Origin of the sequence: Amycolatopsis sp. WAC 01375, assembly GCF_003947325.1 — a bacterium.
GTDB lineage: Bacteria > Actinomycetota > Actinomycetes > Mycobacteriales > Pseudonocardiaceae > Amycolatopsis.
This window is the reverse complement of the sequence record NZ_QHHW01000014.1, coordinates 113,620-171,290: the sequence shown is the minus strand read 5'-3', so window position 1 is coordinate 171,290 and position 57,671 is coordinate 113,620. Positions and strand designations below refer to the sequence as shown.

Here is a 57,671-nt window from a genome sequence, read left to right as displayed (position 1 = left end):
CGCGATGTTCTGCGCGACGGTGAAGTGCGGGAAGAGCCCGGCCTGCTGGATCGCGTAGCCGATGCGACGGCGCAGGGTGTCGACGTCGAGCTTCAGCGCGTCGTCGCCGCCGATGGTGATGCGGCCCGACGTCGGCTCGATCAGCCGGTTGATCATCCGCATGGTCGTGGTCTTGCCGCAGCCGGACGGGCCGACGAAGACCACGATCTTGCCGGCGGGCACCACCATCGAGAAGTCGTCGACCGCGGGCTCACGGGTGCCGGGGTAGCGCTTCGAGACGTTCTCCAGCTGGATTTCGACGCCGGATACGGTTTCAGGAGACTCAGCCACGGACACCCCTAGAGACGGTCAAACGGTTGATCAGGACGTAAACGGCGTCGAGGACCAGTGCGAGGACGACCACACCGAGCGTCCCGGTCAGTGCCTGGTTGAGGGAGTTCGTGCTCCCCGCGTTGGTGAGGCCGGAGAAGACCTCGGAGCCGAGGCCCGGGCCCTTCGCGTAGGCCGCGATGACCGCGATGCCCATGAGCATCTGCGTCGCGACCCGCATCCCGGTGAGGATCGCGGGCCAGGCGAGCCGCAGTTCCACCCTGGTCAGCACGCCGAACCGGCTCATGCCGATACCGCGCGCCGCGTCGCTGACCGCTGGATCGACGCCGCCGAGTCCGACGATCGTGTTCCGCACGATCGGCAGCAGGGCGTAGAGCACGAGCGCGATGACGGTGGTGTTCACCCCGAGGCCGAACACGGGGATGAGCAGCCCCAGGAGAGCGAACGAGGGGACGGTGAGGATCGTGCTCGCCAGCGCCGTGGCCACGGCCGACCCGATCGGGCTGCGGTAGACGGCGACGCCGATCACCACGCCGAGCACGGCGGCGATGATCGTGCACTGCACGACCGCGCTGACGTGGAGGAGCCCTTGGAGGGCGAGTCTGTCCCACCGATCCGAGATGTACTCGAAGAGATTCATCGCGTGCTGGTTCTCCCGCCGCCTCTGGGTGAGACTCCTCACCCATTCGGAGTAGCTGTATCGGGAGCCTGACTACCCAAAACCCGCGCGGTCAAACCCCTGTTTACCGCCTTTTATCCCGTAAACCTTCCCCATTCGGCCTAAATGGGCAAACGCACGCGCCGTCCCGCCGGTGTCTTTCCCACTGCTCAACAGCCGGGAGGAGATCGACCACGCGGCAGTACGTCGAATACTCTTCACCCGTGAGTAAGGGCAGCCATCACCGAAGCGCGTTACGCGTTGTGCGTGGTGGTTTGCTCGGCGTGAGCTCCGCGGCGCTGGCCGTCACCGCTCACATGATCGGGGACGGCGATCTACCCGATACGGCGATGACGTTGTTGCTCACCGTGCTGATCGGCTGGAACGCCGCCGCGCTCGCCGCGAAGGCCCGCGGGCCGCTGGCCACCATCGTCGATCTCGGCGCCGGTCAGGTCGTGATGCACCTCGTGCTCAGCTCGCTGAGCACCCACGAACCGCACGGCGAACCCGCACCCCTTTCGGGTGGGCTCGCGATGACCGTCGCGCACGTCGTCGCCACGCTGATCACCGCGTTGCTGCTGGCCAAGGCCGACGGACTGTTGCTCGGCGTCCTCGCCTGCCTGCGCGCGCTGGTCCCGTTCATCCTCAACGCGCTCCCGGTGCCCGCCGCGGTGGCGTCCCCGGTGCTCGCCCGTCCGGCCGGCCCCGGTCATCTCGTCGGCGTGGACCTCCGCCGGGTCCACGGCAGGCGCGGCCCGCCGCTGTTCTCCTGAACCCAGCTCATCCCCCGTAATCGGCGAGGCCCCCGAGCCCGCCGTCTCGAATCACGTTCAGGAGTACTTCGTGTCCAAGCACGTCTTCAAGCGAGCCGGTTTCCTGGCCGCCGCCATCGGTGCCGCCGGTCTGCTCTCGGCAGGGGTCGCGTCGGCCCACGTCACCGCCAACGTCTACGGCCCCCAGCCCGAAAAGGGCGGCTACGGGTCGATCTTCTTCCGCGTCCCCAACGAGGAGAAGGACGCCGGCACCGTCAAGGTCGAGGTCACCCTCAAATCCGAGTACGCGCTCAGCTCCGTGCGCACCAAGCCGATCCCCGGCTGGAAGGCCGAGGTCGTCAAGTCCAAGCTGCCCAGCCCGGTGACCACCGCTTCCGGTACGCAGATCACCGAGGCCGTCACCAAGGTCTCGTGGACCGCCGAGCCCGGCACCAAGATCGCCGCCGGTTCGACCGAGTTCCAGGAGTTCCAGATCAGCGCGGGCCAGTTCCCGACCACCGTCGACGCGATCGAGTTCCCGGCCACCCAGACGTACGAGAACGGCAAGGTCGTCGAGTGGAACCAGCCGACCCCGGCCTCCGGTGAGGAGCCGGAGCACCCCGCGCCGACCGTGAAGCTCGCCGAGAAGAGCGGTGACGGACACGGTGGTGGCCACGGCTCCGACGCGAAGGCCTCCGAGGAATCCCACGCCGCGTCCTCGTCTTCCGACAACACCGCCCGCTGGCTCGGCGGCGCCGGACTGGTCGTCGGCGCGCTCGGCCTCGGCGTCGGCGCCGGTGCCACCCTGCGCGCCCGCCGCGCCACCGCCGTTTCGAGCAAGAGCAACACCGAGGGAACCGAGTAAATGCGTAAAGCGATCGTCGCGCTGGCGATCACCGGGGTGGCGTGGCTCGCCACCGCCACCCCGGCGCTGGCGCACAACGTCCTGATCTCCTCGGACCCGGCGAAGGGCGCTTCGCTCGCCGCCGGGCCCGCGAAGGTCACGCTCACGTTCGACCAGTACGTCCAGAACGCGAACGTCAACCAGATCGCGGTCATCGGACCGGGCGGCGGCCAGTGGGCCGAAGGCCAGGTCGAGGTCCGCGACAGCGTCGTGACCGTGCCGCTGCGGCCGCTCGGCCCGGCGGGCGAGTACAAGATCGGCTACCGGATCCTGTCCGCGGACGGGCACGCCGTGACCGGTGAGGTGCCGTTCACCCTCACCGCCGCGGGCACCGGGACCCCGGCGAGCGCCGACGCCGCGCGCAGCAACGCGGGCCAGGCCGAGACGACCCCGGCGACGGGTGGCGAAAACTCGTCCGGGGTGCCGATCTGGGTGTGGATCGCGGGCGCCGTCGTGCTGCTCGCCGTCGGACTGACCGTCGCACTGCGCACCGGCGCGGGTGACAAGGAGAAGAGCGGCTCATGACACAGGCCGAGACCACCTCGCGTACTCGCGTCGCCGTCCTGTTCTGCGTGGTGACGGCGGGCATCGTCGGCGCCCTGATCGGCGTCGCGCTGACCGCGACGGCCCCGGTGCCCGGGGTCGCGCAGGTCAGCGAGGTGGTCTCGGTCTCCATCCCGATGGTGCGGGTACTGCTGGACATCTCGGCCGTCGCCACGATCGGGCTGGCGCTGCTCTCGGTACTGGTCGGCTACGACCGGCCGAAGCTCTCCGAGCCGATCATGCGGATCGCGCGGCCCGCGAGCGTCGCGGCCGCGCTGGTCTGGGCGACCACCGCGCTCGTCGCGCTGATCCTGCAGACCGCCGAATACCGGCCGGGTTCCAGCACGCTGTCGATGTCGGACGTCGGGAGCTACATCGCCGACGTCGGCGCCGGGAAGGCGCTGCTGATCGTCGCGGTGCTGGCCCTGCTGCACGCGGGACTCGGCGTCCTCGCGCTGAAACACGGCGAGAAGGTGCCCGCGGAAGTCCGCGTCGGGCTGGGCCTGTTCGCGCTGCTGCCGCTGCCGGTCACCGGGCACGCGTCGAACTGGAACTACCACGACTACACGATGATCTCGATGGAACTGCACGTGATGAGCGCCGTCGCCTGGACCGGCGGGCTCGGCGCGATGACGGTGCTGCTCATCGGGAACCGGACACTGCTGGCGCACGCGCTGCCGCGGTTCTCCAAACTGGCGACGCTGTGCCTGATCCTCGGCGCGGCGACCGGGTTGTTCAACGGGCTGATCGAGATCTCGCTCAACCCGTCGCTCGGCTTCTGGGAAGGCGTCTTCACCACGCCGTATGGGCAACTGGTGCTGCTGAAACTGTTGTGCACCGGCGTGATCGCCGGTCTCGGCGCGTACACACGCTGGAAGCTGATGCCGCAGATCGTGCGGCACAACCGCACGGCGCTGGCCGCGTGGGCGACGCTGGAACTGACGGTGATGGGGCTCGCGTTCGGCTTCGCCGTCGTCCTCACGCGAGCCCCGGTCGTCCCGACGACCTGAGCCGGATCAGGCCTTCTTGTCCAGCGAAACGATCATCAGCGTCTCGGTGGACTCCGGTTCGAAGCGGACTTCGGCGATCCCGGACAGCTCTTCGTTGAGGTTCACCCGGCCGTCGTGATTCCAGACGACGAGCGCGTCGCCTTCACGGCAGAAGTTCCACTGGTGCAAGCCGTAGTAGTTCTCGCGTTCGCCCTCGTTCACGTTGAGCATCAGCACGACGGCGTGGCCAGGCTTGACGACCTCGAGCATCTGACGGGTGCCGAGCACCGGGTCGTACACGTGGTCCAGCGCGTTCTGGCAGTACACCAGGTCGAAGTGGTCCACCGGGAACACCTCGGACAGCTTCTCCACCTCGGCGTCCTGGGTGGCCACCAAGGGCGTCAGGTCCAGCTCGGCGAGGAGGCCGTTGTACCGGTCGGCGAGCGGGTCGACCGGGGTGATCTCCACCGTGCGGCCGGGCCATTGCTTGCCGACGCAGGTCAGCGGGCCCGCGCCGACGTCGAGGATGCGGACCGTCGATCTCTCGGGCGCGAACGGCTCGAGGTTCCTTGTCAGATGCGGCTGGTTGCGCAGGTCGGAGTCCGGACTGGTCCGCCACTCGTAGTCGTTGAACCCTCCGCCGGCGAAGGCTTCGGGCCCACCCGAGAGCCAGATCCGCCAGTGGTCCAGCTCGTTCGACAGTCCTTCTTGCCAGCGGGTCTTGCCTGCTGTCTCCATGAAGATGCCTCTTTCACCCGATAGAAGTCTTGAACCCCATAACGGCCCCAATGTACTGACGCCCGGCCCAGCTTCCGCGCTTGCTCCATCCGGCCGCATTTGGGCGGTTTCACTGTCCTCTCCGGACGTTCACCGGAATGCTCTACGCGATCGCTGGGATCGACCCGAAGAGGGGAAGTAGATGGGCGGCCCGTTGCCGGGTGAAAGTGAAGTCAGCACGCCACAGGTACCGCGTCAGCGATCGGCGGTCCGGCTCACCAGACAGGTGAGTTCGGGGCCGCGGCAGCTTCCGCCCGTGCCCGCCCATTTCACCAACCGCACGGCCGAGCTCGCGCTGCTCGAACGGCTGCTGACCGAGAACGACACCACCGGACCGGCGGTGCATCTGATCAGCGGTCAGGGCGGGATCGGGAAGACGGCGCTGGCCACCGCGTGGGGCCGTCACCTCGGTGACCGGTTCCCGGACGGGCACCTGTGGGCGGATCTCGGCGGGTTCAGCACCAACGGCCCGCTCTCCGCGAGCGAAGCGCTCGGCCGGTTCCTCCGGGCCTTGGGTTTCCCGCCGGAAGGGCTGCCCGGGGACGTCGAGGAGCTCACCGCCCTCTATCGCACGACGACCGCCGAGCGGCCACTGCTCGTGCTGCTCGACAACGCCGCGTCGACCGAGCAGGTGCTGCCCCTGCTGCCCGCCGGCGGGGAAAGCCTCGTGATCGTGACTTCGAGGCGCCGCCTGGGCAGGCTCCAGACCGAACATCGCGCGAAGCTGGTCGAGCTGGCGCCCTTCGGTTCCGCGCACAGCGCCGAACTGCTGGGCCGCGCGGTCGGCTCGGAGCGGGTCGGCGCCGAAGCCGCCCAGGCTCGGACCATCGCCGAGCTGTGCGGCGGCCTGCCGATCGCGCTCACCACGGTCAGCGCCAAGCTCGCGGGACGACCGAAAATGTCGCTGGAGAAGATCGCCTCCGAACTGGGGAAGGAATATCGTCGACTGGCCACGCTCTCGACGAAAGAGGCGCAATCGGTGGAAGCCAGCTTCAACCTCTCCTATGACGAACTCCCCTCCGACGCGGCCGCGCTGTACGCGGCGCTCGGGCTGCATCCCGGCCCCGACTTCGGCGTCGGCGCGGCGGCCGCGTCGATCGCCGTGCGCGAGGAGGTGGCCGACGACCTGCTGGACCAGCTCGTCGACGTCGGGCTGCTGATCGACCGCGGCGACGACCGGTACACCTTCCACGATCTCGCGCGGCTGCACGCCAAGGAGAAGACGGCGGGCAACGAATACGACCGCGACATCGCCGTTCGCCGCATGCTGGAGTGGTACCTCTTCACCGCCTCCGCGACGGCGGGCCTGACCACCCCCGATCAGGAGCCGATCCCGTACCGGTACGAGTACCGGCCGTCGGCGCGGGCGTCGTTCGACAGTGACCAAGAGGCACTCGACTGGCTGGAGCTGGAACGCGAGAACCTCATCGCCGCGGTCGAGACGGCCCACGACTGGGAGCTGCCGGAACTCGGCTGGCAACTGGCCGCCGCGATGTGGCCGCTCTTCCTGTTCCGCAAGCACTATCCGGACTATCTGCGGGTGAGCGAGATCGGCGCCCGCTGCGCGAAGGCGTGGGGCAACGCCTCCGCGGAGGCGTTGATGCGGAACCGCGCCGGCGCCGCGTGCCGTGCCACCGGACGCTACGACGAAGCCGTCGGGAACTATCTGGCCGGACGCGAAGCCGCGCGGAAGGCGGACGACAGCGTCGTCGAGATCCGTTCGGTGGAAGGGCTCGGCCTGGTCGCGTTGCAGCAGGGCAGGCTCGACGACGCCGTCGAGTGGTTCACCGAGGACCTCCTGCTCGGTGAGCGGCAGGAACGTCCGCACGACATCGGGCTGGCGCTGATCAACCTCGGCGCGACCCGCGTCCGCGCCGGACGGCCCGAAGCCGCGATCGCCGACCTCACCCGCGCTCGCGACATTCTCGACGGCGACGACTACAACGTGGCCCGCGCCCGGATCGAACTCGCCCGCGCCCTCACGGTCACCGGGGATCTCGCGGCCGCACGGGCCGAACTCGAACCCGCCCGCGCCACCATGGAGGCGAGGGGATCGAGGTTCGAGGTGGCCAGGACGCTGGCCGCGTTCGGCGAGATCGCCGAGGCGGACGGCGATCGGGACCGAGCACGAGGCCTCTACGACCAGGCGTTGCCGATTTTCGTCGGCCTCGGCCGTCCGGAGGCGGACGCTCTGCGTACGCGTTTGGAACAACTGTGACCCCGAAGGCCCCGATCGGTACCCAGCGACAAGGTGAACTCGCCGAGCCGAATAACACAGCGTAGCTGCAAGTTGCACATTTGGGGGAGCATTGGGCCGGGAGAAGTGATTAGCCCGGGCGAATTCGTCACCGAATGAGCGGCGAATTCGGGCAAGCGACGAACGGTCATTCGCCGTCGGCGAATGCACGTGCAGATCCCTTTCCAGGGTGAGTCACCGATAGCGGTTCCAGCGCGCGCCGGTACGTCCGTTCCGGAGATCGTCCAACCGTTTCCGCAGCTCATCCCGCACGCCGGGATGACTGCGGAGAATCGGGAGCACACTCGTGGTGAGCTTCAGTTCACGGATCGCGCGCAGTACCGAGAACCCGGACCACGTGGTCACGTCGAATCCGTACCGCCGCGCGAACACGCGATAGCGGGCCGGTGGATCACCGAACCGTTCACGGCCGACGGCGAGCGGCGTCAGATCCCATTCCGGCGGCCCGACACAGGACGAATCGAAATCGCACAGCACCGGCCCATCGGGCCCGTGGATCACATTCCCGGTGTGCGCGTCCCCGTGGACGAGGCCACGGGGCAGGGGGAAGTCGAGCGTCGCGAGGGCGTCTTCGACCTCGGCGCAGCGTTCGAGCAGGAACCGCCGGTCGCCTTCGTCCAGCTCCTCCGCGTCCGAGACCCTGGCGCGGACCGCGGCGAACGGCGCCCATTCGGCGAGGCCCTCCGGCGGCTCGAGATCGTGGACGCGGCGCAGCAGCGCGGCGAGGTCGGCGGACTTCGCCTTCCGGCCGCTCGCCGTCACCTTCCACCACACCGTCACGAGCTGCTCGCCGACCGGCAACGGCTGGTCGAGGCCGGAAACCAGGCGGATGGCAGGCACGTCGTGCCGTTCGAAGTGCCGGGCGACCCGCACGACCGTGCCGACGCGGTGCCGCAGCCGGGTGGAGCCGACGATCCGGACGACGAACGGCGCGCTCGCCAGCTCGTAGACGGCGTTGTTGGTGAACCTCAGCAGCCGGGCGCCTTCGGGGTCCACGCCCAGCAGATCGCACGTCCGCTCGAGGGCGTCGCGCAGGATGTCGGGCGTGAACCGGCCGCCCGGGCCGGTCGGCTCAGGCGGCGTAGAACGAATTGAGGCGGTCGGCGAGGTCGCGGGCATCGGCGTTGTTCCGGCGGCGTTCCGCCTCGACCTGCAAGGGTCGCATCCGGTCCTTCACCCGCTCCGACTTGATGCCCTCGGCGCAGTCGATGGCCTTGGAACCCACCTTCGCACCGTGGTCGAGATCGCCTTCGAGCAGGTGGTTCGTGGCCAAGGCGCTGAGCATGAACGTCTTGCTGCGGGCCATGTCGTCGGTGTAGGACTCGACGGCCTTCGTCAGCGCCGGGATCGCGTACTTGGTGTGCTCGGCGTTCTTCTCGGCGAGCACGGTGTGCACGGTGCCGATCATCGCGTAGACGTCGGTCTCGGTGAAGAACTTGACCCACGACTCGGCCTCGGCCAGATCGGCGCGGGCGAACTCGTCCTTGCTCCGGCCGAGCAGCTTCGTGGCCTGCTCCTCGTTGCCCATCATCGCGTACGCCCACGCCTCGTTGGCGCAGAGCACGGCGACCGCCAGTTCGGAGCCCGATTCCTGGGCGGCGATCTGGCCGAGCTGGAACAGTTTCAACGCGTCGTTGGGGGCGTCGTTGTGCAGGTAGACCCGGCCCATCCGGTACAGCACGTTGGCGACCAGCGGATGACTGTCGCCCTGTTTGGCCAGGTCCAGCGCGTTCGCGAAATGTCCGCGCGCGGAATCCATGAGGCCGGTGTCGAAGGAGGTCCATCCCGCCAGGCTGTGCAGGTCGGCGAGGGCGACGTACAGCCGGTTCTTGACCGGCTCGGTGCCGGTGGATTCGAGCATCTGCTGTCCCCAGGACAGCTGGGCGACGACGGCGTCGCGGCAGAAACCGCCGCCGTACTGGTAGTCGAGGGAACGGAGGGCTCTGGTCGCGGCTTCCACCTGCCGGACGTCGGTCATGCCGATCCGCCCGGGGGCGGGCGTCTTCGCCGGTCCGGCCGACCACGTGCCCGATTCGGGACCGAACACCGCCGCACCCATCGTGACCTGGGCGGCGTGCGCGAGGAACCTCCGTCGCTTCACGGACTCGTCCTCCTCCGCCTGCTGGCCGTCGGCAGCACCGACGACCTTTATCGCTGTCGCCTCGTCATAGGCGAGACCCATGTATCCCCTGGGGACACCAAGGCCGTCAGCGATGCGGGTGAGCACGTCGTACGCCATCACCTGGCGACCCTTGAGGATCTCGGACACCTCGGACTGCGACTGGCCGGTCATCGCGGCGATCTGACGCTGCGAAACACCGTGCTTGCGCAACAGCCGGTACACGGAGGAGATCTCCCGTGTCGCCAGTGCGGCTCGCATCTCCGGCTGCTCCCAGGCATCCGGCGGCACGGGGTGACTCTGCCTGCCCGAAGCGCCTGAAGCGCCCGCAGCGCCTACCGCGTCCGAGCCGGCGACAGCGCCGCCACCGATACTGGCGTCCATTGCGCCCCCTCACAGTTCCGTTGGGGTCGAGAAACAGCGTAAGCACACCTATTCAACCGTGCGAAACACCGGATTGCCCGTCGTGATCGGCCCGGCAGAAGTCGTTTGACCGCTTACCGTGAAACCTCGTCCGGTCACCGCTATGACGGCGGTTCGACCTTCTATCGAACTCGGTTTCACATCACTGTAGTTGTCAGATCTCCGTGACCGACCCGCCACCGGCAGCGATCACAGAGAGCTACCAAGTCTCCGAACCCCCTCAGGGTGCGGACACGCGGAACGAAGACGACGTGGAACGAGAGAGCGGAGAAGAGCCAGTGGAGTTCGTGGACTCGATCGCAACAGGCTCCATCACCGCGGGACGGCCCGGTATGGCCACGCGCCACCTGCGTGCGGCCGGCCCCGCCGGTCAGCAGCCGGTCGCGGTCGCCCCCGGCGTCAACCGGCCGGTCTCCCCTTCCGCCCCGGTCGACCCCCGTACCGCGAGTGTGCGCCGTTACGAAGGCGGACAGCTGGTCTGGCGGGTGCAGTGCGGCGATCTCATCAGCCGCGAACGCGCCGTCACGGTGTTCGTCGAAGACAACCAGGTGGTTCTCGTCTCGCCGCCGGGAGAGACCGCGCGCATGACGTCCGGCCAGCTCGGCCAGCTCAGGGCAGCGCTCAACGAAGCCGCCAAAATGGCGGAAAGGTAACGGTGAGTTCTCCGTGGATCAGGTCCTAGGGCAAGTCCTCCGCAACGCGGTTTGGGAACGCCTCGACATGCTCTCCGATCTCGCGAACCGAGCCGACGCGCAGTCGCTCGTCTCGGTCGCCCGCTCGGAGCTCCCCCGCCTGACCGAAGGCTGGCGCGCGATGCTCCAAGCGCACGAGCCCGACGAGCGGGGCGACTGTCCCACCTGCTCGACCCGCTGGCACCGGTGCAAGGCCCCCTGCTCAGTATGGCAGGTCGCGCACGAGCACCTGGTCGCCGGCGGCCTCGCCCCCCAGCACACCGCGGCCTCCCAGGACCACCGGCGCGAAGCCCGCCGCCGTGTCCCCGGGCAGGCCAGGGTGAGTGCGGCCGAAACCACCGGCAGGCACGCGCTGGTCAACCCGCGTCGTCCGGCCATCGGCGGCGTGCACGCCTGAAAGAATGCCGCTGCCCGACCCGTGTTGAGAGAAGCCGGCGAGTGAACGGCGGTCCGAGCGCCCCCTCGGCAACCACGCCACGATCTCGCCTTCGCCGGCGGCGGTTCGCGCGTACCCCCGAACGCGTCGAGCCGCTCTCGGTAATCACTCCGGTCCCCACCGCGATTAATCGAAAATTATCGGCAGAACACCTAGCGAAGGCAGTAATCGGTCGCTAGGTTGATGATCACAAACGCAGCGCGATACCTGCCCCGGAGCGCGCTGCCATCCCCCGAACCCCGCGGGCCGGTGCCGTTGCACTCCCCTCCCCCGACCGGCACCGGTCCGCGGTCTCCACCTAGCTGACGCCCTTCACCCGCGTGACCAGCACCGCGGCGATGACGGTGGACAGCGCCGAAGCCGCGAAGAGGCTCGGATATCCGCCGAGGTAGGCCAAAATCGGCGCGGTCAGCATCGGCGCCACCACCTGCGGCAGCGAGTTCGCGATGTTGATGACGCCGAGATCCTTCGCCCGGTCCTGTGCGGCGGGCAGCACCTGCGTGAGCATCGCGAGCGCGACGGCCATGTACGCGCCGAAACCGACGCCCAGCAACGGTGACGCCGCGAGCGCGGCCGTCCAGTTCTGCCAGACGACCAGCACCAGCGCGGCCACGGCCATCACCGCGGACGCGGCGAAGACGTAAGGCTTGCGCCGTCCCGACTTGTCGGAGAAGTGCCCGGCGATGAGCGCGCCGACGATGAGGGCGGCACCGTAGAGCCCCATCATGATCAGCAACCCGGTGTCCGGATCTTCGTAGCGCACCGCGTCTTTCAAGAAGAACAACAGGTACAGCGTCCCGAAGGCGTTGCCGAGGTTGATCATGAAGTGGCAGGCCCACGCCCAGGCGAAGTCGGGATGCCGGCGGGGAGAGATCCACAAGTTCGCCAGTACGTCCTTGGCCCTGGCCGACGGCCGGTACGCGACCGGCAGCCGCGCGTCCGGCGTACGCAGGACGAAGGCCGCCGCGCCGGCCAGCACGATGGCCGCGCACACCGCGTAACCCAGCGGGAGACCGGCGAGGTCGAGCATCACCACGACCACCACGGCGCCGAGCACCGTCCCGAGCATCTGGGCGATGCCGACCAGCCCGCCGACCTGCGCGCGCTGCGGCACGGGCACTCGGTCCGCGATGGCCGAGACCAGCATCGCGAGCATTCCGTTCAGTCCAGCCTGCACCAGGCACCAGCCGAGCACCATGACCGCGACGTTCGGCGCGAACGCGAGGACGAGCAGCCCGGCCGCGGCGACCGCCGCCCCGGCCGCCGTCCACGGATGACGGCGGCCGCGGGCGGAACAGGTGCGGTCCGAAAGGAGGCCGACGGCCGGGTTGGCGATCAGCGCGACGACCGCGCCGATCCCGGTGACCAGGCTGAACACCGCTTCCTTGTTGGCCGCGTCCAGCAGTTCGGCCTGTTTCGGCAGGAGAACCTGGATGGGCGCGTAGACGCCGAGCCAGAGCGCGATGTTCGCGAAGAACAGCAGGCTCATCCAACCCGCGCGGACCCTGGCGACCGGTTCCGCGAGCGCCTCGGGCAGCTCCCTGACCTCACTCATGGCGGATCAGTTTTCGGTACCAGCCGAAGGAATCCTTCGGTGTCCGCTTCAGCGTCTCGTAGTCGATGTGCACCAGGCCGAACCGCGGCTGATAGCCCTTCGACCATTCGAAGTTGTCCATCAGCGACCAGACGAAGTACCCGCGGATGTCGACTCCGGCGTCCATCGCCTCGCGCACCGCGACCAGGTGGGTGTCGAGGAAGTCGATGCGCTCCTGATCGTGGACCTGCCCGTCCTCGGCGATGACGTCGTCGAAACTGCAACCGTTTTCGGTGATGTAGACGGGCGGGAGGTGCTCTCGGTAGCGCTCGTGGAAGCCGATGAGCAGTTCGCGCAGACCGTGCGGGACGATCGGGGAATCGTTGGTGGTCATGGGATAGCCCTCGATCGCGCGAAGCTCGAAGGGCAGCGGATTGCCCTCGCCCGGCGCCGCGACACCCTGCGGCTCGTAGTAGTTCACGCCGTAGAAGTCGAGCGGCTGCGCGATCGTGGGCAGATCGTCGGCGAAGCCCGCCGGGAGATGTTCGACGACTTGTTCGGGATAACGGCCCAGCAGCACCGGATCCGCGTAGGTGCGATTGATGAGAGCGTCGATCCATTCGCCCGCGGCCTTGTCCTCCGGCGAATCGGAGGCGGGCCAGATCGGCGAATGGTTGTTGGCCGTGCCGACACTGCGGGCACCGGCCGCGCGGAGGGCCTGGACGGCGAGACCGTGCGCGAGATTCTGGTAGTGCGCGGTGGGTAAGGCGTCGAGCAGGAGCGTCTTGCCGGGCGCGTATTCGCCGATCGCGTAGCCGAAGATCGACATGACCATCGGCTCGTTGAGCGGGATCCACATTTTCACCCGATCGGAGAACCGCTCGCCCAGGATGGCGGCGTACTCCGCGAAGCGTTCGGCGGTATCACGGGAGAGCCAGCCACCCTTGTCCTCGAGCGCCTGCGGGAGGTCCCAATGGAAGAGCGTCCCCGTCGGCGCGATGCCGGCGGCGCAGACCTCGTCGATGAGTTCGTCATAGAAGGCAAGGCCTTCGGCGTTCGGCTTGCCTTCACCGTCGGGCTGGATCCTGGGCCAGGCGAAGGACATGCGGTAAGCGCCGACGCCGAGTTCGGCCATCAGCGCGATGTCCTCGGAGTAGCGGTGGAAGTGATCGGCCGCTACCTTGGCGTGCTCAGCCCGCGCGATCCTTCCCTCCGTTTCGGTGAAAGTGTCCCAAATGGACTGTCCTCGGCCGCCTTCCCCGGTCGCCCCCTCGATCTGGAAGGCGGAGGTCGAAACACCCCACAGGAATTCGGACGGGAAGGTCGGATTCTCCACCGGCGGCACACCTTTCCTCTTCAGTCTCGGCCGAACATGAAAAGTTCTCAGATACTATGCCTTCACTCGAACGGGGGGAACCCTGTCGGCACGATAAAGTCGCAGATCAGCGAAGGAGGAGCCCGAGTGTCCGACATCCAGGCCGCGAAACCACCAGCGGAGACCACTCCGCTCCGGCGGCAGCCCGTCCAGCAGCGCAGCGCCAAGCGGGTGGAGCAGATGCTCGACGCCAGCGCCCAGCTGATCGACGAACTCGGTTACGACGCACTGACGACCACGCTGATCGCGAAGCGCGCCGGGGTGGCCGTCGGTTCGCTGTACCAGTTCTTCCCCGACAAGCGGGCCGTGGTGCAGGCGCTGACGCAGCGGAACCTCGAACGATTCGTCGCCTCGGTGTCGGAAACGCTGAACGAGCTCGCGCCCGAACACTGGTGGGACGTCGTGGACTCGATCCTCGACATCTACCTCGCCATGCACCGCGAGGTCCCCGGCTTCTCGAAGGTCCACTTCGGTGACGTCGTCGACCGGCAGCTCTTGGACGAGACCCGCGACAACAACGCCGTCATCGTCGACGCGCTCACCGACGTACTTTCCGCGCGGATCCAGTCGCCGCCGGACGACATCCGGTTCGCTTTGACGATCGCGAACGAGACGGCCGACGCCTTGCTGAAGCTGGCCTTCCGCCGTGACCCACGGGGAGACGAGCGGATCGTGGCGGAGGCGAAGTCGGTGGTGAAGGGGTACTTGGCGAGCAAGTTCGGGGAAGCCTGAGGGTTTCTTCGGCTCGCACGGCCGGTAGGCACATGAAGGACCCCTTCCCGCGCCATCGCTGTGACCGGTGGTGGCGCTGGGGCTCAAGTGGTGTTCCGAGGTGAGTGAGGGGAACTTTGAGGGACCCTGGGTCCCTCAAGGGGGCCTTCACGGCACACCGCGATCCGGATGCCACTCGCGACCCGTGGTTCCGCCCCCGGCGCTGAAGGACGCTTCCCCCCGCGTCTGATGCCCTCAGCTCACGTCAGTCCACTATGGACTCGCGGGCCGCACTGCCTGGACGTCGCGAAGGTGCCCTTTGAGACGCTCAACGTCCCAAAGGACACCTTCGCGTCACCGGTGGATCCCCCTTGCTCCATTCGTGTCCACCGACGCTCGAACCCCATGCCCCACTAGTCACACGACTCCCAACAACCACGTCGCCACCCACGCTGACCTGGCTTTACCGACTTATCCACATAAGTTGTCCACACCCACCCACAGTTGTGGACAACCTCGCCCCTCACCCCGCGGAACCGCCCTCCCCGACACCCCCGCCCGATACGCTGGTGCGGGGCGCGCCCCCCAGGGATGGGTGGGGGGTGGGGTCGCGCGGGTCAGCCGAAGTTTTGCGCTTCGCCTCGGTAGGTGGGGACGGTTCGGTCGACGCGGTCGCCGACGACGACGTGGTAGTGCGTGAAGCGTTCGGCGAGTTCGCCTGCTTTCGCGTGGCGCAGCCAGACGCGGTCGCCGAGCCGCAGGTGCCGGGCGGCTTCGCCGGAGACGGGGGTTTGGACTTCGCCGGCGCCTTCGAATCCGAGCAGCGAGAGACCTTCGGGCAGGTAAGGCGTCGGGAGCCGCGAAGACTCCGCAGGGCCTGAAGCGATGTAGCCGCCGGAGAAGAGCGTCGCGACCTTGGGTGCCGGGCGGCGGACGACGGGGAGCGCGAACATCGCGGCCGGGCGCGGCGAGAAGTGCGCGTAGCCGTCGAAGAGCGTCGGCCCGATCAGCCCCGAGCCCGCCGCGATTTCGGTGACGGCCGCTTCGGCGCCGGTCGATTCCACGCTGCCGCTGCCGCCGCCGTTGACGAACTCCAGATCCGCCAGGGCCTGGACAGCGCGAACCGCGGCCGCGCGGCGCTTCGCGATTTCCACAATGGACTTCCGCTGCATCCAGCCGATGAGCGAGTTCTTGACGCCGCCGCCCGCCGCGTCGCCGAGCCCGGCGATCTGACCTTCGTACGCCATCATCCCGACGAGCCGGAAACCCTTGCGGGACAAGATGGTCCGCGCCAGATCCGCGGCCTGCCGCGGACTGAACACCGGCGAGCGCCGGGTGCCGACGTGCACTCCGGGCAGCGGCCGCCACGAAGCGTCGAGCTCCAGGCAGACGCGGATTTCGGGATGCCCCTGACCCAGCGCGGCATCGACCAGATCCAGCTGCTCGGGCGAGTCGACCATGATCGAAATCGCCGCCCGCGCCCGGTCGTTCGCCGCCAGCCGCCGCAGCGCGCCGTGATCGGCGGTCGGGTACGCGACCACGATGTCGTCGGACGTCCCCTGCTCGACATGCCAGACGGCTTCGGCGAGCGAGTAGCACATGAGGCCTTCGAAGCCGGGCCGCGCGAGCACCCGCATCAGCAGGTACCGGCAGCGCACGGACTTGCTGACCACGCGGATCGGCTTGCCGTTCGCCCGCCGCAGCAGGTCGGCGCCGTTCGCGTCGAACGCATCCAAGTCGACAACCGCGAACGGAGGATCCAGGTCCTTCGTCGCCAAGTCGTACACCGTCGCACTGGTCACCCGAACTAAGGTACGACAGAAGGGCTTGAAACGCGAATACTATTCACTTACTGTTTCGGCACTCGAGCATCTCAAGGGCAGCAGCCTCTCGGAAACAGGTGGGCGCATGACTCGGTGGAGCAACTGGGCCGGCACCGCGACGGCGTCGCCGCTGCGCGTGCACCGGCCGCGTGACACGGCCGCGATCGCCGAGGCGATCGGCCGGTCCGCCGCGGACGGACGGCGCCTGCGCCCGCTGGGCAGCGGTCACTCCTTCACGGCGATCGCCGCGGCGGATTCGGACGCCATGGAGCTGACCGGCTGGACCGGCGTCGCGTCGGCCGACTTCGCGAAAGGCCTGGTCACGGTCCGTTCGGGCACCACGCTCAAGCAGCTCAACGCCGAACTCGACGCACTGGGGCTGGCGATGACCAACCTCGGCGACATCGACGCGCAGACCGTCGCGGGCGCGATCTCCACCGGCACTCACGGCACCGGCGCCCGGCTCGGCGGAATCGCCACCCAGATCGCCGCGCTCGAACTCGTGCTCGCCGACGGCACCGTGGTCACCTGTTCGGCGGACAAGCGCCCCGATCTCTTCGCCGCCGCGAGGGTCGGCCTCGGCGCGCTCGGCGTCATCAGCACGGTCACGCTGCAGTGTGAACCGTCCTTCCTGCTCTCCGCTCAGGAGCGGCCGGAACCACTCGAACAGGTCCTCGAAGGCTTCGACCAGTTCGCCGACGAGAACGACCACTTCGAGTTCTACTGGTTCCCGTATGGCAAGAACGCCCTGGTCAAGCGCAACAACCGGCTTCCGGCGGGCAGCGAACGCCGTCCGCTGACCAAGGTGAAGGAGTTCATCGACTACGAGGTGACGGAGAACGTCGCGTTCGGCGGGCTGTGCCGTCTCGGCCGCGCGGTGCCGAAACTCGTCCAGCCGCTCGGCCGGTTCGCCTCGAACATCCTCTCCGCCCGCGAGTACAGCGACACGTCGCATCGCGTCTTCGTGACCCATCGCGGTGTGCGGTTCGTCGAGTCGGAGTTCGCGATCCCGCGCGAAGCACTGCACGACGTCTTCGCCGAACTCCGCGCTTTCGTCCCGAAGCTGGAGAATCCGGTCGCGTTCCCGGTGGAGGTGCGCGTCGCCGCCGCGGACGACATCTGGCTCTCGACCGCGAACGGCCGCGACTCCGCCTACATCGCGATCCACCAGTTCGTCGGTATGCCCTACCGCGAGTACTTCGCCGGATTCGCGTCGATCGTCGGCGAGGTCGGCGGCCGCCCACACTGGGGCAAGATGCACGACCTCGACGCCGCGACCCTCCGCTCGCGGTACCCGCGGTTCGACGACTTCCTGCGGATCCGCAAGGAGGTGGACCCGGCCGGGGTCTTCACGAACACCTACCTCGACCGGGTCCTCGGCACCGCTTAGGTGGTTTCGAACAGCGCGCTGACCGACTCGCCGTTGTGGATCCTCCGCATCGCCTCCGCCAGCGCGGGCGCGATCGAAAGGACCCGCAGCTTCGGGCTCTGCTCCTCGGGCGGGATCGGCACCGTGTTCGTGCAGACGACCTCCAGCACGTCGGGCTGGCTGCCGATCCGTTCGAGCGCGCCGCTGGAGAAGAGACCGTGCGTGCAGGCGACGCGGATCGAGCGCGGCTTCAGTTCCCGGAGCTTGCCGAGCAGCTCGATCACCGTGCTGCCCTTGGCGATCTCGTCGTCGAGGACGATCACGTCGCGGCCGGTGACCTCGCCGATCACCGAGCTGATCTCGACCCTGTCGTCGGCGAAGCGCTGCTTCGCGCCGGCGGCGACCTGAACACCGAGCAGCCGGGCGAAATGCGCGGCCTCCTTGGCGTTGCCGAGATCCGGCGAGACCACGGTGGTCGCGGAGAGGTCGTACTGGCGGAAGTGCTTGGCCAGCTCCTGCAACGCGTGCAGGTGATCGACCGGGACGCTGAAGAAGCCGTGCACCTGCGGCGAATGCAGGGTCATCGCGAGGACGCGATCGGCGCCGGCGGTCGCCATCAGGTCGGCGACGAGACGGCCGCCGATCGAGATCCGCGGCGCGTCCTTCTTGTCCGATCGGGCGTACGAATAGTGCGGCATGACGACGGTGATCCGTTTCGCCGACGCGCCCCGCGCGGCGTCCAGCATCAGCAGCAGTTCGACGAGGTGTTCCTGCACCGGCCGCACCAGCGGCTGGATCAGGAAGACGTCGCGCTCGCGGCAGTTCGCTTCGAGCTGCACTTCGAGGCAGTCGTTGGCGAACCGCTGCACCTTCACCGGATGCAGCGGGATACCGAGATGAGCGCAGATCTCTTCGGCGAGCTCGGGATGTGCGCTGCCACTGAAGACCGCGATGTCCTCGCGCAAGGACCTACTCCGTTCAGTCAAAAGACGGATTACGTCCACACACTATGGTTTCACAAAGCGGAAAAGGCCTGAGAGATAGCAGTATCACCCGAGATCGCCTCGAGGACGCGGCCCGCCGTCGACGGATCGTCGAGCAACGCGACGAGGATCGCGGCGACGTCCTGCCGGGGAATGGGTCCGCGTCCGGTGGATTCGGCGATCAGGACCTTGCCGGTCCCCTCGTCGTTGGTGAGCTGCCCCGGTCGAAGGATCGTCCAGTCGAGATCGCGGGCGCGCAGATCGTCTTCGGCCGCTTTCTTGGCCTTGAGATAGATCCGGAAATCGTCCGGTACGTCCGCGGTCTCCCATTTGTCGGCGCCCATGGAGCCGACCTGGATGTGCCGCCGCACGCCCGCGCGCTCGGAGGCCGCCGCGAAGAGTTCCGCGGCGGCTCTGTCCACAGTGTCCTTGCGAGCGGTGCCGCTCCCGGGACCCGCCCCGGCGGAGAAGATGGCGGCGTCGGCGCCCTCGAGCACTTTGGCGACGGCGTCCACATCGGACTTTTCCAGGTCGAGGACGACGGCTTCGGCGCCGACCGCTTCGAGGTCGGCGACGTGGTCGGGATTGCGTACGATCCCCACCGCTTGGTCACCGCGCTCGGCCAGGAGTTTCTCCAGCTTCAGCGCGATCTGTCCGTGTCCACCCGCAATGACGACTCGCATGGGCCCGACCGTAGCGCGTTCAGTCCACTTCGGCAGGGAGCTCGGTGCCGCGCAGCAGCTGGTCGTAGACGATCTCGTTGACCAGGCGCGAGACCGGGTCCTCGTCCAGGATCATGCGCTCGTTGTGCCCCTCGAGGTCGAGGTCGGTCACCGCGTTGGGGTCGGCGGAGACGATGCCGAGCCCGTAGGCGCGGGCACGCGGCAGGCAGTTGCCGACGTAGTCTTCCGTCAGTACGGCTGGCGATGGGAGAACCATCGCGGCCTCGCCGTAACGTGCGAACGGGACCGCGGAGGCCATCGCGGTGCGCCAGTGCCGGGCGACCGCGAGGACGCCGATGATCTCGGCGGCCGGCGCGGGTGCGGTCGCGGCCAGCTCTGGCCAAGTCCAGGTGTCGACGGTGGCGCGATCGACGACGGGACCCATGCCCATCGCGATGCGCTCCGCGTGCACGTCGGTGCGGAGCCGGGCGACCACGCAGATCTTGCGGCCGAGCACGGTGGTCTCCGGCAAGACGATGCCGTTCCAGCCGAGCAGGGCCGCCGCCTTGCGCGAAAGCTCCTCGACGCTCGCGGGCAGTTCGATCGGCGGCACCACCCGGCTCGGCAGTGACCGGCTGCGCTTCGCGCCACCGGCGACCGTCGAGCTCTCCATGTTCGGTGTAGCCGCCACGTTCCGCCTCCTTCGAACCTGGTTTCCCAAGGGCTCTTCATCCCGTGCCACCTCGGTGGAAGCGGCACATGAACTGTCTAACAGGGCAGGAAGGCGGCGGCGCCGGACAACGGGAGTGGCTGCGATCGGCGGCGCCTTGTCATCGGTGACCGGTCGGTAGGCGGTCATCGGACTTCAGTCCGACCGTGCCGCCAACCGAGTGAGGGCGAGGTAAGTGGTGTTACCCGGCGTCTCCGAACGGTCACCGGTACGCGATGACCGCTACCGAACACACGCGCGGCAAGAGAAGCAGTTCATTAGGCCATTCAGCCCAATGAATAGTCATTCCACTGTGGACTTTCACGCGCCGGTCAGGAGATCGTCGCGGTACGGAGGAGTTCTTCGACGCCCGGTGTCCGCCACTCGTCCATCACCACGATTTGCCTGTCCGCAAGGAACCAGATCCGCTGCGTCACTTGCGCTTCGCCGCTGCCACCGGTCTGTCCACGAGGAACACACTGGATCGTCCACTCCTCGTAGGTCGCCGTCGACCCGCCCACCGGTGCGGTGGTGGAAACCGTCCGCACGGCGTCACCCTCTTGGCGGAGGTCCTTGCGCCCGGCGGCGTTGCAGGCCCGGCCGCCCGCGCTGCGCCGGTAGAAACCACCCGGCCGGTACGGCGGCTGTTCGGCTGACTCCTGGGTGTTGTCCGTGAGGAGGACGTATTCGCAGTTGAAGTACTTCTTGGGATCCGGGCAGCCCGGGGCGACGATCACCTTCTCCAGCCCCTGCGAGACGGCGGTCCAGCCGTCGGGCAGGTGCAGGGTCAGCGCGCCGACCGGGACGTCGGTGAGTCCTTGCGCGGGCGGCGCGGACGAGGTCGCCTTCAGGGGTTTTCCGCCGGTCACGCCCGCGACGAGGTCCGGGTTCAGGAGATCGGCCAGTTTGTCGTAGGGCAGCGTGTAGTCCTGGACGCCGCAGGCGGTGGCGAAGCCGAGGGTGTTGAGGTCGACGGTGACCTCGACGGCCGCCGGGGTGAACGCGAGCCACACCTTCCGCTCGTCGGTGAGGTCGGCCGTCTTGAGGGGCTGATACGGGAAGGTGCTGTTGGCCGGACCGCACTGTTCCTTGTCGGGCCAGAGCAGCGCGGCGAGAGTCCGCAGTCCGTCGTCGGTGAACTTTCCGGGGGCGAACAGCTCGGCGGGGGTGAGCGCCTTGCCCTCTTTCAGGTCGATCGTCACCGCGTTCCGGCCGTTTCCCCAGGTCGAGTGCGGTTTGTTCTCGAGGTCGTGCGTGTAGCGCACCGAGAGGTACCGCTCGTTCTGCGAGCGCACCTCGGCCTTCGTGAGGAGCTTGTACGGGCCGCGTTCCGGCTCCAGCTTGGCGGCGCCCTGGCCGGTTTTGCGGTTCCACTCGTCGATCGGCGCGGTCAGTGCGTCGTTGACGCGCTTCAGCCAGGCTTGATCGGGCGACCCGGTCACCTCGGGGTTGTCCCCGCTGTACGGGAGATTCGTGCCGGGCACTGTTCCGCTTCGGGTCTTCATGGCGACCTTGAGCGCGACGGCCTGTTGAGTGGTCGGCGGCGACGGCGAAGGGGTACTCGGGTCGGAGAAGACGACGACCGAGCCGACCACGGCGGCGGCCGCCGCGGCGACTCCGACGGCGATCTTCAGTCCGGCCGCGATCCCGCCGGTCGACGCGGCGACCGCGCCCGTTCCGGCGGCCGCGACCCCGGGGGCGGCCGCGGTGCCGGCGCCGAGCAGGACCAACGGCGTCGCCGCGGCGAGCACGCCCGTCGCCTTCGCCAGCCGTGACCAGCCTTTGCGTTCCCATTCGTCGCCGTAGCCGGCACGGGCGACGCGTTCCAGTTCGCTGACGAACATGAGCGCGTCGACCGGCCGTTTCGACGGGTCCTTCGCCATCCCCAGCGCGACGAGTTCGTGCACCGGCTCGGGCACCTCGCCGAACGGGACGGGCGCGTGTTCGTGCAGCGTGCGGAGCACTTCGGTCTGTTCGGCCTCATACGGCCGGTGCCCGGCGACGCACTGGAAGAACACGCAGGTCGCGGCGTAGACGTCGGTCGCGGGCGTGGCCTGGCCACCCGCCCACTGCTCGGGCGCCATGTACGCGGGCGTGCCGACGGACGGGCCGCGTTCACCCGCCAGGACGGCGGTGCCGAAGTCGACCAGCTTGCTCTCGCCGGTGTCGGCGACGAGGACGTTGGCCGGTTTGTAGTCCCGGTGGACGACGTTCGCGGAATGCGCCGCGGCCAGGCCGAGCAGCGAGCCTTTCAGTACCGCGAGGGCGGCTTCGGGTTCGAGAGCGCCTTCGGCCTGGAGCACCGCGCGCAGGGAGACGCCGTTGATCGCCTCCATCACGATCGCCGCGCCCTGCGGCGTCTCGAAGAACTCGTGGAGACGGACGACGTGCGGGCTCGACACCCGGTGCAGCGCCAGCGCTTCCTGCCGGAACGCGGCCAGATACGCCGGGTCCGCGGCGAAGCGGGAGAAGAGGTACTTGATCGCGACGACGTGGCCGGTGTTGTCCTGGCGCGCGAGCACCACGCGGCCGAAGGTGCCCGTGCCCAGCTGCTCCAGCTCGGTGAAGCCGGGCAGTCTCCACGCGTCGGTCAGTTCCATCGGGCCTCTTCCAGAATCTTGTCGAGACCTGGAGTGTTCCACTCGTCGACGATCACGAGCTGCGTTTTCGGCAGGAACCAGACCCGCTGGGTGACGGTACCGCCGCCAGTGCACGTGAGCAGCCACTCCTCGTACGCGGCCTTCTTCGTCCCGACCGGGCGCAGCTCCTTCTTCTGCAGGACGGGCGAGCCCTGCGTTTCGCTGGGTGCACCGAGGGAATGACACGGCCGCGGGCCATAGGACCGGTTGTACGGCTTGCCCGGTTCATACACCGGAATGGCCGGCTCGACCCGCGAGTTGTCGCTGAACAGGACGCCCGCGCAGTGGAACGGCTGCATGCCGCTGTTCGTGCACTGGTCGGCGGTCACCAGGTAGCGCTCGATGGGAGCGCTGGAGAGCAGCCACCATTTCTCCGGCGTGGTGATGGTGAAGGCGCCGACGTTGTCCTCTTTGGTCCGCTTGCCCTGCGTGCCGCCGGGCGCGAGGCCGAGGAGGTTCATCACCGTGGGGCTCAGCAGGTCGAGCAGGCGGGGGTAGCCGATGGTGACCTCGGTCGGATCGCAGACGCGCGGGTAGCCGAGCGCGGTGCCGTAGACGTAGAAGCGCATTCCGTCGGCGGTCGGCGCCGCCTGCACGATGGAGTCGTAGTCGAAGGTGTAGCGCTCCGACATCGACGTCGCCGGGAGGTGCTCGGTCGAGTTCCGCGAACCCGCGAGGCAGTCGCCCGGCTTCGCGGAGTCGAGGAGCCGGTCTTCGAGCATCCGCATCCGCGCGGCGGTGCCGTCGACGTTGTCGAAGAGATGCGCGGTGGAGATCTGCTCGCCCTTCGTCAGGTCGATGACGATCGGGCGGACGCTGAACCCGCCGTGGTTACCGAACTGGACGGAGTCGATCGAGCGTTTGTAGACGACCGAGAGCAGCTTGTCGTCCTTGCGCAGCACTTCGGCTTCGGTCTTCATATGCGGGATGTCACCGTCGGGCTCCAGTTGCGCCTGGTAGCTGTCGGGCCAGAAGTTCTCGAGCCAGCCGTCGATCGGCGCCATCAGCGCCTTGTTGACCCGCTCTTCGGCGGCCTTGTCCTTCAAGCCGCTGATCCGGACGTACTTGCCGTTGTAGTCGAAGCCGTCGGACTTCTCGGTGCGGGTGAGGAGGTCGACCTGCATCGCGGCGACGGTCGTCGTCCGGGGAGGCGCGTCGTCACCGTTGGCGTTGACCACCACGACCGTGCCGACGGCGGCCGCGGTGACGGCGGCGACCGCGGCGGTCACCTTGAGCCCGAGCGCGATCCCGCCGCCGGTGGTCGCCGCGACCCCGCCCGCCGCGCCGCCCGCGATGACCGGCGCGGCGGCGGTCCCGGCGCTGAGCAGGGCCAGCGGCGACAGGGCGACCAGGACACCGGCACCCTTGGCGAGCCAGTGCCAGCCGTTGCGCTCCCAGTCTTCGCCGTACGCCTTCCTGGCCGACGACTCCAGTTCGGTGACGAACTCGGCCGCGCCGGACGGCCGCTGGGCGACGTCCTTCGCCATGCCGCGCGCGATGAGGTCGCGGACCGGTTCGGGCACCTCGCCGAACGGGATCGGGGCGTACTCGTGCAGCGTGCGCAGCACTTCGGTCTGTTCGGCCTGATAGGGCCGGTGCCCGGCGACACACTGGAAGAACACGCAGGTCGCGGCGTAGACGTCGGTCGCGGGGGTGGCGATGCCGCCGGACCACTGCTCGGGCGCCATGTACGCGGGTGTGCCCGCGGCGACACCGGTCTGCCCGGCGAGCACGGCGATGCCGAAGTCGACGAGTTTGCTCTGTCCATCGGGGGTGACCAGGACGTTCGCCGGTTTGTAGTCCCGGTGGACGGTGCCGGCAGCGTGCGCGCCGGCGAGGCCGAGCAGCGAGCCCTTGAGGATGGCCAGCGCGGCTTCGGGTTCGAGCTTCTCCTGGCGGCCGAGGATCTCTTTCAGGGAAATTCCGTGAACGGCTTCCATGATGATGGCGGCCCCTTGCGGGGTCTCCACGAACTGGTGCAGCCGGGCGATGTGGGGCCCCGAAACACGGCTCAGGATCTGCGCCTCGTGGCGGAACTCGGCCAGCCGCAGCGGGTCTGCCGCGAACCGCGCGTACAGGTATTTGATGGCCACGACCTGGGCGGATTCATCATGGCGGGCCAGCACGACCCGGCCGAATCCGCCTTCGCCCAGCGACCCCAGCTCGGTGAAACCCGGCAAGGCCCAGTCGTCCACAGATTCCTCCGCGATTCCCGATCGTGTTCCCTTGGAGGTGAGCTGCGCCGCAGCGGTTCCCCACCTTCCGGGTTTAGGGTTACTCGTCGGTCACTTAGCCCGTTGCGATGGAGGAACGATGCGTTCGCCGAAGGATTTCTTCGCCCCGCTCGCCGTGGGGGCGCCGGAACCGCTCCGCCAGATCCCCGTGCCTCCTTCGCGGATGATCCACTTCTTCGACCCCAGCAACGAGAAGATGGCCGCCAAGGTCCCGGATCTTGCCAAGAAGGTCGACATCCTGCTCGGAAACCTCGAGGACGCCGTACGCGCCGACCGCAAGGAGGCCGCGCGGAACGGGCTCGTCTCCATCGCGAAGTCGACCGACTTCGGCAAGACGCAGCTGTGGACCCGCGTCAACAGCCTCGACTCGCCGTGGGTGCTCGACGACCTGATCACGCTCGTCACCGAGATCGGCGACAAGCTCGACGTGATCATGGTGCCGAAGGTCGAAGGCGCACAGGACATCCACTACGTCGACAGGCTGCTCGCGCAACTCGAAGCGCGGGCAGGGCTCACGAAACCGCTGCTGGTGCACGCGATCCTCGAAACCGCCAGCGGCGTCGCGAACGTCGAAGAGATCGCCGGCGCGAGCCCCCGGATGCAGGGCATCTCGCTCGGCCCGGCCGACCTCGCCGCGAGCCGCCGGATGAAGACCACCCGGGTGGGTGGCGGACACCCCGGTTACCTGGTGCGCACGGACCCGACCGGTGAAGACCTGAACGAGGGACGCACGACGTACCAGCAGGATCTTTGGCACTACACCGTCGCGCGGATGGTCGACGCCTGCGCGGCGAACGGGATCCTGCCGTACTACGGGCCGTTCGGCGACATCCGCGACGTGGTGGCCTGTGAAGACCAGTTCCGCAACGCGTTCCTGCTCGGCTGTGTGGGCGCCTGGAGCCTGCACCCGGTGCAGATCGACATCGCCAAGAAGGTGTTCTCCCCCTCGCCCGAGGACGTCGCGTGGGCACGGCGCGTGATCGCCGCGATGGGTGACGGCACCGGTGCGGTGATGATCGACGGGAAGATGCAGGACGACGCCTCGGTGAAGCAGTGCCGGGTGGTCGCCGAACTCGCGGACGCCCTCGCCGCCGACGACCCTGAACTCGCCGCCGCGTACGACGCAGCGACCAAGGAGGCTTCCGAATGAATCCCCGACGTTCCGTCCTCTACATGCCCGGCGCGAACGAAAGAGCGCTCGAAAAGGCCAAGACGCTGGACGCGGACGGGCTCATCCTCGACCTCGAAGACGCCGTCGCACCCGACGCGAAGGAAGCCGCACGTGAACGCGTTTGCGCCGCCGCTTCGTCGAAGGAGTACGGCTCGCGCGAGGTGACCATCCGCGTGAACGGCCTCGACACCGAATGGCACGACGCCGACCTCCGCGCCGCCGCGCAGGCGGGCCCGGACGCGATCGTGGTGCCGAAGGTGAACTCCGCCGCCGAAGTGCACAACATCGAGCGCGCGCTGGAACTCGGCGGCGCACCAGACCACACGAAGATCTGGGCGATGGTCGAAACCCCGGTCGCGATGCTGCACGCCGAGGAGATCGCCGCGGCGTCCGACCGGCTGACCGTGCTGGTCATGGGCACGAACGACCTGGCGAAGGAACTGCACGCCGAGTTCGTCCCCGGCCGCGCGCCGCTGCTCGGCGGGCTGTCGCTCGCGCTGCTGGCCGCGCGGGCGACCGGCAAGGCGATCCTCGACGGCGTCTACAACGACGTGAAGGATCTCGAAGGCTTCGAGGCGGAATGCCTGCAAGGGCGGCAGTTCGGCTTCGACGGCAAGACGCTGATCCACCCGGCGCAACTGGAGCCGTGCAACCGGATCTTCGCGCCGTCCGAAGAGGAGATCGCGCGGTCACGCAAGATCATCGCGGCGTTCGAGGAGGCCAAGGCGGCCGGAAAGGGCGTCGTGACCGTGGACGGGCGGATGATCGAGAACCTGCACGTGGACAACGCGCGGCGGATCCTGGCGCTGGCTGAGGCGATCGGCGGCTGAAGGGCGCCTTACCCGCATGAGATGCGGTGAAGGGCCCTTTGACCGCGTCGTATGTGGGGAAAGCGTCCTTCAGCTCACGCTAAGCTGGTCGACGAGAGCTTGTCGGTCGGCAAAGCAACTCCTGTCGCGACTTGCACGAACCGGCGAATCGTCATCTTTTCCAGACGATTGCCTAAGCTAGGTGCATGACCCACCAGCGGCTGACGTCGATCCAGATCGAAGGTTTCACCTCGATCCGTTCGGCGCGCGTCGAACTGGGCGCGATGAACGTGCTCATCGGCGCGAACGGCGCGGGCAAGAGCAACTTCGTCCAGGCCTTCGAACTGTTGGGCAGGATCAGCGAAGATCTGCTGAACCTGTTCGTGGGGCGCAACGGCGGCGCGTCGGCGCTGATCAACGACGCCGCCGACACCCTGCGGATCAGCCTCAAACTGGAGGCACCGCCCAACAGTTACCAGGCCCATCTGGCAGCGGCACCCGGCGAAGAACTGATCTTCGACGAGGAAGTGATTTCGTACCACGGCCCGGGCCATGAACAGCCTTGGACGAGATCGATCGGACGCGGGCACCGGGAAAGCCGCCTCAACGATGTAGTGGAAGAGCGCGGCAGCAACTCGGTGGCTTCGCACATCACCGAATTGCTTCAGGGCTGCCGCGTCTATCACTTCCACGACACCAGCGTCGACGCTCCGGTGAAACGCCTTTCTCCGACGGCGGACAACCTCGCTCTCCGCGCGGATGCGGGGAACATCGCCGCGGTCCTGTTGAGGCTCCAAGACAGCGAAGATCGTGCGGACAAGGCGGCGTATCGCCGGATCGTAGGTGCGATCCGGCTGGTCGCTCCGTTCTTCCGTGATTTCGTCCTCCAACCGGACAGCACCGACCGCATTTTGCTTCGCTGGAGCCGGCAGGGGTCGGACACGATCTTCTCGGCCAACCAGATGTCCGACGGGACCCTGCGTTTCGTCTGCCTGGTCACGCTGTTGCTGCAGCCGGAACTGCCAGCGCTGGTCGTGCTCGACGAACCGGAACTCGGCCTGCACCCGATGGCCATCGTTCAGCTGGCGGACATGCTGCGGTCCGCCTCGACTCGCAGTCAGGTCCTGATAGCGACCCAGTCGGTGACCTTGATGAACCAGTTCTCCGCCGAAGACCTGATCGTCGTCGAGCAGCGGAACGGCGATTCGGTCTTCACGCGGCCCAACAAGGCGGCGTTGGAAACCTGGCTCGACGAGTACTCGCTCGGCGAGCTCTGGGAGAAGAACCTCATCGGCGGGCAGCCGGGATCGATGGGCAGCGTTCTCGATGCCTGACCCGAAACGTCTGCACCTGCTGGTGGAAGGCCAGACGGAGGCGACCGTCGTCCGGGATGTGCTGTCCGGGCACTTCCAGCGGCAGGGCTGGTTCGTCACCTATTCGACCGTCCGCACTCACACGTCGTCCGTCACCTACCGCGGCGGCGTCACGTCCTGGCCGAAGCTGCACCGGGAGATCAAAGAACTCCTGGCCAGTCCGCGTCTCGCCGTGCTGACGACCCTGTTCGACTACTACGGTTTCCCTTCCGACGCTCCGGGCATGGCGACACGTCCGGCGGGCGCCGCCACCGGCAAGGTCGAGCACGTCGAGCAGGCGCTCGGGACGGCCATCGGCGATCACCGATTCGTTCCCCATCTCGTGCAGCACGAGCTGGAATCCTGGGTGTTCGCCGCCGGTGACCAGCTCGCTTTCCTGCGCGACGATCCCGCGGTCGCCGACCGGATCAAGCAGGATTGCGCCGAAGCCGGCGGGCCGGAACTCGTCAACGACGACCCGAAGAACGCGCCTTCGAAGCGCCTGGCCAGGTATTGCCCTGGTTACGTGAAGACTCTCGAAGGTCCCCTGGCGATCGCCGATCTGGGCGTTGACGGTCTGCGAGCCCGGTGCCCGCACTTCTCCGCGTGGCTCACGGAACTCGACTCCAGGACCTGACGCATTTCGTCCTCTGAATGCGGTAGTTGCGTGTGCAAGGACCGCATTCAGAGGACGAAATGCGTCAGGGCCAGGGGCGCGGAGTGGGGCGAAGGGTTTCGTAGGCGGCAGCGGCGCGGAGTACGTCGAGGTCGGCGAAGCGGCGGCCGCTGATCTGGAGGCCGATGGGCTGGTCGTCGCTGGTGTAGCCGCAGTTGATCGAGACCGCGGGCTGGCCGGACATGTTGTACGGCACGGTGAACGCGATGTGCTCGAACGGGCGGCGCGGGTCGTTGGTCGGCGAGGGCCAGTCGGCGGGTGGGGCCGAGACCGGGCAGGTCGGTGACAGGACGACGTCGAAGCGTTCGGTCGCGCGCAGGGTCGCGACGGCGATGGCGTCGATCTGTGCGAAGCCGCGGTAGGCGTCGACTCCGCTGATGTCGGCGCCGCCGGCGGCCCAGTCGGCGATGTACGGCAGGACCTTCGCTCGGCGTTCCTCGGGCAGAGCCGACATGTCCGACCAGGCGCGGACGCGCCAGAACGTGTCGAGTCCGTCGAGCATTTCGCGGCGCAAGAACGGCGAAACCGGCTCGACGACGGCGCCTGCGGCTTCGAAGACACGCGCGGCCTCGGTGACCGCCGCGATCGTCTCCGGCAGCACCGGGAGCCCGACGCCCGGGTCGAGGTGCAGCCCGATCCGCAAGCCCTTGACCTCACCCGACAACGCGGTCCAATCGAGCGACGAGGGCGGCAGCGAGAGGTGATCGCGACTGTCCACACCGGACAGAACGCTCATCAGCAACGCGGTGTCGGCCACGGTCCGCGTCATCGGTCCGGCGACGCGGCCGAGGAACGGCGGATCCACCGGCACCCGGCCGAAGCTCGGCTTCAGTCCGACCAGACCGCACCAGCCGGCGGGCAACCGGATCGAGCCGCCGATGTCGGTGCCGACGTGCAGCGGGCCGTAGCCCGCGGCGGCCGCCGAACCGGCACCGGCACTGGAACCGCCGGGCGTGCGCGTGGTGTCCCAGGGATTCCTCGACGCGGTGTGGAAACTCGACAGCCCGGACGTCAGCATCCCGTAGTCCGGCATGGTCGTCTTACCCAGCAGGACACCGCCGGATTCGCGCACGCGAGCGCCCGCCGGGGCGTCTTCAGGCGCGGGTGCCAGTGAGGTGGCGGCCGTGCCGAGCGGGACCGGTGTGCCGCGGGTCGCGATGTTCTCCTTGAGCGTCAAGGGAACGCCGTCGATCGGGCCGAGCGGTTCCCCGGCGTGCCAGCGGCTTTCGGACGCCTTCGCGTCCTCACGCGCGCCACTCGGGTCGTACGCGTAGAGCGCGTGCAGCTCGGGTTCGCGCGCCTCGACGCGGGCGAGGACCGCTTCGGTGACTTCGACCGGCGACAACGTCCCGGCACGATACCGCGCGACCAGTTCGACGGCGGTCAGATCAGGCAACTCCGGCACGGACAGGCTCCTCTACGTCGCGGGCGGTTCGAAGCGGCCGTCGACCGCGGTCCAGCCGCCGTCCACCGCCAGCACGGAGCCGGTCACGAACGACGACGCGTCCGAGGCCAGATAGACGACGGCGCCCGCGAGTTCGCCTGGACGCGCCCAACGGCCGAGCGCGCCCTTGGTCGCGTACGCGTCGTACCAGGCCGGATTCGCTTTGATCTGGGCTGTCAGCGGAGTCTCGACGACGCCGGGCGCGATCGCGTTGACCCGCACCCCGGCCGGGCCGAACTCCGCCGCGGCCGTGCGGAACAGCTGCACCAGTCCGGCTTTCGTCGCCGCGTACGGTCCTTGCCCAGGCTCGACGGTGGTGCCGCGGATCGAGGAGAACCCGATGATGCTCCCCCGTCCGCGTTCGACCATCCCGGCGCCGAACGCGCGGACGACCTCGAAGGTGGCGCCGAGGTTCAGCGCGATCACCCGGTCGAATTCCTCGCGCGAGTACTCCAGCAGCCGTTTGCGTACGTTGGTCGCGGCGGTCAGCACGACGACGTCGATCTCGCCGAGTTCCGCCGCCGCCCGCGCGGCGGCACCGTCGGAGAGCAGGTCGATCTCGTACGCCTCCCCCACGCCGGTTTCCTTGGCGGCGGCGACATCGCGGTCCGCGACGATCACCTCGGCGCCGTGCGCGGCCAAGGCCTTGGCAGCTTCGCGGCCGATCCCGCTGCCACCGCCGAGTACGACGGCTCGCTTTCCGTCGAGCCGGAACAGGTTCTCATAGCTCACGGGCGCAGCACCGCCATCCTCGTCACGGTCAGTTCTTCGACCGCGAACCGCGGCCCTTCCCGCCCGATGCCGGAGTCCTTCACGCCGCCGTACGGCATGGTGTCGGACCGGAAACCGGGCACCTCGTTGACCACCACGCCGCCGACTTCGAGCTCGTCGAGCGCGCGGAACGCCGTCTTCAAGGACGTGCTGAACACCGAGGCGTGCAGGCCGTACCGCGACGCGTTGACCGCGTCGAACGCTTCGTCCACAGAGGACACAGTGCGGAGACAGACCACCGGGCCGAAGATCTCCTCGTCCCAGCATTCGAGGCCGTCGGGCACGTCGAGCAGCACGGTCGGCCGGATCACCGTGCCGTCCACACCGCCGCCGACCAGCCGCGCACCGGCCGAAGTCGCTTTGTCGACCCACTCCTGGACACGCTGGGTGGATCCCGGGTCGATCAGCGCCGAGACCCGCGTCTTCTCGTCTCGGGGATCACCGATGACGACCTCGCCGAGCCGCGCGAGCACCCGTTCGGTGAACTCCTGGGCGACGGCTTCGACGACCAGAACGCGTTGCACCGAGATGCACGCCTGCCCGGACGCGTAGAACCCGCCACGCAGCACGGCGTCCGCGGCCGCGTCGAGATCGGCGTCGTCGGCGACCACCAGAGCGGCGTTGGACCCCAGCTCCAGCAACGTCTTCGTGGGTGCGGCGTCGCGGGCGATCCGGTGCCCGACCAGCGCGGATCCGGTGAACGACACCGCGCCGGCCCGCCGGTCGGTGACCAGCGCCGAGCCGACGGCCGCGTCCCCGGTGACCAGCTGGACCATCGCGGGCAGCTCGGTCAGCGAGCGCACCAGATGCACGAGCCACAACGTCGCCAGCGGGGTCTGCGGCGCGGGTTTCACCACCACCGGGCAGCCCGCGGCGATGGCGGGCGCGATCTTGTGCGACGCCAGCAGCAGCGGATAGTTGAATCCGGCGATGCCGACCACGACGCCGATCGGCTTGCGTTTCCAGAACCCGACCAGCCCGTCACCGGACGGCAGCAGGTCGAGCGGCACGGTCTCGCCGTGCAGCCGCGAGACCTCCTCCGCGGCGGCCTGCCAGGTGACGATCGTGCGCGCGACCTCGACCCGGCAGTCGACCAGCGGCTTGCCGGTTTCGAGAACCAGAAGCTGTTCGAATTCGGAGCGCCGGGCTTCCAGAGCGGCGGCGACGTCGTTCAGGAGCGAACGCCGGGTGCGCGACGGCAGGGCCGCGACCTGGTTGAACACCGCGACGGCCTCGTCGATCGCCCGCGTGGCCAGCTCCGGTGTCCCGACCGGCGCCCGGCCGATCTCGCTCCCGTCGTACGGGAACACCACCGGCAAGGTGTCCACAGTGGACACCCAGCCGTCGCCGATCGGCAGTCCCTCCGGATACTCAGCCATCGTCCCCTCCCCGCAGCTTTGCCAGTTCGGCCCGCAGATTCGGCGCGGCCGCCAGCAGTTCCCTGGTGTACTCGTGTTCCGGCGCGTCGTAGACCTGGTCGACGTCGCCGATCTCGACGATCTCGCCGCGCCGCATCACCGCGACCCGGTCGCAGACGTGCCGCACCACACCGAGGTCGTGCGAGACGAAGATCAGCGTCAGCGAGTACAGCTCGACCAGCGACGCGAGCAGGTCGAGGATCTGCTTCCGCACGGAGACGTCGAGCGCGCTCACCGGTTCGTCCGCGACGAGGACGCTCGGATTCGGCGCGAGCGCCCGCGCGATCGAGATGCGTTGCCGTTGCCCACCGGAGAACTGGTGCGGATAGCGGCCGGCGGCGTCTTCGGGGAGGCCGACCGCCTTCAGCAGCTCCGACACCCGGGCGGGGTCCCGGCGGCCCAACGGCTCGGAGATGATGTCGCGCACCCGCATCCGCGGATCGAGCGAACCCATCGGATCCTGGAAGACGATCTGCAGTTCCGACCGCAGGAAGCCGAGCTTGCGTTCGGGCAGGGTATCGATGCGCCTGCCTTGGAACGAGACGCTGCCCGCCGTCGGCTTGTCGAGCGCGGCCAGCAGTCTGACCAAAGTGGACTTTCCCGAACCCGACTCGCCGACGATGCCGAACCGCTGACCGGCCTCGACGTCGAACGAGACTCCGCGCAGGGCGTGCACATCGCGCCGTGTGTAGCGACGTTCCAAATCTCTGACCGAGATCATCATCGGCTCGCCTCCAGATCCGAAGCGGCCAAGAGCTTCTTCGTGTACTCGTGCTTCGGCGCGGTGAGCACCTCGCGGGTGGTGCCGGCTTCGACGATTTCGCCGTCCAGCATCACCAGCACCCGCTCGCATACCGACGCCACGACGGCGAGGTCGTGCGTGATGAACAGCAGCGCGCTCTCCCGTTCCCGGACGCCGTCGAGGATCAGTTCCAGGATCTGCGCCTGCACGGTGACGTCGAGCGCCGTCGTCGGCTCGTCGCAGATCAGGAGCTTCGGATCGTTGGCCAGCGCGATCGCGAGGACGACGCGTTGCCGCTGCCCGCCGGACAGTTGATGCGGATACGCGCGAGCGACACCGGGCAACCCCACGGAGGCCAGCAAAGCCTCGGGATTCTTCGCGCCGTTTCGGTGGATTCGCATCGGCTCGGCCACCTGCGCGCCGACCCGCATCGCCGGGTTCAGCGCGGTCATCGGTTCCTGGAACACCATCGACATCTCGTTGCCGCGCAACCGCGACAGGGCCTTCTCCGACGCGCCCAGCAGTTCGCGCCCGTCGAGCTTCACCGATCCGGAAGCGGCGAGTTCTTCGGGCAGCAGGCCCATGATCGACAGCGCTGTCAACGACTTCCCGGAACCCGACTCGCCGATCAGCCCGACCCGCTCACCACGCGCGATGCCGAACGAGACACCGCGAACCAGGCCGCCGATCCCAAGACCATGCACTTCGAGCGTCATAGCCGCGCCGCCAATCGAGGATCGAGACGATCGCGGAGGCCGTCACCGAGCAGGTTGAAGCCGAGGACGGCGATGGCGATCGCGACGCCGGGCACGAGCGCGAGCCGCGGGTGCAGGGTCAGGAACATCTGCGATTCCTGGAGCATCCGGCCCCACGACGGCGTCGGCGGCCGGGTGCCGAACCCGAGGAACGACAGCGCCGCTTCCGCGAGCACGGCGATCGCGAACGACACCGACGCCTGCACGATCAACAGCCCGGAGATGTTCGGCAGCACATGCCGCGCCGCGATGTTCAGCCGCGAACGCCCGGCCGACCGCGCGGCCAGCACGAACTCGCTGCTCATCACCTGCAGCGTCCCCGACCGCGCGATCCGCGCGAACGACGGGATGGTCGCGATGCCGATCGCCACCATCGCGGTCAGTGTGTTCGCCCCGAACACCGCGCCGAACATGATCGCCAGCAGCAACGCCGGGAACGCGAGCACGAGATCGTTGACCCGCATGACGAACTCGCCGAGCCAGCGCGACGACATCCCGGCGAGGATGCCCAGCGGCGTCCCGATCAGCGCGGCGATCCCGACCGCGACCACGCCGACGTACAGCGTCGTCCGCGCGCCGACCATGAGCTGGCTGAGCACGTCGCGGCCGAAGCTGTCCGTGCCCAGCGGATTCGAGCCGCTGAAGTCGTGCAGCCGGTTGGCCGCGTCCACCTTCACCGGGTCGAACGGCGTCCACACGAACGAAAGCAGTGCGGCGAGCACGATCAGCGTGACCAGGACGGCGCCGATGACGAGTGTGCGGTTACGCATCAGGAACCCCGCAATCTCGGGTCGAGCACCGTGTAGAGGAGGTCGACCACGAAGTTCACCAGCAGCACGCCGACCACCAGGACCAGCACGATCCCCTGCACGGACAGCAGGTCCCGGGACGCCACCGAGTCGAGCAGCATGCTGCCGAGACCCGGCAGGACGAAGACGCGTTCGACGACGACGGCGCCGATCAGCAGGGTCGCCAGTTGCAGGCCGAGCACCGTCACCACCGGCACGGCCGCGTTGCGCAGACCGTGCCGGAACAGCGCTTGGAACGGCCGGAGCCCCTTGGACCTCGCCGTGCGGAGATAGTCCTGCCCGAGCGTGTCGAGTACGGCGGACCGGACATACCGCGTGAGCACGGCGCCCTGAACGAGTCCCAGCGACAAGGCGGGAAGGACGAGGCCGCGGAGGAATTCGCCGGGATCCTGCACCGGCGGCGTCCACCCGCCGGACGGCAGCCAGCGCAACTGCACCGCGAAGATCTGCACGAGGATGATGCCGGCGAGGAACGCGGGGATCGCGACGCCGAGCTGCGAGAGGCTGGAAACCGCGGTGCCGTCGGCCTTCCGATGCCGCACCGCGGCGAACGTCCCGGCCGGGACGGCGATCAGCAACGCCACCAGCATCCCGGCCCCGACCAGCCACAACGTCACGCCGAGCCGGTCGGCCAGCGCGGGCCCGATCTCCTCGCGCGTGACGTACGAGCGGCCGAAGTCGCCTTGCAGGACACCGCCGATCCAGTCGAAGTACTGCGTCACCAACGGCCGGTCGATGCCGAATTCGGCGCGGGTCTTCGCGACCAGTTCCGGCGTCGCGTTGACGCCGAGCGCGACCTGCGCCGGATCTCCCGGCAGCACGGCCATGAACAGGAACACCACGATGGACGCGACCAGCACACTGGCCACCAGGATCCCCAGGCGACGGAGCACCTTGACCGTCATCGCGGCGCCAATCCCGTGAGATCGAAGGACTCGCTGACCTGGTTGCGGACGAACCCGGTCACCTTGTTCTTCGCCACGATCACGTTGGGGAACAGGAAGAGCCAGTCCGCGGCGGCGTCTTCGGACAGCCGCCGCGCGACCTGCCGCATCGCGTCGGCCTGCTCCTGAGGCGTTCCGGCGTCGGCCTTCGCCAGATTCTGCTGGACCGGCTTGCTGTCGTAACCCCAGTAGTACTTCGGCCTGCCGAAGGTCACGATGTCGCGCGCCTCGACGTGCTGGATGATCGACAGGTCGTAGTCGCGGTCGGTGAAGACCTGCTTGAGCCACACCGCCGGGAAGTCCAGCGGCTCGATCGTCACCGTGACCCCGACATCCGCCAGTTGCGACGCCACCACCTGCGCGGCCGACACCGCGTACGGCAGGTTGGGAATTCTCAGCCGCAGCGACGGATTCGGTTGCCCCGCTTCGGCGAGCAGCGCTTTCGCCTTCGCGGGATCGAACGGGTACGCGTTCGAAAGGTCCTCGTACCAGGGATCCGTCGGCGGGACCATGCTGCCGATGAGCGTGCCGCGGCCTGCCCAAGCCGTGTCCAGCAAGGCCTTCCGGTCGATGGCGTACGACAGCGCTCGCCGCACGCGGACGTCGTTCAGCGGCGGGCGCGCGTTGTTGAACGCGAGCGTGACCTCGCTGTTCGTCGTGCCTTCGACGACGGTGAACCGGTCGTCGCTCTGGAACTGCGGGATCGAATCCGGCACGGTGATCGCGGAGATGACGTCGATCCCGTTGCTGAGAAGGGCGTTGTTGAGCGCCGTCGGATCCTTGATGTACTTGAGGACCACCGTGGAGTACTCCGGTTTCCGGCCCCAGTACGCGGGATTCTCCTTGAGCACGATGGAATCGCCGCGCCTGCGCGAGGACACCGTGTACGGCCCGGTGCCGACCGGTTTGTTCGCCAGATCCGCGACGCCGGCGGGGCTGAACATCGCGCCGAGCCTGCTGGTGAGGCTGAACAGCCAGCCGTTGCTGGGTTTCGTGAGCACGACCCGCGCGTGGTCCGGCGCGACGACGTCGACCCGGTCGACGACGTCCATTGTGGACTTGATCGACACCGTCCAGTCGGTCTTCACGCGCATCAGCGAGAACTTGACGTCCTCGGCGGTGAACGGCGCGCCGTTGCTGAACTTCGCGTTCTTCCGGAGCTTGAAGTCGTAGGTCTTGCGGTCTTCCGAGACCGTCCACGATTCGGCCAGCAGCGGCACGATCTTCGCGTCCGCGTCGAGTTTCACCAGGCCCTCGTAGACGTTGTAGAGCAAGGCCTGCGGGATGGCGGCGCCGTCGGTGCGGGTGAAGTCGAAGTTCGCGGGTTCGGCGGTGTACCCGATGGCGAGCGTCCCGGGATCCTTGGCGATCGTGGCACTCGAACCGGCGGAGCAGCCGGACGCCACCAGCAGCAACGCCCACACTGCCGCGTGAATCCGGGCTTTCATCCTGCCCCCTAGCCGGTAGACTGGTCTGACCAGTAAACCAGACGAGACGGCAGGGTCAAGATGGAATTCGAGCCGGTCGCCCCTGTCCGCGCGTACCAGCGTGTCGTCGAACAGATCGAGAAAGCCGTTTTCAGCGGCCGGATCAAACCCGGCGACCGGTTGCCGAGCGAACGCGAGCTGATGGTGCAGTTCGACGTCGGCCGCTCGACCGTGCGGGAGGCGCTGCGTGTGCTGCAGGCGGCGGAGATGATCCGCTCACGCCCGGGCGACCCGCGCGGGCCCGAGGTCCTGGCCGCCTCCCCCGCCGCGTTGCACCGGTCGATGCACCGGCTCCCGCGCGCCGACCCCATCGGCCTTTCCGAGCTGTTGCAGTTCCGCATGGTCCTCGACGGTTCCGCACATCTGCTCGCCGCGCAGCTCAGGACCGAAGACCATCTCGCCGAACTGGACGCGGCACTGGAGGCGATGCGCGCGGGCGTCACGGAGGGTTTCGCCGAGTTCAGTCACGCGGACGTCGCGTTCCACGAGGCCATCGCCCGCGCGACCGGGAATCCGCTGCTGGTGATCAGCGGTGAGGTCGTCCGCGGCGTCGTGCTGGAGCTCATCGAAGACAAACTGGAGCACGCCGACGACCGGACGGCGTTGATGCGCAACTGGCTGGCACATCACGAGGAAGTGCTGGGAGCGATCAGGGACTCGGACGGGAAGCGCGCGTCAAGGCTGGCGAAGCAGGCGCTGTACGACAACTACGCCGAGTACGTCCCCGAAGAGCAACGTCGCCTCTTGCGGCCACTGCTTGCCTGACCGCCTCTACACTCGCTCAGGTGGGGGATGTCAACGAGCCTTCAACAGCCCGCCAGGGTGTCGGTCTCGCGCTGTCCGGCGGCGGCTACCGCGCGATGCTGTTCCACACCGGCGCCCTGTGGCGGCTCAACGAACTCGGCTGGCTGTCGAAGATCTCGACGTTCTCGAGCGTCTCGGGCGGCTCGATCGCCGCGGGCGTGCTCGCGCACGCGTGGTCGGATCTGAAGTTCGAAAACGGTGCCGCGAACAACTTCTACGACGAGGTCGTCGCGCCGGTGCGGAACCTCGCGCGCACCCGGCTCGACATCCCGGTCACCTTGCTGGCCATGGCGATCCCCTGGCGGAGCGCCGGTGAGGAACTCGCGCGGGTGTACGCGAAGCACCTGTTCGGCGACTGCTGTCTCAAGGACATCGACCCCGACGGTCCGCAGTTCGTCTTCACCGCGACGAACCTCCAGGACGGTGCGCAGTGGTGGTTCTTCCGGCAGAACGGGCCGCACGGGAACATCCCGCTCGCGACCGCGGTGGCCGCTTCTTCGGCGTTCCCGCCGATGCTTTCGCCCGTCGTGATCCAAGACCCGCATTCGGACGACCGGAAGCGCAAGATCGTGCTGAGTGACGCCGGCGTGTACGACAACCTCGGCCTGGACCCGGTCGAAGGGCACGCGACGGTGCTGGTCAGCGACGCGGGCAAGCGGATGAAGGTCACGCGGAAGGTCAACCGCGATTGGGGCAGGCAGCTGCTGCGCGTCCTCGACGTGATCGACAACCAGGTGCGCGAACTGCGGCGCGGCGCGCTGCTCAAGTCGTATGTGGAGAAGGATTTCGCCGGCGCCTACTGGGGGTCCTACGTCGACCTCGAGAACTTCGAGCTCAAGGATTCGCTGAGGACGCCGGTGGATCTCACGCACAAGCTGGCGGAGACGCCGACGCGCCTGACGAAGCTGCCGGAAGTGCTGCAGGAGCGGCTGATCAACTGGGGTTACGCGGCCTGCGACGCGGGGATGCGGAAGTGGGTCGACACCGAAGCGGCCGCTCCCGCCGGGTTCCCGTTCCCGGGCGCAGGGGTGGGCTGAGCACGTCCTCCCGATGCAATGAAAGGACCTTTCCTTGCCAAATTTGCAAGGAAAGGTCCTTTTATGGCGCTCGTCAGGCGACGAGATTCGCGTAGACGATCACGTTGTCCTTGTAGCTGTGCTCTTCCTTGTCGAAGACACCGCCACAGGTGATCAGCCGCAGCTGCGGCTTGTCCGTGTTGCCGTAGACCGCTTCCTCGGGGAACTGGTCCTTGGGGACCTGGTCCTTCTTCTCGACCACGAACTTCAGGCTCTTGCCGTCGCTGCGGTCGACGAGCACCTCGTCACCCGGGTTGACGTCCTTGAGCTTGTAGAAGATGCCCGGCTGCTTGTTGCCGTCGACGTGGCCGAGCAGGATCGACGGGCCGACGTCGCCGGGCACCGGGGAAAGCCGATACCAAGCGGCCTGCATCGGTGTCTTCGCCGACGGGACGGACATCTTGCCGTCCTTGCCGATCGCGACCGTGACCAGGCTCGATTCCGCGCCGATCTTGGGGATCCGCACGTTCGTCGGGCGAGTCCCGTTGAACGGTTTGACGACCGGCGGTGTCGATTCCGCCGCCGCCTGTGCGGCGGGCAGGGCGGGTTCGTCCGTGCCGCAGCCGGTCAGCGCGAGAGAGAGGACAAGGGCGGCCGCGACCAAGCGGCCGCCCTGGGTCAGGATCTTCATCGGATCAGGCCGCGGTGGCGCCGAAACCGGTCTCGATGCCGCCCTTCGGCTTCAGCTTGACCTGCTTCTTCGGCTTGTCGGTGCCCGGCGCGGTCGCGCCGCCGCCGATCGTCTCCTCGAACTCGATGTCGCCCTTGCCCGGCTTGCCGTCGCAGGTCCAGGTGAAGGTGCTCGAGTTGCCCTTGAAACCGGGCTTGGCCTCGATGATGTAGATCCACAGGTAGGCGTCGCCGCCGTCCTGGAACGAGTCGGTGATGGTGAAGTCCGGCGCGGTGACGCCGGTGGGCTCCGAGCCGCAGAGGATGGCCAGCGCGCCGACGCCGTCACCCTCGACGTAACCGGCGCCGACGTTCAGCACCGGCTTCGGCGGGGTGGTGGTGGTCGGCTTCTCCGAGGTGGAGGCCGGCGAGGACGAGGTCGGCTTGCCGCTGGTCGAGGTCGGAGTGCTGCTGCTCTCGGACGTCGGCGGAACCGTCGTGACCTTGCCGCCCGACCACTCGGGGCCCGAGCTGACCTGGCCGCCGGACCACGAAGGCGAGGGCGCCGTGGTGGGCGCGTCGCTCGTCGGCGCGGGAGGCGTGGTCGTCGTTTCGGTCTGCGCCATCGCGACCGGCGTCACGGCCAGCGAGATGACGGCGCCGGCCAGCACCGCGCCCGCGAGGCGGCCCAACGTCTTCTTCAAAGTGATCTCCCAGTGGAACATCGCAACGCACGGTGACCCCCACCCTGCGACCACCCGAGCGGAATCCCACGTTCGGGTGACAGCGTGATCCTGCCGGAAAAGTGCAGGTGAGCCGTAGTGGATAGGCGGTGACAAGAGCCACTGGGAAAACCGGTAACGCGGGAATGTCCCTGCTCGATACAAGGGCCCGAAAGCCGCTCGGCAAAGGGAAAGCCTCGCCGCGACGAAGGAATGTTAACACCCGTAGGGCCGAATCGGTTGCGTTGCGGAAGTATTTTTTCGCCGTCCGTCCCACGTCGCGAAAATGCCGGTTCTTCTGCGAAATCCCACCTCGTACAGTGACTTTGCCACCGATGCGTTCACGCGTTCGGACCAGCCGTCCGTGAAGAACTGTCCATTCCGGAATGAATGCCGGTGCCCGGCAACCCGAAGGTCACGATCAGAACACCAGGAACAGGGCCACGGCGAGGGAGACCGCACCGAGGAGTCCCGCGAAGAACAGCCAGGGCTTCGGCGACGTCCGGTTCCGCACGGCCCGGCCGCCGCCCACCACCGCGATCAGGAGTCCGACGCCGAACCCGATCGCGGGCAGGAAGGTGGCGAAGGTCCGGTTTTCGGCGTCACACGCCCAGATCCCGTCACTCGGGCAGGGCGACGCCGCGAAGTCGGCCAGTAACCCCGCCGCGACGATCGCGAGGAAGCCGAGCACCAGGAGCCAGAACAGGCCCCACAGCAATTGACCGAGCCGCCTTGGCGGTTTCGTCTCCTCCACGCGCTCAGGTTAGTGAAGGGTGAGGCAACGTGGCGTGTTCGTGGGTGAGGCTGGTGGCGGGCAGGCGCGAGGGGGTCGTGAGTGGCGATTCGGGTTAGAACCCGAATCGCCACTCACGACCAGCTGTACCGACCACGCCACCTTTGCTAAGCAGTGCCCTGGCCCAGTGCCGAGGCCAGATCCGTCCAGAGATCTTCCGGGTCTTCGAGCCCGACGCTGAACCGGACGAGCCCGGCGGGCACGTGGGCGTCGCCTGCCAGCCAGGCGCGGCGCTCGACCAGGCTCTCCACCCCGCCGAGGCTGGTGGCCGCGCGGATCAGCCGCAGCGACCCGATCACCTTGTCCGCGGTCTCCGCGTCGGGGAGTTCGAACGCGATCATCGTGCCGGTGCCGGGATAACGCACCCGGGTGATCGCGGGGTGGTCGACCAGCCGTGCCGCCAGCAGTGCGGCCGTGCGGGTCTGCTCGGCGAGGCGGACCGGCAGGGTCCGCAGCCCGCGCAGGGCCAGCCAAGCTTCGAGCGCGCCCGGGGTCGCACCCAACCTGGTGCGCGCGTCGCGCAAGTCCTTCGCGACGCCTTCGTCGGCCGCGATGGTCAGGCCGAGCAGCAGGTCGCTGTGGCCGCCGATGAGTTTCGTCGCGCTGTGCACGACGATGTCGGCGCCGAGGTCCAGCGGCCGCTGCCCGAGCGGGGTGGCGAACGTGTTGTCGACGGCGACCAGGCCGGTCGCGGCGGCGGCGATCGTCTCGATGTCGATGACGTCGAGCGTCGGGTTGGTCGGCGATTCGAGCCAGAGTAGGTCGGCGTCCGCGGCCGCGACCCAGGCGGCCGTGTCGTCCGGCGCGATCTCGGTCACCACCAGGCGGCCGGTGCGCTGCGCGTGGGCGAGCAGGCCACGAGACCCCGCGTAGGAGAACGTCGGGACGCAGACCTTCGCGCCGACCGGCAGGGGGTCGACGACGGCGCTGAGCGTCGCGATCCCCGAGGCGAACGCGGTGGCGTGCCCGCCTTCGAGCGCGCCGATCGCGGCTTCGAGGGCCTCCCAGGTCGGCGTGCCGTCTTCCCTCGAATACGCGCGATCGGCGCCGGCGTCGAAGGTGCTCGCCGCGACGATCGGCACGTTCAGCGGTTCGCCAGGGCCCTCCGGACGTCCGGCGGCGACGGCGAGGGTGCGGGGTGACCAGTCGTTCGTGTCCACCCTTTCACCGTAAACCGTCCCGCGATGATCACCACGTGACAAACTCCGCCCATGACTTCTGGGACGATCGACGCGGCGGATGCGGGAACCTGGACCCTCGGGGGGCTGACGGTCAACCGGATCGGGTTCGGCGCGATGCGCTTGCCCCAGCGAGGCCAGGCGTTCGCGCCCGACGCCACGCCGGGCGACCGCGACCAGGCGATCAAGGTACTGCGCCGCGCGGTGGAGCTGGGCGTCAACCACGTCGACACCGCGGCGTTCTACTTCTCCTCACGACGGTCGGCCAACGAGCTGATCAACTCGGCGCTGTCGCCGTACGCGGACGATCTGGTGATCGCCACGAAGGTCGGGCCGCGCCGGGATCCGTCCGGTGAGTGGCTGCCCGAGGCCACTCCCGAGCAGCTGCGGGGCGAGGTCGAGGAGAATCTGCGTCAGCTCGGCCGCGATCACCTCGACCTGGTGAACCTGCGGCTGTCCGGGCAGAGCGCGATCGCCGACCACTTCGGCGCGCTGGCCGAACTACGCGACGCCGGTCTGATCCGTCACCTCGGCGTTTCCAACGTCGATGCCGAGCAGCTCGCCAAGGCACAGGCGATCGCGCCGGTGGTGTGCGTGCAGAACTCCTACGGCCTCGGCCACCGTCCCGAACAGGATCGGCTCGTGCGTGTCTGTGGCGAGCAGGGAGTGGCGTTCGTCCCGTTCTTCGCCATCGCCGGAGCCGGACGCGAGGCCGGTCCCAGCGGCGCCGAGCAGGACGAAGTGCTCGCGATCGCCCGCGCGCACCAGGCGACGCCGGCGCAGATCCGGCTGGCGTGGGCGCTGGGGCGGGGACCGCATGTGCTGGTCATCCCGGGTACGGGCGACCTCGGCCATCTCGCCGACAACGTCGCCTCCGGAGCGCTGCGACTCACGTCCGACGACCTGGCCCGCCTCGAAGTGATCCATCAAGGCGGGCTGCAGGCCGCGCGGCCTTAGTGGGCGTACACCTCGAATTCGTAGAGGGAATAGCCGTACTTCGTGCCGCGCTGGACGCCGGCCATCCGGACATGCCGGGCGTCCACGGCTTCGAAGGCGACGTTGTCCTGCCCGCCGTTTCCGTCCACTATGGACGCCACGTCGCGCCAGTTCGTCCCGTCGGCCGAGACCTGCACCTGGTACGCCTTGCCGTACGCGGATTCCCAGTGCAGGACGACCCGGGAAACTCGCCGCACCGAACCGAGGTCGACGGTGATCGACTGGTTGTCGCTCCAGTCGCTCGCCCAGCGCGTCGAGGGGTCGACGTCGATGGCGTTGGACGGCGGCGAGTTGTACCAGCCCGTTTCGTGGCTGGTCGCGCTCACCGAGCGGCCGGTGGCGAGGTTGGCGATGTTGTCGCCGCGTTTCGCCGGGAACTCCACGACCTGCTGGAACGTCGGCCGGTTCTGGGTGCTCATCTTGTCCTGCGTGATGCCGCCGAGCGCGCGGTGGATGATCGTGTCGGCACACCACTGGTCGCCCGCGGCGCAGTCGCCGTCGCCGGGATAGACGGTGTTGGCAGGCTGCGCGGCCGCCTGCGTCAGCGAGTCGAGCAGCACCTGACGGCAGGTGTTCACGTCGCCGCCACCGCAGTACTTCACGGCCAGCGGGCCTGCCACGTTCTGCCCGAGGACCGAACGGATGTCCTTGTGCACATAGCCCCACCAGCCCGCCTGGTACGACGACCCCGCGTGTCCCTGGCCCACGTGCTTGCCGGGGACCTCGTTCTGCCAGCCCGAAGGCGACTCGTTGATCTTCAGCACACCGACCATCGCGGCGTAGGTGGCGTCACCCATACCGGGTTTGAACTGGGCGTTGACCAGCAGCGGCCACCAGGCGTCCATGATGCGGATCGCGTCGGCGTTCGCGTACGCCTTGCTGCCGGGCGCGGTCTCCGAACGCAGGCCGCCCGCCGCGAGCCAGGTCTTCAGCTTCGCCACCGCGTCCGCGGCCGGACCGGTCACCGGCGCCTTGTCGATCACCTTGAACAGTTCCGGCAGCACCTTCTCCGCGCGGAGGTCGGCCAGCGCCGCCTCCTCCATGGCCTGCGTGAGGTTCACGCGTGTCACCCTGGTGCCGCTGGAGATCATCTTCTTGACCCGCGCGTCGATCAGGTCACCGCGGTGCACGGAACTCTTGTCCGCGCCGCTGGCCGCGTAACCGTTGGTCTGCGCGTTGTTCCAGCTGATGTAGTAGTCCTGGTTGATCGACTGCGGATGTTGCGACGACGGCGTGTAGTTCGCGAGGTTTCCGTCGGGATTCCAGCCCTGCCAGTCGAATCCGGCGTCGCCCCGCACCGGCATGGCCGGGTCGACGTTCGGATTGCGGACCGGGTTCGAGCCGGAGTTGAAGTACGCGACGTCGCGTGAGTCGGCGTAGAACCAGTTGTAGGTCTGGTTCACGTCGGCCGCCGCGGCCTGGAAGTCCTGCGCGGACTTGATCGCGTCCGGATCGTTGAACTTCTGGAAGCCGATGATCGTGTCGATCTCGTGCTGGAAGGTCGACCGCAGCGACGCGTACGCGACCGGTTTGCCGCCGACCAGCGCCCGGCTCGTCACCGGCCCGTACTTGGTGCGGAAGCTGCGCAGCGTGTACGAACCCTCCGCCGTCCCGTCGGCGACGGTGGGCTTCCAGGCGTTCTTGCGCTCGACGATCTCGAACGGCAGGCACTGGCCGCGGAACCGGTAGAAGTTCGAGTTCTTCGTCGGCGCGGACCCGTTCTGCTCGCACAGTTCGACGGCGTAGGTGTCGGTGATGTCCTGTGACGCCGAGGTCGCGCTCCACGAGTAGTCCTTGCCGCGGCCGAGCAGCACGTACATGCTGATGCCCGCGAACGAGGCACCGCGGGCGCTGATGCCCGGGCCCTGGAGTTCTTGCAGCATCAGCAATTGCGGCGCGAAGTAGCCGGCCTGCGGGCCGAAGACCGCGACCGGGTGACCGCTCGCGGTCTTGGCGCCGGAGACCACCAGCGCGTTGGACATGCCGTGCTTCTCCGACAGCAGGTTGCCGGGCAGGACGCCGTCGTCGAAGATGCCGCGGACGGCCTTCTGGTCCTCGGGCGCGGGAACGTCCACCTTGGCGGGCGTCGCCGTCCCGGCGGAACCGGTCGGGTCGAAGACCAGCTGCTGCCCGGTGACCGAACCCTTGTCCGGCATCGCGGCGCCCTGCGGATTCGACGGCGCCTTGCCGTAGTCGAAAGTCTGTCCATTGTGGAGGGTCTTCACGGTCTCGGGGTCGTCCTCGGACCGGAGGCTCTTCCAGACCTTGTCGCCCTGCTCGAGACCGTACTTCTCCTGCATCGCCATTTTCGCGATGGCGTTCTGCACCTCCCCGCCACCGCCCGCGCCGAACTGCGCCCCGACGACGGCGGCCAGGACGACGAGGTCGGTGAGCTTGAACGGTTCGATGGTCCCGGCGTTCGTGATCGCGTCGACGTGCCCGGTGAGCACGTACTCGCCGGGGAAGTAGCGGCCGCCGTGCGCGTCGGCGATGTACTTGTTGACGCCTTGGACGTAGGCCTCGGCGTCGGCCTTGCCCTGCGCGCCACGCGGGCCACTGACCGCGGCGTTGTCGATCTGCTTCTGCAGTTCCTGTTCGGTGTACGGCGCTGACGAGAAGAAACTCTGCTCGAGTTCCCGGTTGCCCTGGGCACCACCGGCGAACGAGGTCAGCTGGCCGCGGCCGACGCGGCGCATGATGTCCATCAGCCACAGCCGGTCCTGCGCGGCGGCGTACCCGGCGCCGTACATCGTGCCCGGCCGCGTGGTGCCGACGACGCGGGGAACGCCGGTCGCCTTGTCTCGGGTGATCGTCACGTCCGAACGCGGTTTGATCGTGCTCTCGACCTGACCGGACTGGACGCCGAAGGAGGCGTCGTTGAAGAACTGGTTGATCTTGTCCGTGGTCAGCGTCCGGTAGCCGTCGGCGAGCGAGGCGTATTTGCCGAGCTGATCGGCCGAATGCGCGGGGCGGGTGCCGAACGCCTTGTGCGCCAGGATCTCGGCGAGCGTCGCGTTCCCCTTGGTGCCGGGCGGCAGGATGTCGGCGCACTGGCCGCCGCAGTAGTCGTCGAGCGCCGCCGCGACCACGGAGTTCTGTGGTGCCTCCGCCGCGTTCGCCTGCACTGCCGGAACGGTGCCCGCCACCAGCGTCAGTCCCGCCAGCGTCGTCAAGACCCGTATGCCTCGTCGCATGAAAGACCTCCGTCGTCGGAGAGTGACGAGGCGCACACTACCCACGGGTATCCGAATTTGTGAAGACTTTTCGCGTTCTTGCCACCGTTCGGCGGAACACTCGACCTGCGGACCCCGGACCAGCGGATGTATCTTCCTGAGCATGTCTTTGGAGAAGCCCCAGATCGACCGCCCGGAGGGCCCCGCGCCGTCCGACCTGGAGAAGTCCGACATCACCGTCGGCGAGGGCCAGGAGGCGAAGGCCGGCGACACCGTTTCGGTGCACTACGTCGGCGTCTCGCACTCGACCGGCGACCAGTTCGACGCCTCGTGGGATCGCGGTGAGCCTCTCCGCTTCGGCCTCGGCGCCGGTCAGGTCATCCCCGGCTGGGATCAGGGTGTCGCCGGTATGAAGGTGGGCGGCCGTCGCAAGCTGACGATCCCGCCACACCTCGCCTACGGGGAACGCGGCGCCGGCGGCGTCATCAAGCCGAACGAGACCCTGATCTTCGTCGTCGACCTGATCGGCGTGAACTGACCCACACCCCGCACCGCACCACCAAGACCCGGCCCCGCCGGGTCTTTTTTCTTCTCCATCACCAGGCCAGGGCCGCCAGGCCCGAGGCCGAACCAGAAGACCAACCGCCGCCGCACGCACCGTGGGGGTCCGGGGGGCTCGGCCCCCCGGGAGCTGACGAGCGACGACCAACGCGAAAGAGGCCCCGTCGCGTAGCGAAGGGGCCTCTGAACAAGAGTGGGCGAGGAGGGAGTTGAACCCTCACGTCCTTTCGGACACACGGACCTGAACCGTGCGCGTCTGCCATTCCGCCACTCGCCCGAGTGCTTCGTTCTCTGACAGCTCGCAAAGCGTAGCAGGCTGATTTCACGGGTTTCACCGGGGGCCGTGTCCGACTGGCCGTACCCGGATAGGATCGACGGGGAAGCACACGTGTGAGGAGGTTGCCCGGTGGGCCGCGTTGAGCGCTTTGATAGGCGGCTCGAGAACCTCGTGGGCAATACCTTCGCGCGCATGTTCGGTGGCAACGTCGTCACGCAGGAAGTGGCGGTGGCGCTTGAGCGCGAGAGCGAGGAGAACGTTCGTGAGCTGGCCGGAGGTCGACAGCTCGCCCCCAATCACTACATCGTGTCCTTGGGGCAGGCTGATCACGAACGTATGGCCGGAGACGAGCGTCGGGTCACTTCGGTGTTGGCGGAGGCGGTCAAGGAACACCTCGCCGAGCACGGTTGGGACACCTATGGTGACGTCGTAGTTTCGCTCGAGCGCAACGAGGCGCTGCATACTGGACAGTTCAAGACCCGTTCGTCCGTCGATCCCGACGTCAAGCCCCACGGCGCCGAAGGTTCGTCACGGTCGGCACGACCCAGCAACGCAGGAGACCCAGCAATGAGCCAGCCCCCCGGCTACGGCCAATACGACCAGGGTGACCCGTACGGCCAGCAGGGCCAGTACGGCTACGGACAGCAGGCTGGCCAGCAGCAGCCCGGGTACGACCAGGGTTATGGCGGCCAGGGCCAGCAGCAGGGCGGCTACGACCAGGGCTACGGCGGCGCCCAGCAGCCCGGGTACGACCAGTACGGCGGCCAGCAGCAGCCCGGCTACGACCAGGGCTACGGCGGCGGTGCCGCGCAGCAGCCCGGCTACGACCAGTACGGCGGCCAGCAGCAGCCGGGTTACGACCAGGGCTATGGCGGCGGTGCCGCGCAGCAGCCGGGTTATGACCAGTACGGCGGCCAGCAGCAGCCCGGGTACGACCAGGGCTATGGCGGCGGTGCCGCGCAGCAGCCCGGATACGACCAGTACGGCGGCCAGCAGCAGCCCGGGTACGACCAGTACGGCGGTGCCCAGCAGCAGTACGGCCAGCCCGCGGCGGATCCGTACGCGCAGGGTGGCGGCTACGGTGGCCAGCCCGCGGCCGGCCGTCAGCTCGCGGCGAGCCTCCAGCTGGACGACGGATCGAACCGCTCGTACTCGCTGAAGCAGGGCGGGAACGTCGTGGGCCGTGGGCAGGACGCCGATTTCCGGCTCCCGGACACCGGTGTCTCGCGTCGTCACCTGGAGATCACCTGGGACGGCCAGAGCGCGACGCTCGCGGACATCGGTTCGACCAACGGCACGACCGTCAACGGCACCCCGGTGCAGACCTGGCAGCTGGCCGACGGCGACGTGATCCGCGTGGGCCACTCGTCTCTCGTGTTCCGTACGCAGGGCTGACCGGCGGCGTCCGGAGGGGGTATCGCAGAATTGCGGTGCGGGACCTGTGGTGGATCGGCACCTCGGGTCGTACGCGGAGAGCAGCGCTGTCCGGAGCCGACCATCCCGGACGGCACGGGCTCTCCGCGGCGTACAGGAGAAACGGGAGCGGACACAACAAGTGCCAGAGCTGGTCGTTCAACTCACCAGGGTGGGCTTTCTCGTGCTGCTCTGGCTCTTCGTGTTCGCCGCGTTGCGTGTCGTCCGTTCGGATCTGTACGCGGCCTCCGGGCTGCGAGTCGCCGTCCCGACGTTCGGTCGCAAGAAGAAGGAAAACAAGAAGCCGCGCGGCGGGAAGTCGCCGCAGCAGCTGCTCGTGACCCATGGTGCGCTGGCAGGTACCAGGATCGCCTTGGACGGCAGGCCGATCCTGATCGGCCGCGCCGACGACTCGACCCTGGTGCTGGACGACGACTACGCGTCGACCCGGCACGCCCGGATCGCACTGCGCGGGGAGGATTGGTACGTGGAAGATCTGGGCTCGACGAACGGGACGTACCTCGACCGGGCTAAGGTCACGGCACCCCTCCGGGTCCCGCTCGGAGTCCCCATCCGGATCGGCAAAACGGTGATCGAGCTTCGCCCATGACTCTCGTCCTTCGCTACGCGGCTCGCAGCGACCGGGGCCTGGTGCGTTCCAGCAACCAGGACTCCGTGTACGCCGGTCCCCGCCTGCTCGCCCTCGCCGACGGCATGGGCGGCCACGCCGCGGGTGAGGTGGCCAGCAAGGTCGTCATCGCCTCCCTCGCCCCACTCGACGACGACGATCCGAGCGACGACCTTCTCGCTCAGCTTCGCGACGCCATGCAGAACGGCAATGCCGCGATCGCCGAACTCGTCCAGCAGGACCCGGACCTCGACGGGATGGGCACCACGCTCACCGCCATGTTGTTCGCCGGTTCCCGGATGGGTGTCGTGCACGTCGGCGACTCGCGCGCGTATCTGATGCGCGGCGGGCAGTTCTCGCAGATCACGCGGGACGACAGCTTCGTCAACGAACTTCTCGAACAGGGCCGGATCACGCCGGAAGAGGCCGCGGTGCACCCGCAGCGGTCGCTGCTGCTGAAGGCGCTCACCGGCCATGAGGTCGAGCCGAGCCTGACCGTGCGCGAGGCCCGCGCCGGTGACCGTTACCTGATCTGTTCGGACGGTCTGTCCGGCATGGTCAGCGACGAGACGCTGGCCGAGGCGATCCAGATCCCGGATCCGCAGGCCTGCGCGGACCGGATGATCGAGCTGGCGCTCAAGGGCGGCGGCACGGACAACGTCACGGTGATCATCGCCGACGTCGTCGACGTCGACTTCGGTGAGGACGCGCCCATCGTGGGCGGCGCCGCCGGTGACGGCAGTGACGAATTCCATCAGGGCGACTCCCCCGCCGCCCGCGCCCGCGCGCTGACCCAGCCCGCGCCGCAGCCGCGGCCGGAGGTCCAGCCCCAGCAGGAGGACCCGAAGGTCAAGCGCCGGAGGCGATTTCGCTGGCTGGCGGGAGCAGTGGTCGTCCTGATCGTGCTGGCCGCGGCGGCGATCGCCACGCGGTACTTCGTGCTGAGCCAGTACTACGTCGGCGAGGGTGCGGGCGAGGAGGTCGTGATCTACCGCGGCGTCCCTGGCAGCATCCTCGGCATCGACCTGCACGCCTACGAGCAGGGCTCGTGCCCGCCGGGCGGCCTGTGCACCGACAAGCTGCTGGTGCCGGCACTGCAGGAGGACGCGCGGATCGCGGTGAAGAACGGCGTCAAGAAGGACAACCTCGACGACGCCCGCAAGTACATCGACGACTTCCTGCGTCCGCACAAGCAGCTGGCCGACTGCAAGCAGGCCACCAGCTCGACTTCCACGCCGCCCACCGCGTCGTCGCCTCCGGTGTCGTCGTCGGCGGCAGCCCCTTCTACCCCCGCCTCGCCGAGTTCGGCGAACCAGCCAGCGGGGAGGGACTGCTCGACGCCGACCACGGCAGCACCAGGGGGCGGTAACTGATGAGCACGCCGCTCGCCGATCCGGCTTCGGCCCAGTTCGCCACGAACCCTCCGCGCGAGCTGCCCAAGCGGCGCGGGACCGAACTCGTCCTTCTGGCGTTCGCGACGTTCATCGTCACCGTCGCGCTCGTGCTGGTGGAGGCGAACCAGGAGCAGGAGCTCACCAGCTCGATCATCTGGCTCGGCCTGTCGTACCTCGGGGTGCTGACGGCGGCGCATCTGGCGGTCCGCCGCTGGGCGCCGTACGCGGATCCGGTGATCCTGCCGTGTGTCGCGCTGCTGAACGGGCTCGGCCTGGTGATGATCCACCGGATCGACCTGGCGCTCGCGGAACGCGCGATCCAGCAGGGTAAGGAGTACACGCCGGACGTCACCAAGCAGGTGTTGTTCACGGCGATCTCGCTGGTGTTGTTCGTGGTGGTGCTGGTCGTGATCAGCGATCACCGCACGCTGACCCGCTACGGCTACACCTGTGGTCTGATCGGCATCGTGGCGCTCGCGCTGCCCGCGGTGCTGCCGTCGAGCCTGTCCGAGGTCAACGGCGCGAAGGTCTGGATCAAGCTGCCGTTCTTCTCGATCCAGCCCGGCGAGTTCGCGAAGATCCTGCTGATGATCTTCTTCGCCTCGTTCCTGGTGACGAAACGCGACCTGTTCATGGTCGCGGGCAAGCGGATCGTCGGTGTCGAGCTGCCGCGTGCCCGTGACCTCGGCCCGATCCTCATCGCGGCGGCCGCCTGCCTCGGCGTGCTGGTGTTCGAGAAGGACCTCGGTACGTCGCTGCTGTTCTTCGGCGTCACGCTGGTGATGCTGTACGTCGCCACCGAGCGGGTCATCTGGGTCGTGCTGGGGGTCGGTTTCTTCGCCGCCGGCGCGATCATCGCCTACAACCTGTTCACACACGTCCAGCAGCGCGTCCGGAACTGGATCGACCCGCTGGCCACCTACGACGACCCCGGCGGCGGCTACCAGGTCGCGCAGGGGTTGTTCGGGCTCGGCACGGGCGGCGTCGGCGGGACCGGCCTCGGCGCCGGACGGCCGGACATGGTCCCCGAGGCCAAGACGGACTTCATCACCACCGCGATCGGCGAGGAACTCGGCCTGATCGGCCTCACCGCGATGCTGATGCTGTACCTGATCCTGGCGATGCGCGGGATGCGCAGCGCACTCGCCGTGCGCGACACCTTCGGCAAACTCCTCGGCGGCGGTCTGTCGTTCGCACTGGTCATGCAGATCTTCGTCGTCGTCGGCGGCGTCACGAACCTGATCCCGAACACCGGCATCACCGCCCCGTTCCTCTCCCGCGGTGGTTCCTCACTGCTCGCGAACTACATCCTGGTGGCCCTCCTGCTCCGAATCTCCGACGCCGCCCGCAAACCCGCCGTGCGGCCGAAGCCGCAGCAGCCGCAAGCGCCGCTCGCCGAAGCGCACACGGTGATGGTCCAGCGGCCGCCCGCGACCGGTGAGGGGAGCCCCGCGTGAACACCCCGCTCCGCAAGGTGGGTGTCGCCATGCTCGTCATGGTGGTGCTCTTGATGGCCAACGCCACCTACATCCAGGTGGTCAAGGCCGACGACTACCGCACCGACTCGCGCAATGTGCGCGTGCTCTACGACGAGTACTCCCGCCAGCGCGGGCTGATCGTGACGCCCGACGGCGCCGCGCTCGCGAAGGTCGACCCGTCGAACGACAAGTACAAGTTCATCCGGACCTACGCCGACGGTCCGATGTACGCGCCGGTCACCGGCTACTACTCGATCAACTACGGCGCCGGCGGTCTGGAGCGGTCCGAGGACGACGTCCTCAACGGTTCCGACCCGCGGCTGTTCGTGCGGCGCCTTTCGGACATGGTCACCGGCCGCGACCCACGCGGCGGGAACGTGCGGCTGACGATCAACCCGGCCGTGCAGAAGGCCGCGTACGACCTGATGACGCAGAAGGGCTACACCGGCGCGGTGGTCGCGTTGGAGCCCAAGACCGGGCGCATCCTCGCCATGGTGTCGACGCCGTCGTTCGACCCGAACAAACTGGCCTCGCACACCACCAAGGAGCAGGTCGCGGCCTGGTCGCAGTGGCGCGACGATCCGAAGAAGCCGATGCTGAACCGCGCGATCTCGGAGACGTACCCGCCGGGTTCGACGGCCAAGCTGCTGGTGACCGCGGCCGCGCTCGAAGACGGCAAGACCGCGGACATGCCGGTCAGCACCGCGCCCAACGTGAAGCTCCCCGGCACGCAGACCACGCTGGAGAACTACGGCGGCGCGGCCTGCAAGGGCAGCACGCTGAAGGAAGCGCTGCGGTACTCCTGCAACGTGCCCTTCGCCGAACTCGCGGGCGAACTCGGCAAGGACAAGCTGAACGCGATGGCGAAGAACTTCGGTGTCGGCGAGGACCTGGCCGTGCCGATGCGGGTCGCCGGCTCGTCCCTCGGCCCGCTCGAATCGAAGGCGGCCCTGTTCCAGAGCGCCATCGGCCAGCGCGACGTGCGGCTGACGCCCCTGCAGGACGCCCTGCTCTCGGCGACCATCGCGAACAACGGGATGGCGATGAAGCCGCAGCTCGTGCAGTCGCTGCTGGCGCCGAACCTGTCGACCATCGAGGACTACACCCCGGCCGAACTGACCGGTGACGCCGCGATGTCCAGCGCGAACGCCGCGATCCTGCGCGACATGATGCTGGCGTCGGAAGAGAACACGAAGGGCGCCGGCAAACGCGGCGACATCCAGATCGCCTCCAAGACCGGCACCGCCGAGCACGGCAACGACCCGAAGGCCACCCCGCCGCACGCCTGGTACACCGGGTTCGCGCCGGCGATGGACCCGAAGATCGCCGTTTCGGTGATCGTCGAGTCCGGGGGTAACCGAGGGCTCGAAGCGACCGGTGGCACCGTGGCCGCGGAGATCGGCCGCGCCGCCGTCAACGCCATGCTCGGGGGTGGATAGCGGATGCTGTCCTCGGGTCAGCTGCTGGCCGACCGGTACAAGCTGACGAACCGGATCGCCGTCGGCGGGATGGGCGAGGTCTGGCAGGCCAGTGACACGCGGCTGGACCGGACGGTCGCGGTCAAGATCCTCAAGGCGGAGCTGTCCGGCGACGCCGAGTTCCTGCACCGGTTCCGGACCGAGGCGCGGATGACGGCGTCGCTGAACCACCCCGGCATCGCCGCCGTGCACGACTACGGCGAGACGGTCGCGGACGAGCTGTCGATCGCGTATCTGGTGATGGAGCTGGTCGAAGGCGACCCGCTGGCCGCGATCATCACCCGCGAAGGACGGCTGAACGCCGAGCGGACTTTGGACATCCTCGAGCAGGCCGGTAACGCGCTGCAGGCCGCGCACGAAACGGGTCTTGTGCACCGCGACGTCAAACCGGGCAACATCATGGTCACCCCGGCCGGGCAGGTGAAGATCACCGACTTCGGGGTCGCCAAGGCCGCCGACGCCGCACCGGTGACCAGATCCGGCATGGTGATGGGCACCGCGCACTACATCGCCCCCGAACAGGCGCTCGGGCACAACGCCGAACCGGCGAGCGACGTCTACTCGCTCGCCGTCTGCGGCTACGAATGCCTCACCGGGCACCGGCCGTTCCTTTCGGAGAACGCGGTGACCGTCGCGATGATGCACATCCGCGACCTCCCGCCGCCGCTGCCGCCGGACGTGCCCCCCGGCACCCGCGCGGTCATCGAGGCGACCCTGATCAAGGATCCGAGACAGCGGTACAACAGTGGCGGCGAGTTCGCGGCCGCGGTGGCCGCGGTCCGCGCCGGGCTTCCGCTGCCGACGCCGTCGGGGCTGGTCAACGTGGCGTACTCGGCAGGCCAGCCGGTGCTGCCGCAGCAGGTCCCGCCCGGCCCGCATTCGCCGCAGAACCCGATGGCGGCGGTCGGACCGGCGTCGCATCCCGCGATGCACCCGGTAACCGGCCCGCCGCCGATGGCGGTCCGCCGCCTGCCCGGCAGACGGACGCAGTGGGGTTGGTGGGTGCTGCTCGCGGTGATCCTGATCGCAGTACTGGTGGCAGGAGCCTTCCTCATCGTGAGACTGGTCGGTTCGGGCAACGGACCGCAGTCGGGCGGCGTGGAAACGAGTGAACAAGCACCGGCTCCGGGTAAGAAGTCTGAAGGTCCTTCGCCGACATCCGCGTACCCCGCGGTGCCGACGGAGGGCGGCACCGAGGAGCCGGCCGGACAGGCGAATCCAGGAATGATGAGCAGCAAACCTTGGACGGAATGGAACGGCACGCAGAGATGAGCACACCAAGACTGCTCAGCAACCGCTACGAGCTGGGCGAGACACTCGGCTACGGAGGCATGTCCGAGGTCCACCACGGCCACGACGTGCGCCTGGGCCGGGAGGTGGCGATCAAGATCCTGCGTGCCGACCTGGCGCGGGATCCCCAGTTCCAAGAACGTTTCCGTCGCGAGGCACAGAACGCGGCGGCACTGAACCACCCGGCGATCGTCGCCGTCTACGACACCGGCGAGACGAACACCGAGTTCGGCCCGCTGCCCTACATCGTCATGGAGTTCGTCGAAGGACGGACTCTGCGGGACATCGTGAAGACCGAAGGCCCGATGTCGCAGAAGCGGGCGATGGAGGTCATGGCCGACGTCTGCGCGGCGCTGGACTTCTCGCACCGGCACGGCATCGTGCACCGCGACGTCAAACCGGCGAACGTGATGATCACGAAGAACGGCGCCGTCAAGGTGATGGACTTCGGCATCGCGCGCGCCATGCACGACGGGCAGTCCGCGATGACGCAGACCGCCGCGGTGATCGGCACGGCGCAGTACCTCTCGCCGGAGCAGGCGCGCGGTGAGTCCGTCGACGCGCGTTCCGACGTCTACGCCGCCGGCTGTGTGCTGTACGAACTCATCACCGGCGAGCCGCCCTTCACCGGCGACTCCCCCGTGGCGGTGGCGTACCAGCACGTCCGGGAAGACCCGAACCCGCCGTCGTCGGTGAACCCGGCCGTGGCGCCCGAGCTCGACGCCGTCGTACTCAAGGCCCTCGCGAAGGGCCCGGCGAACCGCTACCAGTCGTCGGCGGAGATGCGTTCGGACCTGGTCCGCACGCTGTCCGGCCAGCGGCCGTCCGCGCCGATGGTGATGTCGGAGGACGAGCGCACCCAGGTCATGGACTCCGACCGCCGGGTGCCGCAGCGCTACGACCAGTACGAGGACGAAGACGAAGACCCGGCCGCGAAGAAGAAGCGCCGTGCCTGGCTCATCGCCGGTCTGGTGGTCTCGCTGGCGGCGGTGGTGCTGCTGATCATGTGGCTGTCCAACGCGTTCAACGGCTCCGACGCGGAGAGCAAGGCGATCCCGAAGGTGACGGGCCAGTCCGAGGCTTCGGCGAAGGACACGCTCCGCGGGGTGGGGTTCAACTCGTTCGAGCCCACCAAGAAGATCACGTGCACCGGCGAGTCCGTGAACGGCCAGCCCGCCTGCGACGAGAACCAGATCGACAAGGTCATCGCGATCAGCCCTGCCGAGGGCCAGGTGACGCCCACCTCGGACAAGATCACGCTGACCGTCGGCGCGAAGCCGAGCAAGGTCAAGACGCCGGACCTCAAGGGCAAGAGCGTGGCCGAGGCCACGGCGGCGCTGACCGAAGCAGGTCTGAAGCTCGGTGCGACCAGCGAGGAAGAAACCGAAGACACCAACGAGGCCGGCAAGGTCATCTCGCAGAACCCGGCTTCGCAGGCCGAGGTCGACCAGGGTTCGAAGGTCGACATCACGGTCGGCAAGTCCAAGGAACTGAAGACGGTCCAGAACTACAAGGGCAAGACGCAGGCCGAGGCCGAAGCCGGCTTGAAGGCGGCCGGGTTCACCCCGCAGGTCACCAACGTGAGCTCCGAACAGCCCAAGGGCACGGTCATCGACCAGACCCCGAACGGCGGCAAGCTGGCCGTCGGCAGTGTGGTCAAGCTGTCCGTGTCGGACGGCAGCCAGGAGACCTTCGACATGCCGAACCTGCAGGGCATGACCGAGGAGCAGGCGACGCGTCAGCTGCAGCAGCTGGGGTGGAGCGGCAAACTGGATTCGCAGGCCGACAAGAACGGTGACCGGGACCTCGCGGGCAAGGTCAGCAAGACCAACCCGCAGGCCGGTGCGAAGATCGCGAAGAACGCGCCGATCACGCTGTTCATCGTCGAAGGCGATGAGACGCCGACGACGAGTTCCCGGACGGGCATCCCAGGTCTGCCGGGTAACGGATAGGCAGAGCTGAAAAAGGCCCCGCACGGTTTCGTGCGGGGCCTTTTTCATGCCCCGAGACCGGGGCACTACTTTTCGAGCATGGTCCGGCAGATCACTCAACACGAGCTGTGCGACGACATGCCGAACATCATGCGTGCCGTCGAAGAAGGGGACAGCTTCGTTCTCACTCGTAACGGCACGCCTGTCGCGGACATCGTTCCGCACAGCCGGATGCCGACCTTCGTTCCGTTAGGCGAGCTGATCGAACTGCTCGGCGATCTTCCACCCGAAGATCCTGAGCGGTTCTTCACGGCTGTCGGTCGCGCGGCGGCCCCTGATCCGCATCGCGGGCCGGGAGAACCGGAGCAGTGATCGCCCTGCCCCCACCGAGAACCGCACATCCAGCCATCGACCGGACATTCAATAGGGCGCCAAGCTGTCGAGAAGTCCTTGGTAAGCCTGCTGAATCCGTCCGGCGCCGGTGTGCACGACGACCGCCTTCGGTCGCGTGGCGATGAGCGCCATGAGCCTGTCGAACATCGCCGCGAGTTGTTCGGGTCCGCCCAGCATCTC

Annotated in this window: 52 protein-coding genes and 1 tRNA gene (2 of these 53 only partly in view); 25 read left to right on the top strand and 28 right to left on the bottom strand. The window is 68.2% G+C overall.

All coding sequences use genetic code 11. The features are described 5' to 3' along the window. Together DL991_RS05835 and DL991_RS05830 are read right to left on the bottom strand one after the other, a co-directional pair. On the bottom strand, window positions 1-336 hold the start of the coding sequence (locus tag DL991_RS05835) for an ABC transporter ATP-binding protein (protein ID WP_370305673.1). The gene continues 849 nt to the left of window position 1, outside the view; 336 of the gene's 1,185 nt are visible here — the first part of the coding sequence; its start codon is at window positions 334-336; its stop codon lies beyond the left edge, outside the window. Next, a complete protein-coding gene (locus DL991_RS05830) occupies window positions 323-970 on the bottom strand; it encodes an ABC transporter permease (RefSeq protein WP_037308875.1) in 648 nt (215 codons plus the stop codon). The genes DL991_RS05835 and DL991_RS05830 overlap by 14 nt, the downstream gene beginning before the upstream one ends. 302 nt (window positions 971-1,272) lie before the next feature. Here DL991_RS05830 and DL991_RS05825 point away from each other — a divergent pair, with 302 nt between their 5' ends. The 4 genes from DL991_RS05825 to DL991_RS05810 all read left to right on the top strand — a co-directional run bounded on the left by DL991_RS05825 (window position 1,273) and on the right by DL991_RS05810 (window position 4,197). Further along, the gene (locus DL991_RS05825) at window positions 1,273-1,761 is read left to right on the top strand and encodes a hypothetical protein (RefSeq protein ID WP_125781831.1); all 489 of its coding nucleotides are present in this window, start codon (window positions 1,273-1,275) and stop codon (window positions 1,759-1,761) included. 70 nt (window positions 1,762-1,831) lie between these two features. Then, window positions 1,832-2,605 (top strand): YcnI family protein, encoded by a 774-nt coding sequence (locus DL991_RS05820; protein ID WP_125781704.1) that lies wholly within the window; start codon window positions 1,832-1,834, stop codon window positions 2,603-2,605. Continuing rightward, window positions 2,606-3,169, top strand: coding sequence for a copper resistance CopC family protein (locus DL991_RS05815; protein WP_125781702.1), 564 nt, complete (start codon window positions 2,606-2,608; stop codon window positions 3,167-3,169). After that, window positions 3,166-4,197, top strand: a complete 1,032-nt coding sequence (locus DL991_RS05810; RefSeq protein WP_125781700.1) for a copper resistance D family protein — start codon at window positions 3,166-3,168, stop codon at window positions 4,195-4,197. The genes DL991_RS05815 and DL991_RS05810 overlap by 4 nt, the downstream gene beginning before the upstream one ends. Window positions 4,198-4,203: 6 nt before the next feature. Here DL991_RS05810 and DL991_RS05805 read toward each other — a convergent pair whose 3' ends face one another. Beyond that, complete coding sequence (locus DL991_RS05805; protein ID WP_158632581.1) at window positions 4,204-4,914, bottom strand: methyltransferase domain-containing protein; 711 nt, start codon at window positions 4,912-4,914, stop codon at window positions 4,204-4,206. A gap of 295 nt (window positions 4,915-5,209) precedes the next feature. Here DL991_RS05805 and DL991_RS05800 point away from each other — a divergent pair, with 295 nt between their 5' ends. After that, window positions 5,210-7,171 carry a tetratricopeptide repeat protein gene (locus tag DL991_RS05800; protein WP_233598683.1) on the top strand — a complete coding sequence of 654 codons (1,962 nt, stop codon included), beginning with the start codon at window positions 5,210-5,212 and terminating at the stop codon, window positions 7,169-7,171. A 213-nt stretch (window positions 7,172-7,384) separates the two neighbouring features. On the opposite strand, the gene DL991_RS05795 is transcribed toward DL991_RS05800, so the two are convergent. Together DL991_RS05795 and DL991_RS05790 are read right to left on the bottom strand one after the other, a co-directional pair. Beyond that, complete coding sequence (locus tag DL991_RS05795; protein WP_255433236.1) at window positions 7,385-8,329, bottom strand: aminoglycoside phosphotransferase family protein; 945 nt, start codon at window positions 8,327-8,329, stop codon at window positions 7,385-7,387. Further along, entirely contained in the window at window positions 8,283-9,590 is a 1,308-nt protein-coding gene (locus tag DL991_RS05790) for a helix-turn-helix transcriptional regulator (protein WP_199746212.1), read from the bottom strand. The genes DL991_RS05795 and DL991_RS05790 overlap by 47 nt, the downstream gene beginning before the upstream one ends. Before the next feature lie 440 nt (window positions 9,591-10,030). On the opposite strand from DL991_RS05790, the gene DL991_RS05785 reads away from it, so the two are divergent. Together DL991_RS05785 and DL991_RS05780 are read left to right on the top strand one after the other, a co-directional pair. Continuing rightward, a complete protein-coding gene (locus DL991_RS05785; RefSeq protein WP_125781694.1) occupies window positions 10,031-10,405 on the top strand; it encodes a hypothetical protein in 375 nt (124 codons plus the stop codon). A 13-nt stretch (window positions 10,406-10,418) separates the two neighbouring features. Next, window positions 10,419-10,841, top strand: coding sequence for a hypothetical protein (locus DL991_RS05780; protein WP_125781684.1), 423 nt, complete (start codon window positions 10,419-10,421; stop codon window positions 10,839-10,841). A 337-nt stretch (window positions 10,842-11,178) separates the two neighbouring features. On the opposite strand, the gene DL991_RS05775 is transcribed toward DL991_RS05780, so the two are convergent. Together DL991_RS05775 and DL991_RS05770 are read right to left on the bottom strand one after the other, a co-directional pair. Beyond that, window positions 11,179-12,435, bottom strand: a complete 1,257-nt coding sequence (locus DL991_RS05775; RefSeq protein WP_125781681.1) for an MFS transporter — start codon at window positions 12,433-12,435, stop codon at window positions 11,179-11,181. Next, window positions 12,428-13,750: a GH1 family beta-glucosidase gene (locus DL991_RS05770; protein WP_125781680.1), complete on the bottom strand. Its 1,323-nt coding sequence runs from the start codon at window positions 13,748-13,750 to the stop codon at window positions 12,428-12,430. Before DL991_RS05770 ends, DL991_RS05775 begins: the two co-directional genes overlap by 8 nt. A 126-nt stretch (window positions 13,751-13,876) precedes the next feature. Here DL991_RS05770 and DL991_RS05765 point away from each other — a divergent pair, with 126 nt between their 5' ends. Then, a complete protein-coding gene (locus DL991_RS05765; protein ID WP_125781677.1) occupies window positions 13,877-14,521 on the top strand; it encodes a TetR/AcrR family transcriptional regulator in 645 nt (214 codons plus the stop codon). A gap of 596 nt (window positions 14,522-15,117) precedes the next feature. Here the strand turns inward: DL991_RS05765 and DL991_RS05760 are convergent. After that, a complete protein-coding gene (locus DL991_RS05760; protein WP_125781675.1) occupies window positions 15,118-16,302 on the bottom strand; it encodes an amino acid deaminase/aldolase in 1,185 nt (394 codons plus the stop codon). A gap of 106 nt (window positions 16,303-16,408) precedes the next feature. Between DL991_RS05760 and DL991_RS05755 the strand changes: the two genes are divergently transcribed. Further along, entirely contained in the window at window positions 16,409-17,713 is a 1,305-nt protein-coding gene (locus tag DL991_RS05755) for a D-arabinono-1,4-lactone oxidase (protein ID WP_125781673.1), read from the top strand. Here DL991_RS05755 and DL991_RS05750 read toward each other — a convergent pair. From DL991_RS05750 to DL991_RS05730, 5 genes are all read right to left on the bottom strand, one after another. Then, window positions 17,710-18,657: a ribose-phosphate pyrophosphokinase gene (locus DL991_RS05750; protein ID WP_125781671.1), complete on the bottom strand. Its 948-nt coding sequence runs from the start codon at window positions 18,655-18,657 to the stop codon at window positions 17,710-17,712. The genes DL991_RS05755 and DL991_RS05750 overlap by 4 nt on opposite strands. Window positions 18,658-18,707: 50 nt before the next feature. Continuing rightward, on the bottom strand, window positions 18,708-19,358 hold the full coding sequence (locus DL991_RS05745) for an SDR family oxidoreductase (protein WP_125781669.1): 651 nt from the start codon (window positions 19,356-19,358) through the stop codon (window positions 18,708-18,710). Between the two features lie 19 nt (window positions 19,359-19,377). Then, a complete protein-coding gene (locus DL991_RS05740; protein ID WP_125781667.1) occupies window positions 19,378-20,028 on the bottom strand; it encodes a hypothetical protein in 651 nt (216 codons plus the stop codon). A 350-nt stretch (window positions 20,029-20,378) separates the two neighbouring features. Next, window positions 20,379-22,646, bottom strand: a complete 2,268-nt coding sequence (locus DL991_RS05735) for a serine/threonine-protein kinase (protein ID WP_125781665.1) — start codon at window positions 22,644-22,646, stop codon at window positions 20,379-20,381. After that, on the bottom strand, window positions 22,637-24,880 hold the full coding sequence (locus DL991_RS05730; protein WP_125781663.1) for a protein kinase: 2,244 nt from the start codon (window positions 24,878-24,880) through the stop codon (window positions 22,637-22,639). Before DL991_RS05730 ends, DL991_RS05735 begins: the two co-directional genes overlap by 10 nt. 118 nt (window positions 24,881-24,998) lie before the next feature. On the opposite strand from DL991_RS05730, the gene DL991_RS05725 reads away from it, so the two are divergent. The 4 genes from DL991_RS05725 to DL991_RS05710 all read left to right on the top strand — a co-directional run bounded on the left by DL991_RS05725 (window position 24,999) and on the right by DL991_RS05710 (window position 28,888). Further along, complete coding sequence (locus DL991_RS05725; protein ID WP_125781661.1) at window positions 24,999-26,069, top strand: CoA ester lyase; 1,071 nt, start codon at window positions 24,999-25,001, stop codon at window positions 26,067-26,069. Beyond that, entirely contained in the window at window positions 26,066-26,920 is an 855-nt protein-coding gene (locus tag DL991_RS05720) for a CoA ester lyase (protein WP_125781659.1), read from the top strand. The genes DL991_RS05725 and DL991_RS05720 overlap by 4 nt, the downstream gene beginning before the upstream one ends. 185 nt (window positions 26,921-27,105) lie before the next feature. After that, window positions 27,106-28,233, top strand: a complete 1,128-nt coding sequence (locus tag DL991_RS05715; RefSeq protein ID WP_125781657.1) for an AAA family ATPase — start codon at window positions 27,106-27,108, stop codon at window positions 28,231-28,233. After that, window positions 28,226-28,888 (top strand): DUF4276 family protein, encoded by a 663-nt coding sequence (locus DL991_RS05710; RefSeq protein ID WP_125781655.1) that lies wholly within the window; start codon window positions 28,226-28,228, stop codon window positions 28,886-28,888. Before DL991_RS05715 ends, DL991_RS05710 begins: the two co-directional genes overlap by 8 nt. A gap of 64 nt (window positions 28,889-28,952) precedes the next feature. Here the strand turns inward: DL991_RS05710 and DL991_RS05705 are convergent, their stop codons facing one another. From DL991_RS05705 to DL991_RS05670, 8 genes are read right to left on the bottom strand one after another with little or no spacing between them, the layout of a single operon-like run. After that, the gene (locus DL991_RS05705; RefSeq protein ID WP_125781653.1) at window positions 28,953-30,332 is read right to left on the bottom strand and encodes an amidase; all 1,380 of its coding nucleotides are present in this window, start codon (window positions 30,330-30,332) and stop codon (window positions 28,953-28,955) included. 12 nt (window positions 30,333-30,344) lie between these two features. After that, window positions 30,345-31,103, bottom strand: a complete 759-nt coding sequence (locus DL991_RS05700) for an SDR family NAD(P)-dependent oxidoreductase (RefSeq protein ID WP_125781651.1) — start codon at window positions 31,101-31,103, stop codon at window positions 30,345-30,347. Next, entirely contained in the window at window positions 31,100-32,521 is a 1,422-nt protein-coding gene (locus DL991_RS05695; protein WP_125781649.1) for an aldehyde dehydrogenase family protein, read from the bottom strand. The genes DL991_RS05700 and DL991_RS05695 overlap by 4 nt, the downstream gene beginning before the upstream one ends. After that, window positions 32,514-33,284 (bottom strand): ABC transporter ATP-binding protein, encoded by a 771-nt coding sequence (locus tag DL991_RS05690; protein ID WP_125781647.1) that lies wholly within the window; start codon window positions 33,282-33,284, stop codon window positions 32,514-32,516. Before DL991_RS05690 ends, DL991_RS05695 begins: the two co-directional genes overlap by 8 nt. Continuing rightward, complete coding sequence (locus DL991_RS05685; RefSeq protein WP_125781645.1) at window positions 33,281-34,018, bottom strand: ABC transporter ATP-binding protein; 738 nt, start codon at window positions 34,016-34,018, stop codon at window positions 33,281-33,283. Before DL991_RS05685 ends, DL991_RS05690 begins: the two co-directional genes overlap by 4 nt. Continuing rightward, complete coding sequence (locus tag DL991_RS05680) at window positions 34,015-34,827, bottom strand: ABC transporter permease (RefSeq protein WP_199746197.1); 813 nt, start codon at window positions 34,825-34,827, stop codon at window positions 34,015-34,017. The genes DL991_RS05685 and DL991_RS05680 overlap by 4 nt, the downstream gene beginning before the upstream one ends. Further along, on the bottom strand, window positions 34,827-35,771 hold the full coding sequence (locus tag DL991_RS05675; protein ID WP_125781643.1) for an ABC transporter permease: 945 nt from the start codon (window positions 35,769-35,771) through the stop codon (window positions 34,827-34,829). Before DL991_RS05675 ends, DL991_RS05680 begins: the two co-directional genes overlap by 1 nt. Beyond that, entirely contained in the window at window positions 35,768-37,258 is a 1,491-nt protein-coding gene (locus tag DL991_RS05670) for an ABC transporter substrate-binding protein (RefSeq protein ID WP_125781642.1), read from the bottom strand. Before DL991_RS05670 ends, DL991_RS05675 begins: the two co-directional genes overlap by 4 nt. Window positions 37,259-37,318: 60 nt before the next feature. Between DL991_RS05670 and DL991_RS05665 the strand changes: the two genes are divergently transcribed. Both DL991_RS05665 and DL991_RS05660 read left to right on the top strand, forming a co-directional pair. Next, a complete protein-coding gene (locus DL991_RS05665; RefSeq protein WP_125781641.1) occupies window positions 37,319-38,062 on the top strand; it encodes a FadR/GntR family transcriptional regulator in 744 nt (247 codons plus the stop codon). Window positions 38,063-38,082: 20 nt separating this feature from the next. After that, a complete protein-coding gene (locus DL991_RS05660) occupies window positions 38,083-39,138 on the top strand; it encodes a patatin-like phospholipase family protein (RefSeq protein WP_255433235.1) in 1,056 nt (351 codons plus the stop codon). A gap of 73 nt (window positions 39,139-39,211) precedes the next feature. On the opposite strand, the gene DL991_RS05655 is transcribed toward DL991_RS05660, so the two are convergent. From DL991_RS05655 to DL991_RS05640, 4 genes are all read right to left on the bottom strand, one after another. Then, on the bottom strand, window positions 39,212-39,808 hold the full coding sequence (locus DL991_RS05655) for a class F sortase (RefSeq protein ID WP_125781640.1): 597 nt from the start codon (window positions 39,806-39,808) through the stop codon (window positions 39,212-39,214). Window positions 39,809-39,812: 4 nt separating this feature from the next. Next, window positions 39,813-40,490, bottom strand: a complete 678-nt coding sequence (locus tag DL991_RS05650) for a hypothetical protein (RefSeq protein WP_125781639.1) — start codon at window positions 40,488-40,490, stop codon at window positions 39,813-39,815. A 439-nt stretch (window positions 40,491-40,929) separates the two neighbouring features. Beyond that, the gene (locus tag DL991_RS05645; protein ID WP_125781637.1) at window positions 40,930-41,262 is read right to left on the bottom strand and encodes a hypothetical protein; all 333 of its coding nucleotides are present in this window, start codon (window positions 41,260-41,262) and stop codon (window positions 40,930-40,932) included. Between the two features lie 146 nt (window positions 41,263-41,408). Next, complete coding sequence (locus tag DL991_RS05640; protein ID WP_125781635.1) at window positions 41,409-42,461, bottom strand: PLP-dependent aspartate aminotransferase family protein; 1,053 nt, start codon at window positions 42,459-42,461, stop codon at window positions 41,409-41,411. Between the two features lie 51 nt (window positions 42,462-42,512). Here DL991_RS05640 and DL991_RS05635 point away from each other — a divergent pair, with 51 nt between their 5' ends. Beyond that, complete coding sequence (locus DL991_RS05635) at window positions 42,513-43,436, top strand: oxidoreductase (RefSeq protein ID WP_125781633.1); 924 nt, start codon at window positions 42,513-42,515, stop codon at window positions 43,434-43,436. Here the strand turns inward: DL991_RS05635 and DL991_RS05630 are convergent. Next, the gene (locus DL991_RS05630; RefSeq protein WP_233598682.1) at window positions 43,433-46,669 is read right to left on the bottom strand and encodes a penicillin acylase family protein; all 3,237 of its coding nucleotides are present in this window, start codon (window positions 46,667-46,669) and stop codon (window positions 43,433-43,435) included. The genes DL991_RS05635 and DL991_RS05630 overlap by 4 nt on opposite strands. A gap of 142 nt (window positions 46,670-46,811) precedes the next feature. Here DL991_RS05630 and DL991_RS05625 point away from each other — a divergent pair, with 142 nt between their 5' ends. After that, on the top strand, window positions 46,812-47,186 hold the full coding sequence (locus DL991_RS05625) for an FKBP-type peptidyl-prolyl cis-trans isomerase (protein ID WP_125781631.1): 375 nt from the start codon (window positions 46,812-46,814) through the stop codon (window positions 47,184-47,186). Between the two features lie 217 nt (window positions 47,187-47,403). Here the strand turns inward: DL991_RS05625 and DL991_RS05620 are convergent. After that, a tRNA-Leu gene (locus DL991_RS05620) sits at window positions 47,404-47,486 on the bottom strand. A 129-nt stretch (window positions 47,487-47,615) separates the two neighbouring features. Between DL991_RS05620 and DL991_RS05615 the strand changes: the two genes are divergently transcribed. The 8 genes from DL991_RS05615 to DL991_RS05580 all read left to right on the top strand — a co-directional run bounded on the left by DL991_RS05615 (window position 47,616) and on the right by DL991_RS05580 (window position 57,470). Continuing rightward, window positions 47,616-48,881, top strand: a complete 1,266-nt coding sequence (locus DL991_RS05615; protein ID WP_125781629.1) for an FhaA domain-containing protein — start codon at window positions 47,616-47,618, stop codon at window positions 48,879-48,881. 160 nt (window positions 48,882-49,041) lie between these two features. Continuing rightward, the gene (locus tag DL991_RS05610; RefSeq protein ID WP_007030429.1) at window positions 49,042-49,509 is read left to right on the top strand and encodes an FHA domain-containing protein; all 468 of its coding nucleotides are present in this window, start codon (window positions 49,042-49,044) and stop codon (window positions 49,507-49,509) included. After that, complete coding sequence (locus DL991_RS05605; protein ID WP_125781627.1) at window positions 49,506-50,900, top strand: PP2C family serine/threonine-protein phosphatase; 1,395 nt, start codon at window positions 49,506-49,508, stop codon at window positions 50,898-50,900. The genes DL991_RS05610 and DL991_RS05605 overlap by 4 nt, the downstream gene beginning before the upstream one ends. Next, on the top strand, window positions 50,900-52,378 hold the full coding sequence (locus tag DL991_RS05600; protein ID WP_125781625.1) for an FtsW/RodA/SpoVE family cell cycle protein: 1,479 nt from the start codon (window positions 50,900-50,902) through the stop codon (window positions 52,376-52,378). Before DL991_RS05605 ends, DL991_RS05600 begins: the two co-directional genes overlap by 1 nt. Continuing rightward, on the top strand, window positions 52,375-53,838 hold the full coding sequence (locus DL991_RS05595; protein ID WP_125781623.1) for a penicillin-binding protein 2: 1,464 nt from the start codon (window positions 52,375-52,377) through the stop codon (window positions 53,836-53,838). Before DL991_RS05600 ends, DL991_RS05595 begins: the two co-directional genes overlap by 4 nt. 3 nt (window positions 53,839-53,841) lie before the next feature. Next, a complete protein-coding gene (locus DL991_RS05590) occupies window positions 53,842-55,149 on the top strand; it encodes a protein kinase (protein ID WP_125781621.1) in 1,308 nt (435 codons plus the stop codon). After that, the gene (pknB, locus tag DL991_RS05585) at window positions 55,146-57,119 is read left to right on the top strand and encodes a Stk1 family PASTA domain-containing Ser/Thr kinase (RefSeq protein ID WP_125781619.1); all 1,974 of its coding nucleotides are present in this window, start codon (window positions 55,146-55,148) and stop codon (window positions 57,117-57,119) included. The genes DL991_RS05590 and pknB overlap by 4 nt, the downstream gene beginning before the upstream one ends. 78 nt (window positions 57,120-57,197) lie before the next feature. Next, a complete protein-coding gene (locus DL991_RS05580; RefSeq protein ID WP_125781617.1) occupies window positions 57,198-57,470 on the top strand; it encodes a type II toxin-antitoxin system Phd/YefM family antitoxin in 273 nt (90 codons plus the stop codon). Window positions 57,471-57,518: 48 nt separating this feature from the next. Here DL991_RS05580 and DL991_RS05575 read toward each other — a convergent pair whose 3' ends face one another. Next, on the bottom strand, window positions 57,519-57,671 hold the end of the coding sequence (locus DL991_RS05575; protein WP_125781615.1) for an AAA family ATPase. Its footprint extends 393 nt past the window's final position; the window shows 153 of its 546 coding nt (coding positions 394-546); its start codon lies off the right edge, out of view; it ends in the stop codon at window positions 57,519-57,521.

Coding starts and splice junctions, on each gene's coding strand:
- DL991_RS05830 (WP_037308875.1), bottom strand. CDS start 970: ATGAATCTCTTCGAGTACATCTCGGATCGGTGGGACAGACTCGCCCTC.
- DL991_RS05815 (WP_125781702.1), top strand. CDS start 2,606: ATGCGTAAAGCGATCGTCGCGCTGGCGATCACCGGGGTGGCGTGGCTC.
- DL991_RS05810 (WP_125781700.1), top strand. CDS start 3,166: ATGACACAGGCCGAGACCACCTCGCGTACTCGCGTCGCCGTCCTGTTC.
- DL991_RS05805 (WP_158632581.1), bottom strand. CDS start 4,914: ATGGAGACAGCAGGCAAGACCCGCTGGCAAGAAGGACTGTCGAACGAG.
- DL991_RS05795 (WP_255433236.1), bottom strand. CDS start 8,329: ATGCCCGCGACCTCGCCGACCGCCTCAATTCGTTCTACGCCGCCTGAG.
- DL991_RS05790 (WP_199746212.1), bottom strand. CDS start 9,590: ATGCGAGCCGCACTGGCGACACGGGAGATCTCCTCCGTGTACCGGCTG.
- DL991_RS05775 (WP_125781681.1), bottom strand. CDS start 12,435: ATGAGTGAGGTCAGGGAGCTGCCCGAGGCGCTCGCGGAACCGGTCGCC.
- DL991_RS05755 (WP_125781673.1), top strand. CDS start 16,409: ATGACTCGGTGGAGCAACTGGGCCGGCACCGCGACGGCGTCGCCGCTG.
- DL991_RS05745 (WP_125781669.1), bottom strand. CDS start 19,358: ATGCGAGTCGTCATTGCGGGTGGACACGGACAGATCGCGCTGAAGCTG.
- DL991_RS05735 (WP_125781665.1), bottom strand. CDS start 22,646: ATGGAACTGACCGACGCGTGGAGACTGCCCGGCTTCACCGAGCTGGAG.
- DL991_RS05725 (WP_125781661.1), top strand. CDS start 24,999: ATGCGTTCGCCGAAGGATTTCTTCGCCCCGCTCGCCGTGGGGGCGCCG.
- DL991_RS05720 (WP_125781659.1), top strand. CDS start 26,066: ATGAATCCCCGACGTTCCGTCCTCTACATGCCCGGCGCGAACGAAAGA.
- DL991_RS05715 (WP_125781657.1), top strand. CDS start 27,106: ATGACCCACCAGCGGCTGACGTCGATCCAGATCGAAGGTTTCACCTCG.
- DL991_RS05710 (WP_125781655.1), top strand. CDS start 28,226: ATGCCTGACCCGAAACGTCTGCACCTGCTGGTGGAAGGCCAGACGGAG.
- DL991_RS05695 (WP_125781649.1), bottom strand. CDS start 32,521: ATGGCTGAGTATCCGGAGGGACTGCCGATCGGCGACGGCTGGGTGTCC.
- DL991_RS05690 (WP_125781647.1), bottom strand. CDS start 33,284: ATGATGATCTCGGTCAGAGATTTGGAACGTCGCTACACACGGCGCGAT.
- DL991_RS05685 (WP_125781645.1), bottom strand. CDS start 34,018: ATGACGCTCGAAGTGCATGGTCTTGGGATCGGCGGCCTGGTTCGCGGT.
- DL991_RS05680 (WP_199746197.1), bottom strand. CDS start 34,827: ATGCGTAACCGCACACTCGTCATCGGCGCCGTCCTGGTCACGCTGATC.
- DL991_RS05675 (WP_125781643.1), bottom strand. CDS start 35,771: ATGACGGTCAAGGTGCTCCGTCGCCTGGGGATCCTGGTGGCCAGTGTG.
- DL991_RS05670 (WP_125781642.1), bottom strand. CDS start 37,258: ATGAAAGCCCGGATTCACGCGGCAGTGTGGGCGTTGCTGCTGGTGGCG.
- DL991_RS05665 (WP_125781641.1), top strand. CDS start 37,319: ATGGAATTCGAGCCGGTCGCCCCTGTCCGCGCGTACCAGCGTGTCGTC.
- DL991_RS05655 (WP_125781640.1), bottom strand. CDS start 39,808: ATGAAGATCCTGACCCAGGGCGGCCGCTTGGTCGCGGCCGCCCTTGTC.
- DL991_RS05635 (WP_125781633.1), top strand. CDS start 42,513: ATGACTTCTGGGACGATCGACGCGGCGGATGCGGGAACCTGGACCCTC.
- DL991_RS05630 (WP_233598682.1), bottom strand. CDS start 46,669: ATGCGACGAGGCATACGGGTCTTGACGACGCTGGCGGGACTGACGCTG.
- DL991_RS05625 (WP_125781631.1), top strand. CDS start 46,812: ATGTCTTTGGAGAAGCCCCAGATCGACCGCCCGGAGGGCCCCGCGCCG.
- DL991_RS05605 (WP_125781627.1), top strand. CDS start 49,506: ATGACTCTCGTCCTTCGCTACGCGGCTCGCAGCGACCGGGGCCTGGTG.
- DL991_RS05600 (WP_125781625.1), top strand. CDS start 50,900: ATGAGCACGCCGCTCGCCGATCCGGCTTCGGCCCAGTTCGCCACGAAC.
- DL991_RS05590 (WP_125781621.1), top strand. CDS start 53,842: ATGCTGTCCTCGGGTCAGCTGCTGGCCGACCGGTACAAGCTGACGAAC.
- pknB (WP_125781619.1), top strand. CDS start 55,146: ATGAGCACACCAAGACTGCTCAGCAACCGCTACGAGCTGGGCGAGACA.
- DL991_RS05580 (WP_125781617.1), top strand. CDS start 57,198: ATGGTCCGGCAGATCACTCAACACGAGCTGTGCGACGACATGCCGAAC.